The following is a 44,071-nucleotide window of genomic DNA, read 5'->3' on the forward strand; positions in this document are numbered from 1 at the left end:
TAGAAATCAAAATTCAGTTACATTTTCCTAATAGATAAATCAAACTTTAACAGAGCATGAGCTCCCTCTTCTGTAAATTATTCTAATTTCTAATCCCTAAAACCTAGCCACTAGTACTCAGTTTTTTACTTGCAAAAAGTATGATTTTCTGATAGAGAAAAGCCTCCCGAACGTTCCACGGAGGATTGTCGTAATTCCGACAGATTTATCTTGAGATCCAAATACTTGTGGGCAACGCTATGGTAGGGGCGAGTTAAAGCCTTCGCATGGGTTACGCCGAACTTACAATACTTAAGTAAAGCTGAATATTCCTTCGAAACCGGAAAAAAACGAATCCGAATCCAAATACAATCCATATATACGTTTAAAGTAAACGGATTATCATGAATGTTCATTAGAATGACCCGAACAGTGAAACTTTTGTTTTCACTGAAAAACAAAAAGAATGATAAAGGGTAAAAATGATGAAGAAAAAATTAAATGATTCCAATCGGTTCCTTTTGAATAGGAACTTTAGAAAATCTGCATGTAAATCTCAGCAGCCGAAACCGATCGAAATGATTTTCTGTTTGGGGAAATTGATAAATACGATCAAAAAGAAGAAACGACCGACGCCGTATATCGATCGCTCAAACGGGATTGTCGGATCTTCCGATGCGTGTAGAAGAACCGGCTTCGACAAGATTTGCGAGGGATGTCGCGTTTGTCTCATGTCCTTATACGTTTTGATCTTACAAAAAATCGGAGGAAAACAATGGGCCGTTTGATAATAATCCTGATCGTTTTGTCGGTCTCCGTTGGAGTCGGTTTCACTTACGGTGTGAGTCCCGCACTGGAATCTATTTTATCGACTGTCAATATACTAGGTGTTCGCCGGTTCAAAAGCCCACCGATAAACCGAAAGATAAACCGATTAAGGTCGTTGTGAAAGGCAAGTTTTGTTACGCCCCTGTTTTCAGCGGAGGGGAAAGTTATATTCAGATTGAACAGTGTTGGGAGCAGCACGTCGCTAACGCAAGATACGATGTGTTTCAAAGAATTTCTTATATACTATTGAAAACACTTGGTTGTGTGTAACCGCCCCGGAGGCGGTGATTCTCGGAGATAAAACTTGGGATTACGTCAACCTCCGACCTTGTACGATCAATGACCCTCGACAAAGATGGATCGTAAAGGATAACGCCTTTTGGACCGCGGATGGGTTTTATCGTTTGAAGGATACGAATTGGTACGGTTATATCTCCAGAAACTCAAAGGATAACTATAACCACACGTTAGACACTTCGATGGAGGATTGGGTTAAGACCGTAGCCACTCCCGGAAACATCAGCGTACTAGGTTCCATAGCTTGGAACTTGGGAAACGATCGTTACTTCATTCACTCGAAAGGCTCGAAGAAAAATACCACGCCGATCTACTACAATCCCGAAAGCGGACATCTCGCCGAATACGATCCCGTGAGCGGATCTCTCTATTGTATGTATTCCAAGGTAGATAGTTATCAATGGAATTGGGTCAAATGGGGATTGTGTAGCGACGCGCCTATCAGTAAGGACAATTCCGCTTATTGGAACGTCTCTCTGGAAACCGACGAGGATACTAGGTGTTGATCACGGATTACAAGGGGAATGCCCTAAGAGTTACCAGGTATGGATCCAATTGGGGTGTTGCCTATGCGGCTAAACCTTCTTTTTTGAAAAACGATACTACCAACAGTCCTACTTCTCTGTTTACCGTTAATAAGGATTTGCTGAATTGGGTACGTTACACAACCGGTAATCTTGGAAAAACGGAGCAGTATTGTCCGGCCGGGAATCAGGAAAATGGAATATACAAAAGATCTAAAAGAACCCTACCGCCCGACTTTCAATTGAGTGAGGCTTGGATTCGAAGACTTTATGATATAGCGAGGTCAACTTCCGGTTATTCGGATATGATACGTGGAATCTGCGGCGTTTGTCTGCTTCATAGTTTCCAGATGTTGGCGGAGATTCAGGAGTATCATTCGCAAGGACCTCTTCAGAGTGGAGGTTACTTTTTTGATACGGCTCTCAATACGGATCCTTTTATCTCGTTTGGACAACGTTATCCGTTATTGGACACGGCGTTGGTGGATATAACTAGAGTGTATGGTCCCGTCGTTACCTCAAGCAGAAATCTGGTAATCATATCCGCTATAACAATGTTACCACAGTACGAATGGAGTTTCACTGGTGGATCCTCCACTTCGTCCGAGTTACAATCTCACGTTACCTCGCTCATAAATTCTCCTCCCGGGAGCGTTTGGTTGGCGATAATGAGGCGGCGTCGTCCGGATGGAACTACGGGGAAACATGCCGTTCCCATTCTTAGAACCTCTCAGGGGTTAGTGGTAATTCAGGTAGCCATGACGGTTTTGACGTATGACTCCTACAGGCAAGCCTTAACGCCCACTACGAATCCGCTCCAGGTAATCAGAAACCTAGAGGGACGACCCGATAGGACTATGACAGAGCTTTCAACGATACGGTTAGGGCAGATTTACCACAATACTTTTGATTCCATGATCTCTAATGGGAATTGCACCGGAGAAGGGGGGGACAGAAGAGGTACGGGGGAATATCCGACAAGCGCATCCGTAAATCAGTGTCCGAGCGGCAGGTGTGCACTGCCACTGCCGTTTTAACTCGGTGGTCTAGAATAAAACTTTTCAACAAACATACCGCCGAAGGCTCGTTAGGTTTTACCGGGATGAACTTCCCTCGAACGAGTGGACACCGTCGGCGGTGTGCAAAAGAAAAGAATCAAGAAGTATGGCTCGTAAAACACAATATTGATGGAGACTTCAAAAAAAATCTGCTGATAAAATCAGAGATCATGGAATCAAAAGATTTAGGAGTTTCTTTCCGAAAGGAATTTAGTTAAAGTTGATGAGAACATTAAAACAATAAAAAAAAGACATTTCCGATTATCGATCTTCAGACGGTATCCTACCGCCACAGCGGCATACTTAAAAGATGGGCTACACCTTTAAATTTCCGTTTCATAGTTTCAATGATAGAGTAATCCAAGTGGCCGATACATTGGGATCAAAACCCCGCGTCGCCTAACTTAATTCCTTTGTAAAGTCCACTAGTACTAGGGTCAGTCAATAGAAATCAGGATTCAGTTACATTTTCCTGAAAGAGCCATTAGACTTTATCAAAGCCTGGTCGGCAAGGTCATCCTGACTTCTGAACTCTAACACGTGCTAATGCGAACTTGAGCCGGAAAGAACGTCGATTCTAAAAGAATCGAAATAAAATCCTTCTGGACAAACATTCGTTTCGCTTCGACTCTGATCGGATATGTCCGGCAATCCAGACGAGCAGCCAAGGAGTCATCGGTACTATCCGGGTATTTACGTCGACTATATCATACAAATCGAATTCGGTTTGATCACACTTCACGCAAAACTCGGCAACATTTCCGAAACCGGAATCTGTCTCATCTTAAACGGGGAGGACTTGAACGCAATGGAATTCGTTCACGGCGCCGTAATAGAAAAGAAATCGGGAAAACGTCTCGAATTCGAGGGGGACATCGTATGGGCCGGATCGGAAACGATCGATCAAAAGATAAGATTCGTATACGGTCTCAGATTTCGGATACCGATGATTTTGACGGAATCCTTGGTTTTGATCAATCTTTCTCTGCAAGATCCTTGACGTAAGTCCCAGGGATCGCAAGTTTCCGGATTGCCATATTCGATTCCTTGGAGATCCTTGAATCATGGATTCATCTTCTACAAGAATGGAACAAAAACAAATCATTCCTAAAAAACCGACCTTAAGAGAGATTGAAATCGGCCTTCTTAAAAAAATCAAGGAAGGGGACGACGAAGCTTATATTCAACTCGTGGATCCGTTTCGAGAAAGACTCTATCGTAAAGCCGTCTCGATGGTAAAGGACGGAGACGACGCGGAGGACATCGTTCAAGACGCGCTTATATCCGGATACAGATCCATACGTAATTTTCGCGCGGAATCGGGAGTTTATACCTGGCTTTATCGGATCGTAGTCAATAAATCCAAGGATATGTTGGCGAAACGGAAACGAGCGAAAGAAAATTCCATGGACGATAAGGAATATCAGGTAACGGACGAACGATTGGGGTTCGAAAAAAAAATTGAACTTAGTGATGAATCCAACTATCTAATTAGCAAAATCAACGGGTTGGAAGAACTCTACAAAGAGGTGATCGAACTCAGATACTTCGAAGAGATGTCCTACGCGCAGATCGCCGAAGTTCTGGGAACCAACGTGGGGACCGTAAAGAGCAGGCTCTTTAAGGCAAAAGAGTTTTTGAAACATTTGATTTTACAAGACGGAAAGAGTGAAGGATACTTTAGGTAAAAAAGATGGAAAGTTTAGAATCAAAATTTAAAATACCGCTTTTCCTGCGAAAGGAAGACGGGGATTTGCTTAAAATTGAAAATTCGCTAATAAAAACGATGTCCGAACTCAGGGACAAAGAGTTGCGTAGTATTAACTTGAGCGATGAATTTTCGATCCGATTGAAAAATCAACTCAAGGCGGTTCGACCGGAGCCTGAAAGAGGATGGGAGAAAATCAGGGAAAGTATTTTCGCCAATCGCGGTTTGCAATTTTCCTTTTCGATCGTTTTGGTGTTTACGATCGTATTCGTAACTTACAATCGAATTCAAAGTTCCGATAAGTCCAATCCTTCGGAAAGATCCGGAACCGTGTTCGGGCAATCGGAAGCGGGAAACTTTCAGGACATTCCTTCTTCCGGTAAGTTTCAGTTTGAATTGGACAAAACCCTTCTGAAACAAATTCCTTCCACTGCGGAATCCAGAAAAACGATCCATTCGCTTCGGAAATATTTTTCCGAAAGAGGGGATTTGAGAATTGTGGAAGAATTGGATAGAATTCTGGAACAAACGCAGGGAGACAATGAATTCTAGATTCTATTTTACTAATTTTCCAAATCGGGTGAATTATCTTTTAATTTCTTCCTGGCGTCTTTGAAAAAAACCGGGGTCGACGGAATCCAGGATTTTCTTGGATTCTTGGTAGATTTCGCCGTATTGCATACCTTTGTAAACGTCCAAAAGAAAACAAGCGTGTTGTAGGATCCTACAACGAATCTTAAAGTCGTAGAGATCCTTTCTAGAGTTCAGCGTATCTTTCAAACGAATTAGATTTTGATAATATCCTAATATATCTTTTTCGGAATAATTACCGGTTTCTTCGAAAATTCCCCGTTCCGTCAAAACAACCGGAAGAACTTCTTTCAGATCCGATTCTTCCCGATAAGAATCCTTTAGTTTTTCGATCCAAAAGAAAATCGGTTCCGATTTCAAAACCGCGAGCGGAGCCGCGGAGGGATCTTTTAAAAAGGCTTCCCGAAAGAGAACGAGGGCCCTTCTTTCTTCGCCGGTTTGAAAAAGGGATTCCGCTCTCAAGTAAAGAAACTCGGGAGAATTTTTTTCCACGGAGGAAGAATAATTTAAAATTTCGAGTGCGTTTCGGTAATCTCTGAAACGAATGAGTTCGCGAATCAGACCCAACAACGCGGACGGATCTTGAAAGTGAAGACCCTCTCTTTGAACCGAGATTTTCAGTTGATCGACCGCTTCGGATAAAACCGATTCCGAAACTGCGTGAAAGGAAGAAACGCCCGTGAACTTTCTCAGATCGAACGCGTTTTGAAATTCGGAAAAATATTGAACGAGAAGGTGACTTCTTTCTCTTCCTTCCTTTGTATTGTGAATCCGATCCAAACGATTGTCCCAATAGGATGCAATGAAATAACCGGCGATCGAGTCCGGATGTTCCGGACTTTCCGCGAGAAGGGAATCGAAAATCTTTTTTGCCTTATCAAAATCACCGTCCGATAGATATTGATTGGCTTCTTCGAGTTTTCTGGAAAAGGACATTTAGGATTGATTCTTTAACTTAAGAATCCGGCGGAGAATTCCACCGGATTGTCGAATCCGGATCAGTGATTCGCTTTTTTATCGTGATGTTTGCTGACTTGTTTGACGATCTTATCTTCCAATCCGTCGATACAAGCGTAGATATCCTTGTTTGAATTTTGTGCGTTGAACTTGTTGCCGTCACCGTGCAAATTCAGGTTTGCGGTGACTTCTCCATGGATCATTTCGAAAGAAATTTCGAAGGATTGAACCGCATGAAGATATTTCGAAACTCGATCCAATTTACTGTCGGCGTATTTTTCGGCGGCTTTGGAATGATCGACGTTTTTCCAATTGTAGTTTATTTTCATAGGCGGGCTCCGAATTGTTTTGTACCGGATAAATTGAAAGGATGGAGGAGTTCAAGATCCGGAATTTCAGGTTAGTCCGGAAAGAGGAAGAGTCAAATCAAAAAAATCCCCGCCCTTTCAGGCGGGTCAAGTCAGTTAGAACTAGAGATGGGATGAATTCACGAAAGGACTACCGAGCGTTCGCAACGTTCTCCATGTGGATGGAACATGATTCTTGATACTTTTTATAAGCTTCTTCTTCCGCGTTCAAAGCGGAATCGATGTCCCCGATTTTCTGATAAATGGAAATTACGTTTTTGATGTTCTCAAGAGCCTGGCAGGACTTTCCTTGACGGAACTCCGAAATGGATTTGAGATAGAGAACCAGAGCGTAACCGGAAGATTCTTTTTCTCCCATCTTTTCACGAACGATCAGAGATTGGTCGTAAAGATCGATCGCAGAACCGTAGTCCCTGACCTTTTGCTTGAGACTTCCCAAAGCGCTCAACTTGTTTGCAAGCTGGATTTCATTCTCAGGGGTAAACCGGTTCAGCTCATCCGCAACCTTTTCGGCTTCTGGAGTTGCATAAAGCCCTGTAAAAATGCTTAAAAAGAGGGCAATTGTCGCAAACTTGTTCATCTTATCACCTCAACTCCAGTGTTCTTGTATAGATATATGCAAGGGGCATGCCAAAATTTCTAAAGAATCTTTCTTTTTTTCTCGTTTTGTGGGAACCTTTCCAAAATAGTCGAAAGTAAGCATTCTGCCGGATGATCGCGCTGCTTTTGCAAACAAAAGGGTGAGGAAAGTCCGGACACCGGGAAACACGGGACCGGGCAATCCCCGGAATTTGAACCCTGAGAGAAATTTCAGGGGAACGAGTATGGAAAGTGCAACAGAAAGGATACCGCCCGTCGGAGAAATTCGACGTGGTAAGGGTGAAATGGCGGGGTAAGAGCCCACCTCCGATTTCGAGAGGGATCGGGAACGGTAAACCCTCCCGGGTGCAATCTCAAATAGGCAGCCTTTTTGCCGTTTCCGCAGGGCTGCGGGTAGAGAGCAAGGACTCCGATCGGTAACTTTCGGAGCAAGATAAATGATCATCCATCTCCTCGCGGGGAGGACAGAATCCGGCTTACAGGCAGAATGCGTTTGGAATTATATTGAAGTTAAAAAAAACTTCTGGCTGAAGGAGCGAAGCGACTTCGGCAGAATGCGTTTGGAATTATATTGAAATATTAAGTTTTTAGAATGTGTTGAGAAATAACGGCGACGCTCTGCCGCTTTTATTTGCCTCACTTCCTGGTGCTGCGACTCATAGGGAGCAGCGCCACTTTAGCTACCCGGGTCGTTCGGCAGGAGCGAAGCGACTTCGGCAGAATGCGTTTTGAATATTAAAATTTAAGAATAGAGTCCGATAGCAAAACCGATTCGTTATCAAAGTCGGACTTGAAACTTGTATTATAAGAGTTTGTCCCAAACGTTTCGAGTTTTTTCGGCATCGCATTCATTTCCGCAATTTTCGTATGTTTTGGGACGAGTTCTAAATAACGTTTCGTTTTAAAGTTAAGATCGGTTTACTCGGGATCACAGGGATCGTTCCACGTATAAAAAACGACTTGCCAATCCGTCTAAAACGAAGAATTTCAACGGATCATGTGTGATACGTTCGTAGCCACGCCTTCTTTTACGGGAACCGGTTCGATGATTTTTGGAAAGAATTCGGACAGGGAACCCAACGAAGCACAGGCTTTACTTCGTGTTCTTCCCGGAAAGGGAGAATCCGCAACTCGTTGCACTTACATTCAAGTTCCGGGTGTGAAACAAACTCAGGAAGTGATTCTTTCCAAACCCTTTCCGATGTGGGGAGCGGAGATGGGAGCGAATGCTTCCGGAGTTGTGATCGGAAACGAAGCGGTTTTTACCAAAATCCCTTTTGAAAAAAAGAATCAAGGTTTGACTGGAATGGATCTGCTGCGCCTCGCTTTGGAAAGAAGTCAGGACGCGGAGACCGCAAGAGAAACGATCCTACAACTTTTGGAACGTTTCGGTCAGGACGCTTGCGGCGGTTATACGAATTCCTCCTTTTATTATCATAATAGTTTTTTGATCGCCGATTTTCAAAATGCTTTCGTGTTGGAAACCGCGGGCGAGTTCTGGGCCTGGAAAAAGATAGAAGGTTTTTATTCGATTTCCAACGGACTGACTCTGGAAAACGACTACGACGCGATTCATCCTCGGGCGATCGAGTTTGCACTTAAGAAAGGTTGGGTAAAAAAGGGAGAAACATTCTCTTTTCGGAATGCGTTTTCGGATATTTTTTTTACTTTTTTCAGTAAGTGCAGGATAAGAAGGGCCAAAACCAAAGCGATGGGTACATTCAAAAAAGGGAATTTAGATGTACACGCCGCGGCGGAAATTCTCAGAACCGAAGGAGAACCTCTGCAAGTCGAGGATTTTTATCCTTCTTCCTCCGACATGGGTTCGGTTTGCCTTCACGCGACCGGGCCGATTACGCCTAACGGTACGACCGCTTCCATGATCGCCGAGTTAAAACCGAAACTTTCCCAAAACCGTTTTTGGTTTACGGGCGCTTCCATTCCTTCGATTTCTTTTTTTCTTCCCGCCGGTTTTCCGGGAACGAGTTTTTTGGAAAAGAATTTCGAACCGCCGGGAGCGACTGCGGATTCTTCCCTTTGGTGGACCCACGAAAGGTTTTATAGGGAGATCCAACGTTTTTATCCGGACGCAAAAAAACTCGTACAACCCCGAATCGCGATTTTGGAAAAGGAATGGTTTCAAGAGTTGAAAAAATCGGATAAAAATCCGAATCCGTCTCAAACCTTGGATCTTTTGAGCGAACGAGCCGCACAAGCGGCTCTTCAGGAATACCGATTTTGGAACGAGAATTTGGTCCCCGAACTGAAAAAAAATCGGCCTAAAAAAACATTCGCGCCCTTGTATCGATTGCAATGGTCCTTTTGGAATTCCAAAGCGGGAATCAGCGTCTCTTAGTGTGCGCCTTTCGGATTTTCATATTGATCAGTTCGACTCCGAGGGAAAAGGCCATGGAAAAATACACGTATCCTTTCGGTATGTGGAAGTGAAGTCCGTCCGCAAATAACATCGCTCCGATCATGATCAAAAACGAAAGAGCCAATACTTTCATGGTAGGATGTTCGTTGATAAAATCGCTGACCGTTCCGGAAAAAATAAGCATTACGATCATTGAAAGTATCACCGCCGTAACCATCACCTGAAACTGACCCGAAAGTCCGACGGCGGTTACGATCGAATCCACGGAAAAAATGACGTCCAAAATGATCAGTTGAACGATCACTCCCCAGAAAGAAATTTTTTCCTTTTTGGGGTGATCCTCTTCGATTCCTTCCACCTTGCCGTGAATCTCGCTCGTACTTTTTGCGATCAAAAAAAGTCCTCCCCCGAGCATGATCAAGTCCCTGCCCGAAATTTCGAACCCAGTGATCGTCATAAGAGGAGCGGTTAAAGAAGCGATCCAACTGACTGCGAACAACAAACCGATTCTAAAACCGAGGGCGAGCGTGAGTCCGATGTTTCTTGCCTGATTCTGTCGATTTTTGGGTAGTTTACCGGAAACGATGGATAGAAATACGATATTATCGATTCCGAGAACGATTTCCATGAGAGTTAGGGTCAGAATTGCGACGACTTTATCGAGCGTAAGTAGTTCCATGCTTGCAATTAATTTTTCGAAAACGAAGAAATCAATCGATTTACAAAGGAATTTAAGGAGGCATACTGGAGGTATGGAGTTTCTTCCGGAAAGTTTCGAAACGAGAGAAGCGGTCGGAATTCATCTGAGGAACAAGACCATTCTTCCTTGTTTACCGCCTCGTCCCAGCCTTTTGGTTTTTTTAAGACATTCGGGTTGTATTTTCAGCCGGGAAGCGATTTCCGATCTGAAAGAAATTTTCGAAACCTGTCTTTCTTTTCCGTCGATCTTATTTTTTTTTCCCGGAAATTTAAAAGACTGCGAAAAATTTTTTGAAGGAGTTTGGGAAGACGCCTGTGTCGTCTCCGATCCTAAAACCGAATTTTATGGGGACCTAGGATTACAAACCGCAAACCTAACACAACTCGCAAGTCCCGAAGTATGGATCGCAACCGCGAGAGCCACTCTCAAAGGACATTTTTACGGAATCCCCGGAAGTAATTCGTTTCAGATGCCCGGTGTGTTTCTTGTGGTTCGGGATCGAATCGTATGGGAACATCAATACAGACATATCGGAGATCATCCCGATTGGAAAAATCTTCCCGGAGTGACACTTTTACCCGGACCTCAGTTGAATCCCGGGGTTCTGCCCGCGTGATATCGCAAAACTCACGTTAGTTACTATCTTACGACCGTGACCGAACAGGTTGCGTGATGAACGATTCGATCCGAAACCGAACCCACTAAAAATCTTCCGACTGCGGAAAGTCCTCTCGAACCGATTACAATCATATCATAATTTCCTTTTGTAGCCGTTTCGACGATTTTGTCCGCGGGATAACCTTCCAGAACCAGACGATCCCATTGGATATCGGGGGATTCGTCCAAAGGAGAATGAATCTTTTCGAATCTTTGTTCCGAAATCCATTTCACTCTGTCCTTACCTTCGGGAGCCTTTTCGTAATAACCGGGAAGAGGACCGAATTCTTCGACGACTTCCAAAATCGTAAGGCTGGCGTTGGCCGCTTTGGCGATTGCGATTCCCATTTCCAGAGCTTTTTTGGAACTTTCCGAACCGTCCACGGGGACTAAAATTTTTTTGATGAATCTTTGCATGTTGTTTCTCTTCGCAAAAAGTGTATCTCTCCCAATCCGTTTTCCAATCAAAAAAAATCCAAAATTTGGATTATAACCCCGGATTTTGATCGATCGGAGAATCGGCATTTCTATAAAAACTTGGACAACGAAGTGTAGACGCTGATTTTTCGATCATGGAACAAAAAACGGAACAGGACCTTATATTCATGAATTCTTATTTAGAATACAAAAATTTAGGCGATTCGAAAGCTTTGGTCAAACAGGCGGACTTTTGGATTCGTAGAATCACGGCCGGCAAATATTCCCTGAGCGAGGACGGACGAAACGAAGTTCTGCTCAAGTTTATTCAAAAAATTGAATGTTTTTCGGAAATTTACGAGACCCGAAAGTTCGAAAATTTTGCGGCGTATGCGATTGTCTTTTTTAAAAATCTAGTATTAAACCAAAGGAAAAAGGAAATCAAATCCCTAAAAACGGAACCCGTCTTTTTAGAACCCGACGGTTTACCCGGTTCCGTAGTTTACCAACCCGATTATAACGTAGAGAAATGTCCGTTTAGAATTCTCCTTCAGGAACAACTCGGTACCTCGGATCCGAGAGGAGTTTTGATCTTTAAACTCAAACACAATTTACTTCTCGAAAGAAAGGAGGTTTTACTTTTAAAAAGTATTCTCTATGCGTCCGGAAATTCGGTTCCGGATTTTCTAGAGGAAAGAATGGAAAAAAGATTTGCGGTCCGACGTCGGGACCTGGCCGTTTTGGAAAAAATGGAAATCTCTCATCAAATGCTTTTTTCCAAACGGAAAAACGCCGCGTTGTTTTCCTCCAAGGCCAAACGAAAACTCAGGAAAAAACTTTTGAAAGTCGAAATCATCTATACGTACGAAGAAATCGCCCGTTGGTTCGGCTGGAACCATTCCGTAATTAAAAGGTTATATCTACAAACTAAGAACTCTTTGAAAGACTTCGATCCGGATTTGAGGTTTGCGGAAGAGAAAAAAGAAGCGGCGTAGTTTGTTTTCCCGATGGAAATCAAAGATGCGGGTTCGTTGGAGATAAGAGCCGGCCTTTTTTGGGATCTATTTGAAAACTCTGTGTCGGAATTTCGTACTTTTGCGAATCATACGTCTCCGGAGGATTTTTTCTTTCGTAGTAGCGGAAAAAAAAAGGTTCCACCGATAATTTGTAGATGGAAACGGCTCCCGCTCAAACGATTGACTTTCGATTTAAAAATAGAGTACATTATGAATCACTTGGAATCTCGGAAGTTACGATGGAAATTAACGGTCGGTTTGGAATTACTGACTTCGATTTTGGCGGTTCCATTGGCGGTTTTGTTCGTAATTTCGGCGGGAGGTTACGACTTCGATCAGTCGATCGCATTGATCATTTCTTCCACGATTTCTTTGACCACTTCGTTTGTGGTTCCTTCCGTTCGGTTTGTGATACTCGGAAAACTTTTCAGAAATCTGGAAGATAAAAATTGGTTTCTGTTGGACTCGAAAGAAAAATCCGAGATTAAAACGAAAATTCTCAATTTTCCACTCTACAATACTTGGTTTTACGTGATCCAGTGGTGTTACGGAATTTTTGCAGCGTGGAGAATCATGCACTTATTCTTCGTGCCGAAAACGATCGAATCCCTTCCTTTTGCGTTTCTTCCGGCGATCATCTATCCGATCTTAGGCGTTTCTCATTTCTTTTTAACGGAATCCGCGTTCGTGGTCCTTTTGGAATCCGATCGTCTGAACGAGGTTCAAGCGGATTCCGAAAAAATAAAAACCGTGGGAGTTCACACTAGAATTTTCAGCACGATCTCGGCGATCGCCGTACTTCCGATTATCATTTTAGGTTATCTTTTGTTTGAAGAAACGTCCGGTTGGATCAAACTCGGCGACGTCACGATTCCTTTGATTCTTACCTTGACGTTTATGTTGATTGCGGTCGGAATCGCTTCGTTTCAACTTTCTTCCACGATCCGAAGAAATTCCAAAAACATGATTCAAATTTTTGCGGAAATGTCCGACGGGAATCTGACTCATATTCTTCCCACCGTTTCCAGCGACGAGTTGGGTTCCAACAGTAGGGCGCTTAACGAATTTGTTAAGCGACTTCGTATTATCGTTAAGAGGGTGACTCGGGAAGCGGATAAACTTTCGGAAAGTTCTAAAACTCTCGGAGAGAATACGAAAGAATTGTCCGAAAAGATGCGGAACCAAGCGGCGTCTTCGGAGGAGATGAGTTCCTCCGTGGAGGAAATTACGGCTTCGATTCATTCCACCGCTTCTCGCGCCGAAAGTCAGACCCGGATCGCGAAAAAAGCGCAAACTTCTCTCGCGGAGTTGGAAGATAGAATTCGCCGGGTTCATACGGCTCTTTTGGAAACCAAAAGCGACGCGGATCGAATGAAAGGCGAAACCAAAAGCGGTGAAGAGGCTCTGAAAGGAACTCAGAAAGCGATGGAAGCCATCGAAGGAAGTACCGCGAAGATGGGAGCGACCATGAACGTGATCCGAGAAATTACGGATCGAATCGGTTTGCTTTCTTTGAACGCGTCCATCGAGGCTGCAAGGGCCGGTGAAGCGGGGAAGGGTTTTGCGGTGGTTGCTCAGGAGATCGCAAAACTCGGAGAACAAACGCAAGAAAACGCAAAAAGAATTACGGCCGCCATCGCGGAAGCCTTGAGCGCGACTAAAAGCGGCAGGGAAGTGATCGAATCCACGCAGACGGTTTTTCAACGTATCGGAGATACCGTCGGAGTTACGCTGGATCGTGTTTCCGAGGTGACCTTATTATCCGATTCTCAATTGGTCGCGAGCGAACAAGTGAGGTCCGCGTTTACGGAGCTTTCTTTTTCTTCCGATGAAATCAGCAATCATACACAAGAACAAGCTCGAACTTCCGAAGAATTTTCAAAAACGATCGTCGCCATTTCCGAAACGACCGATTTCCTAAACGACGTTGTGATCCGGATCGACGAACTTGCGGTAAAGTTGAACGAACAAGCGGACAAACTCAAATCGGAGATGGAATTTTTCAATACTTAACGTGAGTTCGGCGTAACCGATGCGAAAGCGATTGAAGCGAGATCAACCGATTGAAATGACGAAAGAAAACCGTTTTTCGATCGATCCATCAATTTGTTGATCGGAGCAGAAACTAAAAAACTCGATCTCGCTTCAAGAGATAAGTCCGCCTGCCAAGGCCGGATTCGCCCAAACTTTCTTATACCGAATTCACGTTACTTAAAATCGATTTATCCGAAGCCATCGATTTGTTTAGGACTTGACTTAAGCCAAAGTAAAACCTTTCTTTTGCAAGAGGTTTTTCCATGTTACATCCGTCCACTCTTGACTTTCTTAAAAAATTAGCGAAAAACAACAACAAACCTTGGTTGGAAAAGAACAAGGATCGATTTGTCGAGGCTAAGGCCGACTTCGAAAATTTAATCGCAGAACTAGTCGTCGGATTGGCGAAAATAAACCCGTCCCTTACGGGAGTTGATCCCAAAAAATGTATCTTTAGAATCTACAGGGACGTTCGTTTTTCCAAAAATAAAGAACCCTACAAAACCAATTTCGGCGCGAGTATAGGAGCGAACGGAAAGGATTTGGGAAAACCTCTCTTTTACGTTCACGTTCAACCGGGAGGGGAATCCTTTCTGGCCGGAGGTCTTTATATGCCCGATTCTCCCGTGTTAAAAAAGGTTCGGGAAGTTATATTAGAAAATTCTAAATCTCTAATAAAGATCGTTCAGGAAAAGAAATTCGTCAAAGAGTTCGGCGGTCTTTCGGATATGAAATTGAAAACGTCCCCGAAGGGTTTTGCAAAGGACCATCCCGATTTGGAATGGATTCAATATACGAGTTATATCGTCGAAAAAAAACTGAAGGACGAGGATCTGTTGTCTAAAAATTGGATCAAACATACGATCGAGTCGTATAAAATTCTACAACCGTTTCTCGGATATTTGAACGACGCCCTTTCCGATTAAGTCTGATCTTCCGCCAAAACGATCAAATTGTCCTCCGAGCGGATGGGAAACTCGACATCCTTGGAAGGAATCAGATAAACCCCGTATCCTTTTTTTTCGTCCTTTTCTTCGGAAGACATTCTGATTCCGAAACAAGTTTCTCCCCGTTTGAGCGCGGCGCCGACACAATCCGCAAAACTCAGAGTTTGCGGCAAAGTTTCGAAATAAAGCGAAGCGGGTTTCAGATAGATTTCGCTTCCTTCGGGGCTAAAAAGATCCTCGTAAACGCGCATAACGTCCGGTTCTTGCGAAACCTGCGCCATCATCTTGGAAACGAACTGATTGGAGATGAGAAAATCCTTCACACCCGTTTCCAAAACGATTTCGGTATTTTCGGAATTCATAATTTCCGTAATCAACTGTGTCGAAGGTTGATTCCCGGTTTTCAGAGTATATCTTCTGAAATATTGTCTGAACCTGAGAAGAAGAGATATCGTCTGCGCGTCCACTTCCTCTATGTTTTCCTTTTCTTCGGCCAAAAAGATCACGGAGTCGTAGGATTCGGGTTCAAGTCGTTTCATCACTGATTCTTGGGAAAGATCCGCTTGAAAGGCGCGTAACGTTACTTCGGGATATTTTTTCTTGAGACGTCCAACGATGGTTCTGAATTCTTCGTCGATCTGTTTTACGAGAATGTCGATGGTGGAACCCGGAGAAACGAACTTAGCGTATTCTTCCACGATGAGAGGGCTTTTGGAATTCCAACCTACGATGAGTTGTTTGTCGATCGGAACGGATCTTTTTATTTCCGGAAGTCGAAAGTCTCTCGGACTTGCAACGGCGGTTTCGGAAAAACGAATCTTGGAATCGTCCTCCGCGAGTAACACAGCGTCTTCCTCGTCGTTTGGAACGTAATCCGAAGAAGGATTGAGAATCATCTCTCCGTTACCTTTTCTGAATCCCAAAGGAACCGATTCGTTAAACCGAAATGAAATTTCCTTAAAATCCAGACCTTTCCAACCGGAAGAAGGTTTGTAAAAATAAATCTCGTCTCCTTCAAAACCGACGAGATTGGAATACACAACCGCAAGTCCCGAGGTTCTGGAAGTTTGAACGAGTAGTTTTGCGAGAATATTCCTTTCGTCCATTACCTGAATCGAAGAAGAAAGCTCCTGAGCGATCATTCGATTTTCCTCATTGTGGAGTTCCGCGACGATCGGAGGAAGTTCCCTATCGCGGCAAACGGCGACTAACGCCATGAGCGATTTCAAAACTTTCGCATCCCCTACGTTTCTGCCTTCTTTGGAATCCTCGCCTCCGGAGGAGTTTAAAACCAGAACGGACTTCGCTTCGCTCGCGTTTACTTTTCGGAGCGAATGAAGGCTCGAAGGAGTTCCGGAACGTGTGATGATTTTCGTCGTTTTTCCGGCTTTCAGATTTTCCGAAAAATAATCGTCCATAAACTCCTTATCCTCCTCCGAGAGTACCGTTACGACGGCCCTCGACTCCGAAGAATTCGCCTCGATCAGCTCCTTGATGATTTCCAAAACCCTGACTCCGAACCCGAGTATAATCGTATGATCTTTTTCTAATACGTCGCTTTTTCCTTTTCTCAGATCCTGGATTTTTTGATCGAATTGGTTCGTGATAAAGGCCACTAAACTGGAAAATAAAACGAGTCCGAGAAACACGGTGAGGATTCCCAAAAATTTGTTGAACCAGTTCGATTCCCCGTCTTCGGCAACGGCCCCCGCATCGGAAATTTGCAGAAACACCCTCCACAAAAATTCTCCCTTACCTTGGATCGATTCGTCCGGGAAAATTAAACCTCCCGATAGGCGGAGAATGGAAAGAGATACGAAGGCGATTAGGAACAAAAGGATGAGGGCTGCAAAAACCGCGCCGCCGCCCCGAGACATGAAGTTGTCGAAGTGATAACGAAGTTGATCCGAAAATTTGCGGTTTGATTTCATGATGGGAGAATGGAAATCAAGGCCCGATTTTAATCAAATGGAAAAAAAGAATCCGCGCGAAAAATATCGTTTTCGAGAAACGTTTAAAATCGAAACGCAAAATAAATATATGATTCCGAATTGAGAAACTATATTATGAAAATCGAATGGAGCTTATAACCGTGGCGAGTTCGTTTACGAGATAACTCGGGGGCATTTCGTCGCTGTTATACGTAAGAAGGGTCATTCTTTTTTGATTGGAGATCATATAAACCATCCAGAAACGATCCTCTTTCACGAATTCGCAGGCCATAATTCTGCTGCCTTCTTCGTTTTCGAAAGCGGCGATTTTGTCCTCTTCGAAATCGATCTCGTGCGTTTTGAGATATCTTTTCAGTTCTTCTCCGAGATCGTAACTTCCGGATTTATTTTCGAAGGCGTAAACTTGAAGAGCGCCGCTTCCGTTTTCTTCGAAAAAAGCGGGAATCCCTTCGATGACCAGTTGAACCCAGTGCGCCGGGACGACCATGGAATACCAACCGTTGGGCGAGGTGTAGAGTTTGTATTCCGGAGTTTGAGACATGACAATTCTCTAAACCAGAATCTTTTCCTGGATTTTTCGGGCAAGCAGCTTCTATTGGTTGACATTTCGAAATTTCAGTTATTTTTAATTCTGTGATCGCCATCCTCAAGAATCGTAGAAGTCCTTTCTACTTAGCGACTACGTTCCTCATTCTTCTTTTGTTCGCGTTGTTCGCATCCACGCTCGCTTTTATTTTTACGGGAGTTTTGATCTTAATCCTTCTCATCCATCCGCTTCTTTTGAATTGGATCGGAAAATTATACGGACAAGAAGACATCGCGGACGAAGTTCATTTTGCTAAAACGAAGGACGGATGGAATCTCGCGCTTCACAGACATATTCCTCCTCAACCCAATCCGCAATTGGCTCCGGTGTTGGTCGTTCACGGAATCGGAACGAACAAGTTCGTGGTCGATCTGGATCGAAGGCATTCGCTTCCTTATTATCTGAAACTCAGAGGTTACGACGTCTTTGCGGTTTCCCTGAGAGGTTGTGGTCGCTCTTATCACGAAAGTCCGACTCGTTACGAGGACTTTACGTTCGACGATATCGTTAAATACGACGTCCCCGCGATGATCGAAAAAGTAAAAACGATCTCCGGTTCCGATCGTGTTTCGTACGTGGGACATTCCATGGGCGCGATGATTTTATATTCGCATTTTTGCATGTCCGAAAGTAAAAAAGATACGGAGGACATCGCCGCCTTCGTATCGTTAGGCGGTCCCGGAAATCTGAATCATATCGGAATCACTCTGATCGGACTTCTTTCCCGATTTCCCCGCGCGAGGAAAATGTTGGATCTGAAATTCGGAGCTTCGATCCTGGCGCCTCTTGCGGGAGAACTTTATACGCCGATCGACGAAATATTATACAATCCTAAAGTGACTTCTTCCAAAACCGTAAAGAAGATCATGAAGAATGCGGTCGAAAACGTCTCCGACGGGGTTACGGAACAGTTTATGCGTTGGATCGAAACGAAAAGTATGTATTCTCTCAACGGATTGTACGATTACATCCGACTTCAAAAAAAAATTTCCGTTCCTTCCCTTTTTATCGCCGGTGAAAAGGACGTAATTGCGACTCCGGAAGCGGTCCGAGCCGTTTACGAAAACGCAAGTTCCCGAAAAAAGGAATTCAGGATCGTCTCCAAAGCGAACGGTTCTTCGGACGACTACGGTCACGCCTGTCTCGTGATGGGCGATCGCGCGGAAGACGACGTCTTTCAATACGTGGAATCCTTTTTGAAAAAACACGGACTTCGTTTTCAGCCCGGGTTTGCGGCCAAAATCAAAGAGGGAATTCTTTCGACCGTTTCCAAGTTCCTCAAAATAAATTTGCGGAAAGGTGTTTCCTAGTACGCCATATCGGAGTTTCGTTTTGAGTCGAGAGCGATCCAACTTCTAAAACCCGATCGCTAAAACGAAAAACCACATAATCTCTTTTCGTTGACGGAATCCTTTTGCGTCTCAGATTTGATGCATGAGCCCCTTTTACGGCCGGATTTCCAAGTTACTTCCCTTTGTAATCATACTACTATTCGTTTCCAATTGTTTCGATTACGAGGAAACCTTGACGATCAATCACGACTTTTCCGGAACATTAGAAGTTTCTTATTTAGTTCCGACTCGCAAAAATTCGGACGAATCCCTCATCAAATTTCTTCCCACTCAAAAGAACGAAATTTTAGGTAGATTGAACAAGGGATTTTTTTCCAAAAACGTTTCACTCAAGGATTATACGTATCAAAAAATCGTAATACCGGAAACCGATCCGAGTTTATTTCGGGAAAAAGCGAAGGTTTATTATAAGGTGGAATTTCAGGATCTTTCTCAGATTGAAGACGCGATGCTCGGTAAGGTTCAGGTCCGTAAAAAAGGAAATACGATCTACGTCAAAAGGGAAATTCCCGCGATCAGTCGGGCGCCCGAAACTTTGAAGAAGGACGGAGAAAAAAAAATTTATTCCGAAACGCTTCGTTTGTTGCGTACGAGTTCCATTTTGTTTAAGGTGAATTTTCCGATCGCATCCGTTTGCAGATCCAATCGAGGAGACGTCAATCTGGGTAGGCTCAGTTATCGTTTGCCTCTCGCGGAAACGATCGAAAAAACCGGCAACAATTCCTGGGATTATAGAATCACGGTTATTTATTGACTTTCTCGTAATGGAGTTGTTGAAAAATTCCGTATCCGCTTTTAACAGAACGGCGGTATCGGTTCGTCTTGTTAACAAAAGAAAGAGAAGAAAATTAATTTTTCAACAACTCTAATATACATAAGGCTATCGTTCCTATACAACAAAATCATAAAATGAATCTTGACAAATGTCGAATTCACACTACTTTGAAAATATGGAATATAAGAATCGATTGAGTTCCGATCCCAATGTGATGTTGGGTAAACCCGTAATCAAAGGAACACGGATTACCGTAGAGTTGATCTTGGAAAGATTAGGGGAAGGAATGTCGGTTGAGGAACTTCTTGCCGCTACTCCGAACATTACTAAAGAAGATATTCTTGCTTGTCTTTCCTATTCGAGCGACGTTATTTCCAGAGAAAGCTTGATTGCAAGTTAAGATTCTTGCCGACGAAAACGTTGATTTTCGTATCATTCAAAAACTCAGAAACTCGGGATTTACGGTTCAATCCGTAGTTTTAAAAATCCGCGAGCGATCGATGCGGAGTCAATAAATTGCGTTTTTAAGCGATTTTACCGTTTCTTTTTTTTTGCAATTTATTGACTGTAGCACTGTATTTCGACCCTTGGGGAGAAATACTGAGTTCGAGCGCGGTCCGGTGAAACCGGACGCGGCATAAATCATCCGCTATGGAACGGCATTCGTTTTAAAATTTTAAAGAAGCGGCTTTTACGGGAACTCCCGCCGATTTTCTCAAGCTTTAGGACAAACTCTACATAGAATCGGTAAGACGTTATTTTCGCTCTACAACAGATTTAAGTTCCCGCACTTTTCTCCGAAAAGAAGAAGTCCTTCCCGATCTTTTTCCGTTACCTTGTAGTGTAATTCTTGCATGAGATATTCCCGAACCAAAACGGGAGGAAGTCTGGTTTCGTGAGAGACGATCTCTTCTATGCGAGAAATTCCATATTCCAAAGATTGAATGAAGATGGAATCGTCCGCCTTTAAAGGTTTTTTACTCGCCCAAAGAGCGAATATAAAACCGAGTCCCGTGATCTCGTTCCACCAACGAGCCAAGTCCTTGACCTCGTAAAACTCGGGATTCCATTTTGCTAATAGAGCGTTGTCTCCGAAAAGCATGTGCGATCCGATCCCCTTCGAGATTTGTTCCTGAATGAGTTTCGAATCCTTCGGTTCCACGTCCGGAACCAGCCCGCTTTCTTCGTGAACCAATACACGAACCAAGGCCACACTCGTTTTGGAACCGTTGTCCGTTTGTATCAACTCGGGAGGATATTTTTCCTTTTTGTTTTTAAAAAAAAGAATGGATCTGACTTTTTCCCGGGCGCAAACCCCCGTGCCGTAATACGTATTCAGGATTTCCGAATTACGAATACATTCGATCGAAGAAATCAAACCCAGATCGATCTCTCCGTTTAATAAGTAGTCTTTTAGAATGGCCGGATTTTCAGAGACGATTTCGTGTTCTTGATTTTTTTCAAATCCCCAGGTTAACGGTCTTGCGTTTAAATGTTTAACGATTCCTATCTTCAATGGTTCTCTCTTTCCAAAAACTCCAATAATATCGGATAATCCCGATTTGCCAAATACAGTACCGCACAATGATTGGCCGCGGGAACCGCCGCTCCTTCCAAAAAGAACAATTCCTCGCCGATAACGAAATAATGAATTTCCTGCGCGTCCAAAAAGGATTTTACGATGGATAACAACATCGGGTCCGCGGTTTCCCAACGGGCCGAAAAGTCGTCTTCGTTTTCCGGTTCGTTTTTCTCGTATGGTTCCATTCAAAAAAATATTTCGTTCGAATTCTATTTTTTACACCGTCTCATTGTTTCGGCGGTTTTCAACGAGAAAGTTCCGATCAATTTGAATTCGTATTGAGATAAGTTACAAAACGATTTTTAATTCATATCTTGAAAACCTAAATTTGTAACTCTTGACAGAGGACTCGGTTCTTTATAAACCATTCCATTATATGACAGAAAGCCAATTCGGGATAACCACGATTTCGGATGAGGAATTTCAATTCGTCAAATCCCTCATGTACAAAGAGACCGGAATTTTTCTTGCGGATCATAAAAAGATTATGGTTCAATCCAGGCTCAACGGAAGGGCAAAACATTTCGGCTTAAAAAACGTTTCCGAGTATATCGGAAGACTTCGAGCCGATCACGGATTTTTCAACAGCGAACTCACGGAGCTCATCAATCGGATCACTACGAACAAAACGGATTTTTTTCGGGAAAATCATCACTTCGAATTTTTAAAGTCCACTTTTTTCCCTTCGGTGGAAGAAAAGGCCGGCAAAAACGGAAAAAAAACCCTAAGAATTTGGTCCAGCGCCTGTTCGACGGGAGAGGAGCCGTATACGATCGCGATCACTTGTCTCGAATACTTCGCATACAAACCGGGTTGGGACATTAAGATTTATGCATCCGATATCGATACGAACGTGATCAACGCCGCAAAGGAAGGAATTTACAGAGAGGATCGACTTTTACCCGTGGACGATAAACTCAAAAATAAATACTTTATCAAACATCGGGACCCCGAAAGGGGAGAATTATCGTATCAAGCCAAACAACAACTCAAGGACCTGATCGATTTTAGAAAGGCCAATCTTTTGGAAACTCCGTATCCGATTCCGGAAAAGATGGACTGTGTGTTTTGCAGGAACGTAATCATCTATTTCGACAAACCGACTCAGAAAAAAATATTCGAAAATTTTGAAACCGTCCTAAAAGACCGGGGACTTCTCGTGATCGGTCACTCGGAAACCTTGTTCGGAATTTCGGATAGTTATAAGTTTTTGGGACATACGATCTATCAGAAAAAACCGGTTGTCTGATCTTAAAATTCCTTCCAGATACGAATCCATTCTTGTTGCATTTCAAAGGGTTCGTAAATTACAATTCTTGAATTTGCTAATACGTCCAAAAACCCGGCCTCGTTCGGAAATCTGGGTACGATATGTTCGTGGATATGAGGGATGGAACCGCCCGAATTCTTCCCAAGATTATATCCGAGATTGAACCCTTGAACGTTCCACAACGTTTTTAGAATTGTGATCGCCTTTACGGTTGTGTCGTGAATTTCCATCGCTTCCTCCCGAGTCAGTTCCTCGTAAGAAAGTATATGACGTTTCGGAAATACGATCAGATGTCCCGGATTGTACGGATAAAGATTCACCGAAACGATCGTAAGATCCGTCTCCGAAACGATCAGGTTGGGAACCGCCGGGTCTCTTCTGCAAATTCCGCAAAGGATACAATCCACCTCGGGTCTTTTTCCTCTCGCATAATCCAACTTATGAATTGAAAAAAGATTTTTCCTCGGTTCGTCCCATTGTGTGGAATTCGTTTCTTCCATTGATCCTAGAATAATTCCTCGTTTGTATGTGTCAAAAGAATCTCCTTGCAGGACCGACACTTCGGAAAAGAATGGAACGAGATTGGAACCGGTTCATTATTCAGTTCAGGGTAAGGATATCCTTCGAATTTTTACGGAGAATTTTCAGAAAGACGATCCCGTTTTATTTTTGGACGGAACCGCGGGAGAAGGCGGACATAGCCTTTTGTTCTTAAAAGAATTTCCCAATTCCAAAGTTATACTCTGCGATAGGGATCCCGTGATGTTGTCGAGGGCGCTTTCGAGACTCGCCGAATTTAAAGAAAGAGTGACCGCCATCGAGACGAACTTTTCCGAGATCGATCTCGCACTTTTAAATGTTCACGGAATCGACGGAGCTCCGCAAGCGATCCTTTTGGATCTGGGCATTTCCACGTTTCATCTTTTTCATTCCAAAAGAGGTTTTAGTTTTAGAGAAGCCGAACCTCTGGACATGAGGCTTTCTCCGGAAGAAGGTTTGAGCGCGGAAGACGTAATCAACACGTATTCCAAGGATCGATTGATGAATATCTTTTATACGTACGGGGAAGAACGTTGGTCCAAGAAGATCGCGGAAGTGATCGTGGAAAGAAGAAAACAAAATTCGATTGCAACCGCTTCCGAACTCGCGGATCTGATTTCCAAAATCATACCGCGTAAATTTTGGCCTCCGGGTAGACATCCCGCGACTCGGATCTTTCAAGCGCTTCGAATCGAAGTCAATCAAGAGCTGGCTCATATCGAAAAGGGACTGGGTTCTCTTTTAAACCTTTTGCGTTTGGGAGGAGTTATGCAAGTGATCTCCTTTCATTCCTTGGAAGATAGGATCGTAAAAAATTCACTCAGGGATTATGCGAAACAAAACGGATTCCAACTTCTTACCAAAAAACCGATTCTTCCTTCCGAAGAGGAAGCCGAGGAAAATCCGGCCTCCCGTTCCGCAAAATTGAGAGCGTTTAGAAAAACGAAATCGGTCGATAAAAAATACAGAAAGGAAGATTTTGAGGAAGAAGAATAGATGTCGTCGTTCTCCGCGTTTTTGAGTCGTCCCCTTTGGAAGGATCTAGGGGTTTTATTTTTGAACTTGGGAAAGGTGATTCTTTTTTTGAGTTTATTCTTTCTTTATGTTTGGCAGAACGTTCAAGTTGCGAGACTCAACCGAGAAATCGGAGTGGCGACGGGCGAAAAGGTCAAACAGATCAAAAAGAACGACGACTTAAAAATCGGAGTCGCCACTTATACTTCCGCGAGAAGGATCGAAACTCTGTATCGAAAAACGTACAACTATCTTCCCATCACCGTGGGAGATAGAATCATCACTTTGAATTTACCCCCCGAAAAGAACGAAGATGAAAATGAAGTTAACCGACCTTCTCCGTGAATTTCCGAAACTCAAACTAACGTCGACCGGAAAAAATCCGGATTTGATTTCGATCTCGTACATCCAATCGGATTCCAGAAAGGCGGAGGAAGAAGATATCTTCTGCGTCGCGGATTCGATCGGTTCCAAAAAAGAAGAATTTATAAAGAACACAAAAGCTTCCGTGATTTTGTTAAACGAAACCTCGAAGTTTACCGTCGAGTCCGCCTCAAAATCGAAATCGAGTTCGAATACGGGCGCGAGTTCAGCGACGTTGTCGGCTTCCGTTTTATCTTCTAAAATTATTTTAGAATGCGAAGAAGATCCGGAACAACTCCAAGGAAACATCGCTTCGTTTTTACTCGGACATCCTTCGAGGGATTTGGAAATCGTGGCGGTTACGGGAACGAACGGTAAAACTTCTTTGACGAACATTTTGTTCGCTTTAGCAAAAGATCAGGGAAGATCCTGCGGTCTCATCGGAACGATCGGAGTCAGGTTCGGAGATCGTTCGATTGACACGGGTTATACGACTCCGGACGCTTCCTCTCTCAACCTCATTCTCAAACAGATGAAGGACGAAGGTGTTACGACCGTTTTCATGGAAGCGAGTTCGCACGGTCTCAAACTCGGTAGAATGAACGGAATCTCCTTGAAGGCGGGAGTGTTCACCAATCTCACTCAGGATCATTTGGATTTTCATCCCGATATGGAAGATTACTTGGAAAGTAAGTTTCGTCTTTTTGAAATTTTGGACGTTTCTAAATCTCCCTTTGCGGTTTTGGATTACGCCTCTCCGGGCGGCGACACTCTCTATCGGAAAATCGGAAATGAACTCCCCGAACTTTCCGTTAGCGCGTTAGACGACATTGCGGGAGAATGGAAGGTCGGAGATATTTCTCTCACTTTACAAGGGACTTCTTATTCTCTCAAATTACCGGGAGGAAACACGCGTAACGTTAAAACCAATCTGCTCGGTTCGTTTAACGTCCGTAACACGGCGCTCGCGTTTTTGACGGGAACCGCCCTTGGTTTGGACCCGGAAAAGATGTTTTTCTCCTTGGAAAAAATTCCCCAGATTCCGGGTAGATTTCAAATCGTCTACAACCGGGATCGTTCGCGAATGGCCGTCGTTGATTACGCTCATACGCCCGACGCTCTGGAAAATATAATCCGAAGTGTGCGAGATTCAAGGCCCGAACGTTTGATCACTTTGTTCGGTTGTGGAGGGGATCGGGATCGAACCAAACGTCCTAAGATGGCGCGTATCGCGGAGGAACTTTCCGATCAGGTGATTTTAACCTCGGACAATCCGAGGACCGAAAAACCGGAGGCCATCTTGGATGAAATCGCCGCGGGGTTTTCTCCCGGGTTTACTCCGCTTTTGCGGGAGGTCGATCGGGCGCGTGCGATCGCAAAGGGTGTGGAACTTTTACCCGAAGGGGGATGTTTGCTCGTGGCCGGAAAAGGACACGAAGAAGTTCAAATCGTCGGCAAGGAAAAACGTCATTTTAGCGACGTAGAAGAAGTTCAAAAAGCGTTCGACCTTTTTTAGAAATTTTCCGATACAAAAAAAGAACACTCCGTTTTTTTGAAAACAGGACAGGCAAAATGTTTTATTATCTTTACGATCTTTATTTCAATCATCTCGATTCGCTTAGGATTTTCAGTTACGTTACTTTTCGCGCGTTGATGGCGGGTTTAACTTCGATGTTCGTCACGTTTTGGCTCGGACATAGGGTGATCGACTTTTTATACGGTTTAAAATTCAGGGAATCGGTCCGGGACGACGGTCCCAAGTCTCACGAGGTCAAAAAAGGAACCCCCACGATGGGAGGACTTTTGATCATCGGTTCCCTTCTTTTTTCGGTTTTGCTCTGGGGTAATTTAAAAAATCCGAATGTGATTTTATTGTCCGTGTTTTCACTTTGTTTTTCGGCGCTCGGTTTTGCGGACGATTATATGAAATCCGTTAAAAAAATCAAAGGCGGGATGAGGGCGAGAACCAAGTTTTTGTCTTCGATTTTGATCTCATTCGCTTTTTGTATATTATTCTTTTATTATACGGGCGCGACCGGCCATTCCGGTAAAATTCCGTTTCAACTTACCGATTTGTTTTTTCCGTTCATCAAAGGTCCGGTGACGGCGCTCGGCGTGTTTGCCGTTCCGTTTTCGATCCTCGTAATCATCGGTTCCTCTCACGCGGTCAATTTGACGGACGGACTCGACGGGCTCGCAACCGGAACCGTGGCGATTGCGGTCGTAACCCTGGGGATCATCGCGTACTTTTCGGGAACACCCATCGTCGCGAACTACTTGAACATTCCATATCTTCCCGGGGCTCACGAATATTCCGTTTTCCTTTCGGCTCTTACCGGAGCTCTTTTCGGATTTCTTTGGTTCAACGCGCATCCCGCTCAAATATTTATGGGCGATACGGGTTCTTTGTTTTTAGGCGCGACCCTCGGGATGATAGTCATTCTTTTAAAAAAGGAAATTCTGCTTTTGATCTTGGGAGCGATTTTTGTGAGCGAGGCTCTTTCCGTGATCCTTCAGGTCGGCTCGTTTAAGTTGACCGGAAAGAGAATCTTTAAGATGGCTCCTCTGCATCATCATTTCGAGTTGGGAGGATTGAAAGAAACCAAGATAGTGATTCGTTTCTGGATCATCGCGGTCATTCTCGCAATCGTCTCCCTTTCGACTTTGAAAATTCAATGATCGATTTTATCGCAAGAAAGTGGAGGGAAGTTTGGCTTCCGGGAAAAAATTCCCCGGATGTACTTTTGATCGTAACGATTTTCGTTCTTCTTTTCACGGGGCTCTGCGTTATGTATTCTTCTTCGAGTATCACCGCTTGGAGAGAGTTTAAGGATTCCGAATATTTCCTCAAAAAACAATCGATATGGACCTGTATCGGTCTCGTGTTCTTTTTTTTCTTTTCCGTATTTCCGTATCAAAAACTCGAAAAACTCGCCTTCTTGGGAATGATCGTCGCGATCGGTCTTTTGATTTTGGTGTTTATTCCCGGAGTCGGAAAGTCCGTTTCCACTTACTACGGGAGAAACTTTCACAGATGGATCGCGATCGGTCCGTATCAGTTACAACCTTCCGAGGTCGCCAAAATTGCGGTGCTCGTTTATCTCGCTTCTCTTTTTCAGAAATTAAAATTACAATCGACTCCCGATTACAAAAAACTTTTGATTCCCACTTTGCTTTTATCGACCGTGATCGTTTTGATTTTGGTGGAACCCGCGTTCGGAACCACTCTCGAAATCCTATTTGTCGTTTTGGGTTTTATTTTTTTATTCGGATTTCCGTTTCGAAATCTGCTCGTTGCGGGAATTGTTTCACTTCCTCTAATATACATTCTGATCGATCGAGTGGGTTATCGAAAAAAGAGAGTGGAAGTTTGGTTGGATCCGTATCGGTATCGATTCGACGAGGGGCATCAGCTTGTAACTTCTTTCCGCGCTTTTTTGGACGGGGGCTGGTTCGGCAACAAGTTGGCGTCCGGTTACGCGCACCGATATCTAACTTACAGTCATACGGACTTCGTACTCGCGACGTTTGTCGAAGATTTCGGTTTTCTCGGATTTATGATTTTTATTTTTCTCATCCTCGTTTTGTTATTCCGAAGTTTTTATCTCGTCCAAAAAGTCAAAGATCCGTTCGGATTTTATTTAGGAGCGGGAATTCTGATCGTCTTAGGCACTCAGTTCATCATCAATATGTTCGTCGTAACCGGAATCTTTCCGATCACGGGGATCAGTTTGCCGTTTGTGAGTTACGGAGGATCGTCCATTCTCATCGTGTTGATTTCTCTCGGAATTCTTGTCAATATTACACGAAAGGAAAACCTGGGTCTATGAGATCGATTGTAATCGCGGCCGGCGGAACCGGGGGGCATATTTCACCCGGGGTGGCCTTGGCGGAAGTGCTGACCGAATTGAAAGAAAAGATCGGATACGAAAATTTATACTTATATTCCCTGGTTCGCAATCGGAACAACCCGGATCTCGAACAGGCTCCCTGTCCGGTTTTATGGCACGACCTTCCGCCGCTTTCCAGTAATATTCTTTTATTCCCTTTTCGTTATACGATTCAGATTCTAAAAACTTTTCTTTTATTCAAAAGATTGAATGTGGATGCGGTGATCGGGATGGGAGGATATTCCACCGTATCGTCCATCCTTTACGGAATTCTTTTTAGAAAGAAAATTTACCTCTGCGAACAAAACACCGTACCCGGAAACGTGAACCGATTGTTCTTTAGATTTGCAAACAAGGCCGCGTTTAGTTTTCCGCCTAAAAATTCCGCGATTCCCTGCAATTACCAAGTTCTCGGAAATCCGCTCAGAAAAAAGACGCTCCCTAAGATGTCTTTGAAGTTCTCCGAAAAATACGACACAAAAAAGAAAACACAATTCAACGTGCTCGTGATGGGCGGAAGCCAGGGAGCGAGACAGATCAACAATATCGTCATCGCACTCATGGGCCACGAGGAAATCAACACTCAGTTTCGATTTCGAGTATTAACCGGTTCCGCTTTGTACGAAGAAGTTTCCAAAAAGACAAAGAAGGACGCAGAACTCATTTCATATTCCGATAACATGAAGGAACACTACGAATGGGCGAACTTCGTGATCGCTCGTTCCGGTTCGGGTGTACTTTCCGAATGTGCGGCGTTTGCGTTACCTATGATACTGATTCCTTATCCGTATGCGAAAGACGATCACCAGATGGCGAACGCGAAATACTTCGAACTCAACGGGGCCGCGGTCGTAATCGATCAAAAGGACGAGGACGAATCCCATCTTTTTAGAATATTGGATCAAATGGTAAATAACGTGAATTTGTTAAACGACATGTCCATCAGTTCTCTTCAGTGTTCTCACGTGGACGCTTCCAAAGATACAGCGAAATATTTTTTCTCTCTCGATTGAAGATGGACCCAAATCGGAAACCCTTTCACAAACCGTTCTTATTGGGAATCGGCGGCTCCGGAATGTCCTCTCTCGCGTTTTTACTTTTGAGCAAGGGTTTTAAGGTGGGCGGTTACGACGGTAAACATTCCGCGATCGTCGAAAAGCTGGTTGCAAACGGAGCGACCGTATTGCATAAATCCGATGTTTTAGACGTAGGGGATTATGATCTTGCGGTTTATTCTTCCGCGATCCGATTGGATTCTCATCCTTTGGTAAAAAAATTCAGAGAGAAGGGAATTCCTTTAATTCATCGGTCGGAACTGCTTCACCAAATCATGGCGGAGAAAAAACAGATTTCCGTCGCGGGTTCCCACGGTAAGACGACTACGACCGCGATGACCGCGTTCCTTTTGGAAAAATGCGGGATGTCCCCGTCGGTGATGGTGGGAGGAGAGGTTGCGTTCTTAGGTGGAAAGGGCGGATCCTGGGGAAAGGGAGAATGGGGAGTTTTCGAGTCGGACGAGTCGGACGGAACATTCAATAATCATCATGCGGAAATTAGAGTTCTCACAAACGTGGACGAAGACCATCTGGATTATTATAAGACGCGGGAGAATCTTTTGGGCGCCTTTGCCCGTTATATGGAACGCGCTTCCCGAAGTTTGATTTTGAATCTGGACGACGTCGGAATTCTGGATTCGTTCGTTTTGATTCCGGATCGTCCTAGAATATTAGGTTTTTCTAAATCTATGGTTTCCGGCGGAACTACAAAGGGTTTTTCTAAAAATCCGGACGTTGCGGAAAACGGTGCTGCCTCCTCTAACTTAGAGAACGAAACGTTCCGTGTTCGAAACAATGCGGAAAACGACGCTTTATCGGATTTCGATTCTTCCAAAATCGTATATTACACGATCGAGTCCGGCGTTTTGAGTTTTCGATTTCAAGAAAAGGAATATTCGTTTTCTCTTAAGTATCCCGGCGAACACTATTTGAAAAACGCTTTGGCTGCGATTTTGGCGTGTTTCGAGGCGGGGGCGCCTATTGCGGAACTCGTTTCTAAAATTCCGGAGTATTCCGGCGTTAGCCGAAGATTGGAATATCTCGGAAGCAAAAACGGGATCGAGGTTTACGACGACTACGGGCATCATCCCACCGAAATCAAGGCGGTGATTCAGTCGATGGAGGATTTGAAAAAAGACGGAAGGGCGATCGTTCTTTTTCAACCGCATCGGTATTCGAGGACACAAAGTCTTTACAAAGAATTCGCCGAAAGTCTGGATACGGGAGATACCGTTTATCTTTTACCGATCTATTCCGCGGGTGAAGAGCCGATCGACGGTGTAAAAACCGAACTCATCGCGGATTCCATGAAGGTTTCCGCAAAAATTCTTTCCGGAGAAATTTCCGAGGGTGTTATGGCCCTGAAGGATTTTTTGAAACCCGGGGACAAACTCGTCACACTCGGGGCCGGTAACGTAAGAGACTGGGGCCTGGCTTTTTTAAAAGATGAGTAACGTGAGATCGGGCTGACCGATGCGAAAGCGATTCGCCCGGATTTTCAACCGCCGATTTCCAGCGGACCGTCGGGCGTAGAAAATTCTAATTGAGAGAATCGATTCTCATCTGAAGATCTTTTTTTTCATCCGGATCGGTCGTGAGTTCCAAAACTTTTTTATAGTCGGCCCTTGCATCGTCCTTTTGATTCAATTCTTCGTATGCGTTTGCTCGAAAAAAAAGAACCGAGGAAATATCTCCGTTCGGAAACTTGGAAATATAGGAGTTGAAGGTAGCGATCGCGGATTTAAAATTACCGATTTCTAAATAAGAAATTCCTAAATTGAATAAAGCGTCGTGTTTTTTGTCGTCATCCTTCGTATCGTTCGAGTCGATCGCCTTCTGAAAGAATTGAATTGCCTTTGTATATTCTTTCGCTTCGAAATAATAAACACCGGCTTGAAAGTTGGCCTTGATTCCGTTCGGATCCTTGGTTAACAGATCGAGATGTTCCTTTTCCAAGTTTCGGCGAGCGTATGCGTTTTTCAGCAATTTAAGAATCATCTTGGAATCGGGCATCCCCGTGATTTTATCGATGAGGCTGCCGTTTTGATCCAAGAAAAGGATCGATGGATAACCTTTGATTCCGTATTTGCGTTTTAAATTCGGAAAACGATCTCCGTCCAAAGAAAGAGTGACGAACTTGGAAAGTTCGAGTTGAACTTCTTTTTTGGGATAGATCTCGTTCTTGAGAGTTTTGCAGTAGCCGCACCAATCCGCGTAGACGTCTATAAAGATCGGTTTTCCGTCGGCTTTCGCTTTTTCAAAGGCGGCCTTGACCGAGTTTTCCCACTGGATTTCGGCGGAGATCGGGGAACAAAGAAAGACGCATAACAGAACGGAAATCGCGAAAGATAAAAATCCGATACGGCGATCCATAGACAGTCGCAACCTTCTCCATAAGTTATTTGGATTTGAAGGTAAACCTGTCGGAAATACAACGGCCTTCTGCGAGATCCCGGAACATACGAATCCTAACTTTTGATCCCGATAATCGATCCACCGATTTCTAAAACGCGGGAACTCCCACAAAAATCGCACGGCCAGAGTTCGTAGACGTTGTAAATTTTTCATTCTCAATCATCGGACTTTTTAGCGAACACTTTAGCCAGCGTTTTCTTTTGGAAGGATCCTAAAAATACGGTTGTCGGAGAACCGGAGGACGGGAAAACTAGGGGCAGATTTTGGAAAGGAAACCCGGGTTCATGGAATTTTTATTACAATTGGAAAACATACTGAAAAAAAGAAAACAGGATCTTCCCGAAAAATCTTATACCGCGGATTTGTTTCGAGGCGGGGTGGATCGGATCCTCAAAAAAGTAGGGGAAGAAGCCGGAGAAGTCATCATCGCGGCGAAAAATTCGGACAAAAAAGAACTCACACACGAAGTGGCCGATCTGATTTTTCATTTGCAAGTGTTGCTCGTCGAACAAGGGCTTTCATTACAGGACATCGTGGAAGAACTTCGCAAACGCCATTCTTAAAAAAAATGAATGGATCGGAAGTCGTCTTTCCCAAAAGAATTTCCGGTAAAATCCTCCTCGTTTCATTATCATTCCTTATATATGCCTATCTTTTTTATCACAGCGCTTGGTTAAGCGACGATTCGTTCATCACGTTTCGAGTCGTGGATAATTTTCTAAACGGGTTCGGACTTCGTTGGAATCCGTTGGAAAGAGTTCAGGTTTACACACATCCGCTTTGGCTTTTTTTGTTGATCCCGATTCAATGGATCGTTCGGGATATCGATATCGCCGCCTATCTTTTGTCTTTCGCGTGCGGAGCCCTTTTTTTATTCTTATACGGTTTTACTTTTTTCAGGTTTCGAAACGGTTTGGGATTGATTTTGATTTCCATCGGAGTGTTTTTCTCCTCTCGAATATTCATAGATTATAATACTTCCGGCCTCGAAAATCCGCTTTCCTTTCTGTTGATCCTGGTTTTTCAGATTCGATTTTATTCTTTGTATCTGGACGAGGATCGGGAAAAAAAAAGATCGGACGCGTTCGCAATCGGCTTCCTAAGCGCTTTGCTCGCATTAACCCGTCTGGATCTGGTTTTATTCCTGATTTTTCCTTTGGTTTTTCTTTTCCGGAGAGTTTTTCAGGATCGTAATATTTCATTCTTCGTATATTCGTTTTTAGGAATGTCTCCCTGGATTTTTTACTTGGGATTTTCACTGATCTATTTCGGATCCTTTTTGCCGAACACCTTCTACGCAAAAACGAACGTTCTATCGAGTTTGCCCGAACGGATTTCCGCGGGATGGGACTATCTAAAAATCAGTTTAAAATGGGATCCTATCGTCGCCTTCGTGTTCGGGACTCATTTTTTTTGGCTCGTTGCCGATCCGATATTTCGTCGGATAACGCGCTTTTCCACGACGTGGGCGCCGGGTTTGAATCGCCAAGAAAGAGAGATTTTGACGATCAGTTTCGGTTCGATCGGGATCCTGATTTTTTATCTTCTCTGGGTGGGAGGGGATTTTATGGCGGGAAGATTTATAGGAACCTGTTTCGTCCTATCCGTTTTTTCTCAGTGTCTTTTTTTATCTCTTCGAACTACATCCTATAATTTGAATATTCAAAAAAAGTGTTTTTTTGCCGTAGGTTTTGTTTGGATCTATTTCCTGGTCCATCCCGCTTCCCCGTTTCGTTACACTTTTCAGAGATCTCCGGTTCGAGTGGAACGGGGAATTGTGGACGAAAGGGCTTCCTATCAGGATAACGTTTCTTTGAAACATCGGTTTCGAAGGATTACGTCCGCGTCTCATCCTTGGGCGTTGTATGTGATCCGAATTTCATCGGAGAATTGCTCAAAATCCGCGAATCCAAGTTACGACATGTTCAACGGGAAAAAAACTCTATCCGAAGATTTAAGAATGATTCGAACTCCATCGTTTGGGTGCGGAGTTCGGCAGGTCGAAGTTACGACCAATGTCGGTTTAGCGGGATATTACGGAGGCCCCGGGATCCACTGGATCGATCTGTTAGGGATAACTGATCCTTTTTTGGCGAGGTTGCCCGGAAAGGGATTTCCGGGTCATTATGTTCGTCTTTTGCCTCGGGGATATCAGGAATCTATCGCAGAAACGATCGCTTCTTTTCGGGATCAGGAATCTATCGCAAAAAAGACCGCTTCTTTTCCGAACCGGGAGCTGGATCGTTTTTATTATGAAGTTCGATTGTTAAGCGAAGGCGAGATCTGGAGTCGAGAACGTTGGCGAACGATATTTAATTTTACGTTTTTGGGAGAGGGGAATTTTAAGACTAGGTTTCCGGCAGGATTTCAATATCCGTTCGTGTTAAACGTTTATCGTAATACTCTCTACGGGATTCCGTATACGAATTGGAAGGACGAGGATTTGACAAAGGAGTTGGTTCGAGAATATTTCGGCCTTTCGTCGCAAGTGAAATCGAAGGAACCCTGAAACAAGGATAAGAAAATTATAGTTTTTGAATATTCGAAATGTAAATTCCAATCATATTCAAAAAATTATATATTTTTGTGAGTCGGACGAAGCCGATTCGGTCGTAAACTTATGCCTCGTTCCCTTTCAAAAAATTATATATTTTTGTGAGTCGGACGAAGCCGATTCGGTCGTAAACTTATGCCTCGTTCCCTATGGGTCACTCGGCAGATCATTCGGCGCCGGAATCAAAAAGAATTTTGCCAAGGAAAGTAAGAAGCGAGCCGACGCCGAAATACAAACCCATGGGAATCGGAGCCTTACGTAAACTTTTTCCTCTTTCCCGAAGGACGATCGTAAACAGAACCGCAGGAATGTAAGAAGCATTTAAAAAAAAGATCCACCAGGGATGGCCCGCGATGAAGGCGAAAATCGGAGCGAACAAAACGTCCCCGAAACCGATTCCGTTCGGAAATAAAAAAAACAAAATCAAAAACGCGAGGAAAAAACCGCCGAGGACGAACCACTCGTCCCAACCCGGAAGTTTTCCGTTTAAGAGAAAGGTGGAACCGATTCCAAAAAATAAAATCCAGGGAAGGTTTTCATAATCCAAAGAAAAATGAAACGCATCGGTCAGACAAGAAATCAAAAGATGACCGCAAAAGAAAAGAAAAACGAAACTGAACGCAGGATTTTTCGTTAGGGAAAAACAAAAAATAAAAACGCAGACAAAGGAAAATTCGATCAAAGGAAAAAGAAAACGGATTCTTCCATTACAATGTTTGCATTTACCTTTCGAGATGAAATAACCGAAAACGGGAAGCAATTCCGGATAACGTATTTCCGCGCCGCAAAAATCGCAGGAACTGGGACGCGTGAGAATCCCCTTCCATCTTTCGAAAAACGAAATCGATTTTCTTTTTTTACCGTAATAATATTCCAAAATTCGAAAGCCTAGAGTGACGTAAAAACTTCCCAGAGAAGCCGCGCCTAAACTTCCGAAAACGAAAACGATCCAAAAACCGACCGGATCAGGCAAGCTGAACAAGCGCGGAGATTCCCCGTTTCAGATTCTCCCATTCGGATGCAAAACTGATTCGAATGTAGTTTTTGGAATCGGTAAAGATATAACCCGGAACGAGAATCAATTCTTTTTCCTTGACCGCCCTTACGATAAAGTCGTCGTCCTTTTCCCGGATCTTGATGAAGAAGTAAAAAGCGCCTTCGCTTTTGGCGACGTCGTAACGATCCTTTAACGACTCGTAGACGAAGTCCCTTTTTTCTTTGTAGTCGGCGATGTAAGAACTCATGTCCGTCTTTAACGCTTCCAGTCCCATCCACTGAGTCACGGAAGGGGCGCAAACTAAAGTGTACTGCTGCAAAGTAGTTAATGTTTTTGTAATGGGTTTCGGCGCCAGGATCGAGGCTAAACGAAGTCCCGTCATACCGTAGGTTTTTGAAAAACCGGAAAGAGTGATCGCCTTCTCGTAAAAGGAACCGGCGGATATAAACTTTTGATCATAGTCGAAGAGTTCGTAGATTTCGTCGGAGATCAGATACGCTCCGGTTTTTTCGGCGAGATCGGCGAGGGCTTCCAGTTGTGTTCGGGAAAGAATTTTTCCGGTAGGATTGGAAGGGGAAGAGTAGATGATGATTTTGAGTTTTTTATTTGAGAATTCTTTCAGAGCTTCCGGTTCGAAAGACTCGTGAACCGTATTCATCTTTCCTCCGTAAATTTTGATATAGGCCGGATACATCAAAAAGTGAGGAGTTACAACCAGACATTCGTCTCCTTCGTTTAACAACGCGTTGAATAAAAGTAAAAACGCGGAACTGATTCCCGAAGTGACTAAAATTCTTTCCGGCTCTGCGTAGGAAATTCCGTTTCCGTTTTTGTATTTTTCCGCGAGAGCGTTTTTTAATTCGGGAATTCCTCCCGTAAGTGTGTAAGCGGTTTTGCCGTCTTTCAAAGCCTTACATCCGGCTTCTATAATATTGGGAGGACAAGGAAAGTGCGGTTGTCCGATGGAAAGATTGATCGGATTTTGGAGTGTGCCCGCAAGTTCAAAGGCTTTGCGGATGGCGGAAGTATCCAGACCTCGGATACGATCGGCTAAAACATATTCTAATGTACTCTGATTCATACTCAATCCTCGCTGCAATTTTGATCCGAAAGAATCACCGCCTAAAAAGAATCTTCTCGAAAACCGGATCGGTTCGTCAAACCATTCAAGCTACGGTTCGATACGACGTTTGATTTTCTTTTTAAAAAGATGGAAAAGGATACGATGTTTATCGTTTCGACGGATGTTTTTTTTAATTGGGAATTGAGGTTGCCAGAGGATTCTAAGGGATAAACTTTGAATTATGGAAACCGTAAAAATCGCAGGTCTGAATGTTCCCGTTTCAAAATCCGGAATCAATTCCGGAAGTCTTGGATCCGATCTCGTCGAGACGGATTCCACCGTTCGTAACTTGTCCAATATTCTTTATCCGTTGTTGGAAGGCAAACCCGTCCTTCTCGTCGGAGACGCCGGTGTGGGAAAGAACGCTCTGATCTATTACATCAATTATAAAAGAAAACATCCCACTTCGAGATTCAGCTTTAACGAGGACACTCTTCCCGAAGACCTGATCGGTTCGTATCGAATCCTGATGGACGGAAGAGGATTTGTTTGGTCGGACGGTCCGTTGACTGCGGCGATTCGTTCGGGCCATAGTTTTGTCGCGGACGAGATGAACCTTTGTCCGCCGCATATCATCAAACGATTCTCCACGGTTTATGAGTCCGCCTATTTGGAGTTAATCGAAGGGGACGGTTCCAGAATTTACAGCGGCGACGGTTTTAATTTTATCGGAACTCAAAATCCATCCGAAGGTTTTGAGGGAAGAAAGCCGCTGCCGTTTGACATCACTCGTTTTTTCTCGGTGGTTTTTATCGATCCTCATACTCCGGATGAAATTCTTTTTATATTAAAAAAACTTTATCCTTCTTTGAGCGAATCCTTGCTTCGATCCTGCATCCGGATTTCCATAGAAACCGAAAATCGAGTCGTAACGGGCAAACTCGGAAAAGGAGATCTGGAAAAGTATCATTTTAATATTCGAAACTTGAAAAAACTTTGCAATCGTCTTTTGGGTTTAAAAGCGGACACGAGCGAACTTCAGTTCCGGGAATTTTGGAATTTTTACGTGGAACCTTTTCGCAAAAAAGAGGACAGGGATTTTCAGATCGAGTTGTTGCTCGGCGAATCTGGTTTGAAAATGACTCCGGAACTTCCCGAACCGAGTTTTCAGATTCATAAGGGAATTTTGTACTGCAACGATAAGGCGGTTCCCGTCCGGGACGAAAATCGCGCCAAAGAGCTGTTAGGCGGGGTTCCTCTTCCTTTCAAACTTCGGGAATTCTCCGAGAAAATTTTTACGGCGGTTCAATTTCAAGAAAACGTTTTGATCGAGTATTCGGAAGAACAGGATCCACAGATTTTACTTCCGCTTTTTACCGAAATTTCGGGGCTTCCTCTGGAGACGGTCAGCCTTTGTAAGGGAATTCATACTTCGGATATCATCGGAGCCTTGAAGCCGATCGACGGTTCCAAGGTGGATTGGGTGGACGGTCCTCTGACTCGAGGGATTCGGGAAGGCGGAAACATTCTCATCACGAACCTGGAAGCGGCGGGCGCCGAACTCGTAGAAAAATTGAATATGTTAACCGACGACGCGCGATCTCTCACCCTTCCTCCCGAAGCCGGAAGAACGGAACCGATCCAACTCACGGAAGAATCCAGAATCTTCGCGCTCAAACTCTTTCGTAAATCCAAGTCCACCGCTACCATTTCCAGAGCGTTTCGTAATCGTTTTACGAGCGTTTTGTTTCCGGACCTCGAAGACGAATCCACGTTAACCGAAATTCTATCCTTTTATCTTCCCGGAAACGGTTTGATTTTGAAGATGGTCGCCTTTCACTTGAAGATCCGAGATCTCGCCAAAAAAAGAACCGTCGGTTCCGCGAACCTCCTTCCGTATCTATTCGGACTTTCTAATATTCTTTTTTGGAAGGATCATATTCTGCGTTATGCGGATGAGAAGGGCGGAGAAGCGGGTCTCAAAGAAGCCGCGGTTCGAGGCGGAAAGATCGCTTACACCAATCAAATCGCCGATCCGAAAGAAAGGATGGAACTCGAAAAGATTTTGGATTTCCAAATGTCGGGTATCGAAGTCGAATCGGATTTCTTCAAGGTTCTTGAGGATAAGAAAAAAAAAACTCTGACAACGGCCACCGACATTGAAAAAAAAAGTTGGTGGAATCCCGAACTTCATAAAAGAGAAGCGTTAACCGGTAAGGCCAAACTTCTCAACTCCGGAAATCCTCTCAAAAGAGGAATCGAAATCGATACTCCGGAAACCGGCGGCCAAACCAAAGAAGGCGCCGACGCTTGGTACGGCCAGGATACCCGAGGCAACAAGGGCCAAGGCGAACCCGCGGGCGGAGGCGGGGCCTGGGGTTATCGCACCGAAGAACTCTATAAACAATTTCTTGCCAAACGAAAAATTCTCTGGGACTACGCGATCCAAGTTTCCTTGAAAGAATTCAAAGAAGTGTTCGGTCAGAGTTTGGAAGACATTGAACTCAACCTCGATCGCCTTTTTGATCCGGAGATCGACATCACGAGAATGTATCGAAACGAAGGAAACCGGATCGATACTCGGAAATATATTTCCTTCTTATCCGGAAGAGGGGACAGTAAAGTTTTCGATCGTACGATCATCGATAAAAACGAGGAAAAACTCAAAGGTGTGGAAGTCGCCTTTCTCGTTTCCAAGTCCAGAAGAATCTTCAATTTTGAATATGCCGTTGCCGTGATCTCCGCGATGCTTTCTTCCGCGTACATCCTCAACGAACACGAAGTCGATTTTTCGATCCACGCGTATTCGGATCGAAACAACAAAAAAGATCGGATCGATCTGATTCCGATCAAACGCCTGGACGAAACCTACGACGAAGTAAAAGAAGAAGAGATGTTCAATTTTCTCAGAACCGATTGGCAGGGCGATTCCGTGGAAGAATATCAACTCCTTGAAAAAGTGGAATCGTATTTTTCGCCGGAAGCACAGACTAAAATCGTTGTCATGATTTCCGATTTTCGCGGGCAAAGAGGAAAGGCGGAAGTTTCCGACGAAATCAATTCTAGGGACAACCGCAAACTACATGCAGAAATTTTAAAGAACCAAAATCGAAACTACGTCTTCTTAGGCGTCGGGCTCGGTAGGAGATACATCGCGGAACATCTGTTTCAAGATTCCATCCAGATCACTTCGGATAATTTTTACAATATGCCCAATTTGATCGGAACCGAACTCGGCAGATTGATTTTGACACATCATAGTATGAGAAATTGATTCTCTGTTTTGCACGTATTTCGTCTAACGGAGCGTGAAATCTAAGTTATGCGAAGTGCCTGCTATTGTTTCGACTGATAAATCTTTGCAGGATTTAAAACTTTTAATATTTTCTTGTCCAAGGCCCAAAGCTTCAAATTTCTTTTCATTGCTTCGTTGATTATCACTGAATCGATTAAACCGGCGCTTTTATCTTTTAACTTCTGTTCGTAGGAAAGTTTTCCCGCTTCAAGAAAACTATTTTCCGAAGTCAAAGTATTTAAATTTTCCCAGTACTCTAATATAAATGAAACCTCTGATTTGCTTTTACAACGCTGAAGAAGTTCTCCAAAGATAACTTCATGTACAATCACTTCGGAAGATTCTATTAAATCTCTTAGTTCGCTAAAATAGGGTTCATTTCTTTTGAAAAACTCGATCCAGATCGAAGTATCAACTAATACCATTATCTTTCTCGATTTAGATTTCGTATACTTTCACTGCTAAATCCTTTTTGGAAAGCTAATGGTGATTTATCTAATTTCTGATTTAGCTTTTTAATTTTTGCCTGCTTTAACCATTCAGAAAGTGCCTTTTGTAGCGAATCTGTTATATTCTTCCCGCCAGAATATTTCTGAATTTCAGTTATCAAATCATCGGGTAAAATCGCTGTAACTTTCATACGATCTATGATACGATGCGGTTTCGTATTTTGCCAGCTTTTTTATCGTTTCACCCGAATTTCTTTTTCGATTATTGTTTCCTTTTAAAATTAAGCTTTGCAGGAATGTCGCCTAACGTATTTGGATACGCGAAGTTGAGCGGGGGAGGCGAGTGTGCGAAGGAATTAGGACGAGGTTTTGAGTGAGCCTTAGCGAACGTTTTGCAAACCGAGTGACAAAACAAATGTGCCGCAGGCTGGAGTGAGACCGAGCGGGAACGGGAACCGTGAGTGACGAACGGAGCGAGAAGTCGACGTTAGGCGATCGTGCGTACTTTAATTTAAGATTTGATCATCTCAGAATTAATAATATTTAATGCCTTACCTTTTTTAGTTTTGTAGAAAAGGAAATCACTATCTAAAGTTAAAATATCTTTTATTCCATAAATTTCTGAAAGACTCACAAGAGATGCATCTGCAAAATCCATAGGTCGGTCGAAATATTTTTCCATGTAATGATGAATTGATGAAAAATGCTCATTATCTTGATTTAGAATTGTAATTGCTCCGTCTTTAATCCATTCGATAAATGAATTTTGAATTTTCTTATTATCCGACAACAAATACGAAACTTCCGTTACAACTGCTAACGTCGTAAATAATCTTCCTTTGAAAACTTTGAGAAATGATCTAACCTCAGTGCAATAAACATCCGATTCATCGAAGAAAGCTACGATAGGCCCGGTATCAATAATTACTTTTATCATTTACCTTTTTGTTTTTTCAATATCGCATCTTTAATATACTTTTGATGATTTACCGATTTATCAGAAATACCGCTGTGGTATTGGCCAAAGTATTTTTTACCTAATTCATAGGCTGAAGGTTTTTGCGCAAAGTTATTAATATAATAAACTAAAGACTCTTTAATGACCTCTGATTTACTTTTATTTTCAATTTTCGCCACTTCCGATAATTTCTTTTCCAATTCTGGGGGTAATCGAAGACTAATCATATTCTCCTCATGTATCACATTTGTAATACATTTTCGATTTTGTCAATGAAATTTTTGAACTCGCTTTAATTACAAAAATGAATATATAAATACGTTTTTCTATTTCAAAAGTCTTTTTGTACGCACGTCGCCTAACGAAAGAGACTTCTCGACGTTGCGTCCGCAAGCGCCTGTGCGCGAGGCGGTTGGCACGAGGTTCGAGCGTCCTTAGGCCGTCCCGCAAGCCGAACGTCAAAGCGAATGTGGCGGAGCCCGTAGTGAGTCCGAGCGGAAACCGCGAGTGGTGAACGAAGCGAGAAGCCGGAGTTCCATCCCTCGCCATTTAGCGAAGATCCGCAGCGTTAAAAATGGCGAGGGGAAACCGTAATTAGACGAAGGTTTTTATTGAATCGATTATTATCCTAATCAACCAACATTTCCTTTATAATCAATTTCATTTTATTAACTGTTTTCGGATCAATTTTCCCTAACTTTTTTATCAGACGTATTTTATCCACAGTTCGAATTTGATCTAACACAATCCAACCTTTCTTGTTTTGAAATGTTAATTCAACTCTGGTTGGATAGGTTCGAGATTTAGCCGTCATTGGTGCGATAATAATTGTTCCAATGGTTTTATTCATTTCATTAGGTGAAATTATTACGCAAGGTCTTGATTTTTTTATCTCATGTCCGACTGTTGGGTCTAAATTAATCAAATACACTTCATATTGAGAAATCACCATTCCCAATCCTTGACTGATAAATCTATTGAATCGGGAATAAGTAACTTATCATCTTTATTAGATGACATTGATTTAAATTGTTTTTCCCACCCTTCTCTCGGTTTTGATTTTAACGGTACAATAATTAGTTTATTATTATCGATTAGTAAATCTACTTCTTCTTCAATATTGCATTCTTCTAAAACTGCCTTAGGGATCCGAATACCTTTGGAATTACCTATTTTTACAACTGAAGCTTTCATTGTAATTACTATGTAATTACAATGATATTTGTCAATCAAAAAGGAATCATTCTCTTTCCTTGAATGGACACCAATTATGGAAAATAAACTTTATATCTTGAATACCCTCGAAACTTTCATTTCAAAATGATATCTAAAAACTTTCACCTAACGAAAGATAATTGTCGAAGTTCCGCGTGTCCGCAAGCGCGTCTGTGTGCGAAGGGATTGGAACGAGGTTCGAGTGGGCTTTAGCGAACGTCTCGCAAACCGAAGTGACAAAGCAATATGGCTTTAGCCCTGAGTGAGCGCGAGCGGGAACCGTGAGTCGCGAACGCAGTGAGAAGCCGAAGTTCGTTGCTCTCACGCGTCTGTAAGAGTAAATCACATTAACTAATTACTCTAGCCAGCGAATTCGATTGACATTCTTTATATTTACTAAATATTTACGCTATACATATGTCTATGTCAATTGAATTCGAATGGGATACATCGAAAAATACCGCAAATAGAAAAAAACATAAAATTTCATTTGAAGAAGCAAAAACAGTCTTTTACGACGAAAACGCAAGGATTATAAATGACCCAGATCATTCTGAATATGAAGAAAGATTTATCATACTTGGATTTAGTTATAAATTAAATCTTTTAATGGTTTCGCATTGTTATCGCGCTTCAAAAAACACAATCCGAATTATCTCAGCAAGAAAAGCAACGAAATTAGAATCTAAACAATACGAGGAATTTTTATGAGAAAAGAATACGATTTTTCAAAGTCAAAGAAAAACACCTATTTTAAAAAAACTGAAAAAAGCCAATTACGATTAGAGTTGATGTTGATACTATCGGATACTTTAAAACTTTATCCGATCAGACCGGTATTCCATATCAAAATTTAATCAATTTATACTTAGCTGAATGTGCTTCGAAACATAAGAAAATTGACCTTACTTGGAAGTAATATCCTTTCTTAATTCTTGAAGATAAGATGCTTTCCCAAATTTACATTTCAAGCGGGATGCCAACTAACGAAATGGGCTTCTCGACGTTGCGTCCGCAAGCGCTTCTGCGCGACGCGGTTGGCACAAGGTTCGAGTGGACACCTAGTATAACGTCTCGCAAACCGAAGTGACAAAGCAATATGGCTTTAGCCCTGAGTGAGCGCGAGCGGGAACCGTGAGTCGCGAACGAAGCGAAAAGTCGAAGTGGGCGCCAAACTACTTTTCTTTTTTATACACCTAGTATAAGGATTCGTAATTTGCAACCCCTTGATTTGAATTCCATCTTGTAAATCTTCACTTAATAGCGTTTTACAATTCGCTTCTATCGCAGAACCTATAAGGACAGAATCGTAAAAAGACAGTTTATATCGGTCTCTGATTTCAATTGCATTCAAAATATTCTCATTAGTATAATAGACGCTACATAATGGGAACATAACTTTTTTTTAAATATAGTTCTAGGTCTTTCCGTTTGAGAGGTATCTGAAATTTTTTCAAAGCTACATTTGAAAATTCTTGAATAACTTGATAACTAATTACATAATTATTTTCTGCTAAAGCTGTCGAAACGATCTCCTTTGATTTCTCATGTTTCGTTTTATTTTTTGTATCAAAATTATAAATAAACAGATTAGTATCCAGGAATACTTTATCTTTCATTCATCTCATCCCTAGTAAACTTGCGACCAACTTTAACGTAATTTAGCTTTTGTAATAGATACTAGGTGT

The 44,071-nt window shown here is 43.1% G+C and carries 41 protein-coding genes, 1 other RNA gene and 5 pseudogenes; 26 read left to right on the plus strand and 21 right to left on the minus strand.

The features are described from left to right. Positions 1 to 754: 754 nt before the first annotated feature. From LEP1GSC060_RS09890 to LEP1GSC060_RS09905, 4 genes and pseudogenes are all read left to right on the plus strand, one after another. Positions 755 to 2,665: pseudogene (locus LEP1GSC060_RS09890) on the plus strand (DUF1561 domain-containing protein). 661 nt (positions 2,666 to 3,326) lie between these two features. Then, on the plus strand, positions 3,327 to 3,686 hold the full coding sequence (locus tag LEP1GSC060_RS09895; protein WP_036096074.1) for a PilZ domain-containing protein: 360 nt from the start codon (positions 3,327 to 3,329) through the stop codon (positions 3,684 to 3,686). A 64-nt stretch (positions 3,687 to 3,750) separates the two neighbouring features. Next, on the plus strand, positions 3,751 to 4,374 hold the full coding sequence (locus LEP1GSC060_RS09900; RefSeq protein ID WP_003003155.1) for an RNA polymerase sigma factor: 624 nt from the start codon (positions 3,751 to 3,753) through the stop codon (positions 4,372 to 4,374). A 5-nt stretch (positions 4,375 to 4,379) separates the two neighbouring features. Next, positions 4,380 to 4,946 (plus strand): LIMLP_12425 family protein, encoded by a 567-nt coding sequence (locus tag LEP1GSC060_RS09905; protein ID WP_003003139.1) that lies wholly within the window; start codon positions 4,380 to 4,382, stop codon positions 4,944 to 4,946. A 33-nt stretch (positions 4,947 to 4,979) separates the two neighbouring features. Here the strand turns inward: LEP1GSC060_RS09905 and LEP1GSC060_RS09910 are convergent, their stop codons facing one another. The 3 genes from LEP1GSC060_RS09910 to LEP1GSC060_RS09920 form a co-directional block, all read right to left on the minus strand. Beyond that, complete coding sequence (locus tag LEP1GSC060_RS09910) at positions 4,980 to 5,921, minus strand: tetratricopeptide repeat protein (RefSeq protein ID WP_003003169.1); 942 nt, start codon at positions 5,919 to 5,921, stop codon at positions 4,980 to 4,982. A 62-nt stretch (positions 5,922 to 5,983) separates the two neighbouring features. Then, positions 5,984 to 6,271: a ribosome hibernation-promoting factor, HPF/YfiA family gene (gene hpf, locus LEP1GSC060_RS09915; RefSeq protein ID WP_003003050.1), complete on the minus strand. Its 288-nt coding sequence runs from the start codon at positions 6,269 to 6,271 to the stop codon at positions 5,984 to 5,986. A gap of 169 nt (positions 6,272 to 6,440) precedes the next feature. Beyond that, positions 6,441 to 6,890, minus strand: coding sequence for a tetratricopeptide repeat protein (locus LEP1GSC060_RS09920; protein WP_003003040.1), 450 nt, complete (start codon positions 6,888 to 6,890; stop codon positions 6,441 to 6,443). A 119-nt stretch (positions 6,891 to 7,009) separates the two neighbouring features. Between LEP1GSC060_RS09920 and rnpB the strand changes: the two genes are divergently transcribed. Both rnpB and LEP1GSC060_RS09930 read left to right on the plus strand, forming a co-directional pair. After that, an RNA gene (gene rnpB, locus LEP1GSC060_RS18970) (RNase P RNA component class A) lies at positions 7,010 to 7,405 on the plus strand. A 502-nt stretch (positions 7,406 to 7,907) separates the two neighbouring features. After that, on the plus strand, positions 7,908 to 9,266 hold the full coding sequence (locus LEP1GSC060_RS09930) for a hypothetical protein (RefSeq protein ID WP_003003167.1): 1,359 nt from the start codon (positions 7,908 to 7,910) through the stop codon (positions 9,264 to 9,266). Here LEP1GSC060_RS09930 and LEP1GSC060_RS09935 read toward each other — a convergent pair. Next, complete coding sequence (locus LEP1GSC060_RS09935; protein ID WP_003003081.1) at positions 9,253 to 9,966, minus strand: TerC family protein; 714 nt, start codon at positions 9,964 to 9,966, stop codon at positions 9,253 to 9,255. The genes LEP1GSC060_RS09930 and LEP1GSC060_RS09935 overlap by 14 nt on opposite strands. Before the next feature lie 73 nt (positions 9,967 to 10,039). Here LEP1GSC060_RS09935 and LEP1GSC060_RS09940 point away from each other — a divergent pair, with 73 nt between their 5' ends. Then, entirely contained in the window at positions 10,040 to 10,603 is a 564-nt protein-coding gene (locus LEP1GSC060_RS09940) for a SelL-related redox protein (RefSeq protein WP_003003062.1), read from the plus strand. 23 nt (positions 10,604 to 10,626) lie between these two features. Here the strand turns inward: LEP1GSC060_RS09940 and LEP1GSC060_RS09945 are convergent, their stop codons facing one another. Continuing rightward, positions 10,627 to 11,061, minus strand: coding sequence for a universal stress protein (locus LEP1GSC060_RS09945; protein ID WP_003003031.1), 435 nt, complete (start codon positions 11,059 to 11,061; stop codon positions 10,627 to 10,629). 155 nt (positions 11,062 to 11,216) lie between these two features. Between LEP1GSC060_RS09945 and LEP1GSC060_RS09950 the strand changes: the two genes are divergently transcribed. The 3 genes from LEP1GSC060_RS09950 to LEP1GSC060_RS09960 all read left to right on the plus strand — a co-directional run bounded on the left by LEP1GSC060_RS09950 (position 11,217) and on the right by LEP1GSC060_RS09960 (position 15,037). Further along, positions 11,217 to 12,056: a hypothetical protein gene (locus LEP1GSC060_RS09950; protein ID WP_003003165.1), complete on the plus strand. Its 840-nt coding sequence runs from the start codon at positions 11,217 to 11,219 to the stop codon at positions 12,054 to 12,056. Between the two features lie 231 nt (positions 12,057 to 12,287). Beyond that, positions 12,288 to 14,090: a methyl-accepting chemotaxis protein gene (locus LEP1GSC060_RS09955; protein ID WP_036096097.1), complete on the plus strand. Its 1,803-nt coding sequence runs from the start codon at positions 12,288 to 12,290 to the stop codon at positions 14,088 to 14,090. 284 nt (positions 14,091 to 14,374) lie between these two features. Next, entirely contained in the window at positions 14,375 to 15,037 is a 663-nt protein-coding gene (locus LEP1GSC060_RS09960; protein ID WP_003003106.1) for a DUF2461 domain-containing protein, read from the plus strand. Here the strand turns inward: LEP1GSC060_RS09960 and LEP1GSC060_RS09965 are convergent. Next, a complete protein-coding gene (locus LEP1GSC060_RS09965; protein WP_003003070.1) occupies positions 15,034 to 16,989 on the minus strand; it encodes a CASTOR/POLLUX-related putative ion channel in 1,956 nt (651 codons plus the stop codon). The two genes, LEP1GSC060_RS09960 and LEP1GSC060_RS09965, sit on opposite strands and share 4 nt — an antisense overlap. Before the next feature lie 133 nt (positions 16,990 to 17,122). Next, positions 17,123 to 17,660: pseudogene (locus LEP1GSC060_RS09970) on the minus strand (hypothetical protein). Here LEP1GSC060_RS09970 and LEP1GSC060_RS09975 point away from each other — a divergent pair. From LEP1GSC060_RS09975 to LEP1GSC060_RS09985, 3 genes are all read left to right on the plus strand, one after another. Further along, complete coding sequence (locus LEP1GSC060_RS09975) at positions 17,644 to 18,906, plus strand: alpha/beta hydrolase (protein ID WP_003003092.1); 1,263 nt, start codon at positions 17,644 to 17,646, stop codon at positions 18,904 to 18,906. The pseudogene LEP1GSC060_RS09970 and the gene LEP1GSC060_RS09975 overlap by 17 nt on opposite strands. A gap of 124 nt (positions 18,907 to 19,030) precedes the next feature. Further along, positions 19,031 to 19,702, plus strand: a complete 672-nt coding sequence (locus LEP1GSC060_RS09980) for an LIC11874 family lipoprotein (RefSeq protein ID WP_003003149.1) — start codon at positions 19,031 to 19,033, stop codon at positions 19,700 to 19,702. Positions 19,703 to 19,898: 196 nt separating this feature from the next. Then, entirely contained in the window at positions 19,899 to 20,123 is a 225-nt protein-coding gene (locus tag LEP1GSC060_RS09985; protein WP_003003118.1) for a DUF433 domain-containing protein, read from the plus strand. A gap of 366 nt (positions 20,124 to 20,489) precedes the next feature. Here LEP1GSC060_RS09985 and LEP1GSC060_RS09990 read toward each other — a convergent pair whose 3' ends face one another. Further along, positions 20,490 to 21,239, minus strand: a complete 750-nt coding sequence (locus LEP1GSC060_RS09990) for a menaquinone biosynthetic enzyme MqnA/MqnD family protein (protein ID WP_003003034.1) — start codon at positions 21,237 to 21,239, stop codon at positions 20,490 to 20,492. Continuing rightward, positions 21,236 to 21,490 carry a hypothetical protein gene (locus LEP1GSC060_RS09995; RefSeq protein WP_036096080.1) on the minus strand — a complete coding sequence of 85 codons (255 nt, stop codon included), beginning with the start codon at positions 21,488 to 21,490 and terminating at the stop codon, positions 21,236 to 21,238. Before LEP1GSC060_RS09995 ends, LEP1GSC060_RS09990 begins: the two co-directional genes overlap by 4 nt. 191 nt (positions 21,491 to 21,681) lie before the next feature. On the opposite strand from LEP1GSC060_RS09995, the gene LEP1GSC060_RS10000 reads away from it, so the two are divergent. Then, complete coding sequence (locus LEP1GSC060_RS10000) at positions 21,682 to 22,554, plus strand: CheR family methyltransferase (RefSeq protein WP_003003101.1); 873 nt, start codon at positions 21,682 to 21,684, stop codon at positions 22,552 to 22,554. Between the two features lie 2 nt (positions 22,555 to 22,556). Here LEP1GSC060_RS10000 and LEP1GSC060_RS10005 read toward each other — a convergent pair whose 3' ends face one another. Further along, positions 22,557 to 23,075 carry an HIT family protein gene (locus tag LEP1GSC060_RS10005; protein ID WP_003003152.1) on the minus strand — a complete coding sequence of 173 codons (519 nt, stop codon included), beginning with the start codon at positions 23,073 to 23,075 and terminating at the stop codon, positions 22,557 to 22,559. An 82-nt stretch (positions 23,076 to 23,157) separates the two neighbouring features. Between LEP1GSC060_RS10005 and rsmH the strand changes: the two genes are divergently transcribed. From rsmH to LEP1GSC060_RS10040, 7 genes are read left to right on the plus strand one after another with little or no spacing between them, the layout of a single operon-like run. Next, positions 23,158 to 24,111 carry a 16S rRNA (cytosine(1402)-N(4))-methyltransferase RsmH gene (rsmH, locus tag LEP1GSC060_RS10010; RefSeq protein ID WP_036096099.1) on the plus strand — a complete coding sequence of 318 codons (954 nt, stop codon included), beginning with the start codon at positions 23,158 to 23,160 and terminating at the stop codon, positions 24,109 to 24,111. After that, positions 24,112 to 24,474 carry a hypothetical protein gene (locus LEP1GSC060_RS10015; protein ID WP_003003130.1) on the plus strand — a complete coding sequence of 121 codons (363 nt, stop codon included), beginning with the start codon at positions 24,112 to 24,114 and terminating at the stop codon, positions 24,472 to 24,474. Beyond that, a complete protein-coding gene (locus LEP1GSC060_RS10020) occupies positions 24,443 to 26,008 on the plus strand; it encodes a UDP-N-acetylmuramoyl-L-alanyl-D-glutamate--2,6-diaminopimelate ligase (RefSeq protein WP_036096082.1) in 1,566 nt (521 codons plus the stop codon). The genes LEP1GSC060_RS10015 and LEP1GSC060_RS10020 overlap by 32 nt, the downstream gene beginning before the upstream one ends. Before the next feature lie 56 nt (positions 26,009 to 26,064). After that, complete coding sequence (gene mraY / locus LEP1GSC060_RS10025) at positions 26,065 to 27,171, plus strand: phospho-N-acetylmuramoyl-pentapeptide-transferase (protein WP_003003120.1); 1,107 nt, start codon at positions 26,065 to 26,067, stop codon at positions 27,169 to 27,171. Continuing rightward, positions 27,168 to 28,322 carry an FtsW/RodA/SpoVE family cell cycle protein gene (locus tag LEP1GSC060_RS10030; RefSeq protein WP_003003163.1) on the plus strand — a complete coding sequence of 385 codons (1,155 nt, stop codon included), beginning with the start codon at positions 27,168 to 27,170 and terminating at the stop codon, positions 28,320 to 28,322. The genes mraY and LEP1GSC060_RS10030 overlap by 4 nt, the downstream gene beginning before the upstream one ends. Beyond that, positions 28,319 to 29,395 (plus strand): UDP-N-acetylglucosamine--N-acetylmuramyl-(pentapeptide) pyrophosphoryl-undecaprenol N-acetylglucosamine transferase, encoded by a 1,077-nt coding sequence (locus LEP1GSC060_RS10035; RefSeq protein WP_003003161.1) that lies wholly within the window; start codon positions 28,319 to 28,321, stop codon positions 29,393 to 29,395. The genes LEP1GSC060_RS10030 and LEP1GSC060_RS10035 overlap by 4 nt, the downstream gene beginning before the upstream one ends. Positions 29,396 to 29,397: 2 nt before the next feature. Further along, positions 29,398 to 30,891, plus strand: a complete 1,494-nt coding sequence (locus LEP1GSC060_RS10040; RefSeq protein ID WP_003003147.1) for a UDP-N-acetylmuramate--L-alanine ligase — start codon at positions 29,398 to 29,400, stop codon at positions 30,889 to 30,891. Positions 30,892 to 30,976: 85 nt separating this feature from the next. Here LEP1GSC060_RS10040 and LEP1GSC060_RS10045 read toward each other — a convergent pair whose 3' ends face one another. Beyond that, on the minus strand, positions 30,977 to 31,810 hold the full coding sequence (locus tag LEP1GSC060_RS10045) for a tetratricopeptide repeat protein (RefSeq protein ID WP_036096085.1): 834 nt from the start codon (positions 31,808 to 31,810) through the stop codon (positions 30,977 to 30,979). Positions 31,811 to 32,136: 326 nt separating this feature from the next. Here LEP1GSC060_RS10045 and hisE point away from each other — a divergent pair, with 326 nt between their 5' ends. After that, positions 32,137 to 32,415, plus strand: coding sequence for a phosphoribosyl-ATP diphosphatase (gene hisE / locus LEP1GSC060_RS10050; protein ID WP_003003136.1), 279 nt, complete (start codon positions 32,137 to 32,139; stop codon positions 32,413 to 32,415). 5 nt (positions 32,416 to 32,420) lie between these two features. Continuing rightward, entirely contained in the window at positions 32,421 to 34,361 is a 1,941-nt protein-coding gene (locus tag LEP1GSC060_RS10055; RefSeq protein WP_003003083.1) for a hypothetical protein, read from the plus strand. A 211-nt stretch (positions 34,362 to 34,572) separates the two neighbouring features. Here LEP1GSC060_RS10055 and LEP1GSC060_RS10060 read toward each other — a convergent pair whose 3' ends face one another. Both LEP1GSC060_RS10060 and LEP1GSC060_RS10065 read right to left on the minus strand, forming a co-directional pair. Then, positions 34,573 to 35,388, minus strand: coding sequence for a prepilin peptidase (locus tag LEP1GSC060_RS10060; RefSeq protein ID WP_003003089.1), 816 nt, complete (start codon positions 35,386 to 35,388; stop codon positions 34,573 to 34,575). Beyond that, positions 35,372 to 36,484 carry a pyridoxal phosphate-dependent aminotransferase gene (locus LEP1GSC060_RS10065; RefSeq protein WP_003003059.1) on the minus strand — a complete coding sequence of 371 codons (1,113 nt, stop codon included), beginning with the start codon at positions 36,482 to 36,484 and terminating at the stop codon, positions 35,372 to 35,374. The genes LEP1GSC060_RS10060 and LEP1GSC060_RS10065 overlap by 17 nt, the downstream gene beginning before the upstream one ends. Before the next feature lie 223 nt (positions 36,485 to 36,707). Here LEP1GSC060_RS10065 and LEP1GSC060_RS10070 point away from each other — a divergent pair, with 223 nt between their 5' ends. Continuing rightward, positions 36,708 to 39,740 (plus strand): AAA family ATPase, encoded by a 3,033-nt coding sequence (locus LEP1GSC060_RS10070; protein WP_003003043.1) that lies wholly within the window; start codon positions 36,708 to 36,710, stop codon positions 39,738 to 39,740. A 62-nt stretch (positions 39,741 to 39,802) separates the two neighbouring features. Here LEP1GSC060_RS10070 and LEP1GSC060_RS10075 read toward each other — a convergent pair whose 3' ends face one another. From LEP1GSC060_RS10075 to LEP1GSC060_RS10100, 6 genes are all read right to left on the minus strand, one after another. Beyond that, on the minus strand, positions 39,803 to 40,186 hold the full coding sequence (locus tag LEP1GSC060_RS10075; protein ID WP_036096087.1) for a PIN domain-containing protein: 384 nt from the start codon (positions 40,184 to 40,186) through the stop codon (positions 39,803 to 39,805). Further along, entirely contained in the window at positions 40,186 to 40,401 is a 216-nt protein-coding gene (locus tag LEP1GSC060_RS10080) for a hypothetical protein (RefSeq protein ID WP_036096089.1), read from the minus strand. Before LEP1GSC060_RS10080 ends, LEP1GSC060_RS10075 begins: the two co-directional genes overlap by 1 nt. A 320-nt stretch (positions 40,402 to 40,721) precedes the next feature. After that, a complete protein-coding gene (locus tag LEP1GSC060_RS10085; RefSeq protein ID WP_080634544.1) occupies positions 40,722 to 41,147 on the minus strand; it encodes a type II toxin-antitoxin system VapC family toxin in 426 nt (141 codons plus the stop codon). Further along, positions 41,144 to 41,395, minus strand: a complete 252-nt coding sequence (locus LEP1GSC060_RS10090; protein ID WP_036096091.1) for a ribbon-helix-helix protein, CopG family — start codon at positions 41,393 to 41,395, stop codon at positions 41,144 to 41,146. Before LEP1GSC060_RS10090 ends, LEP1GSC060_RS10085 begins: the two co-directional genes overlap by 4 nt. A gap of 401 nt (positions 41,396 to 41,796) precedes the next feature. Further along, entirely contained in the window at positions 41,797 to 42,120 is a 324-nt protein-coding gene (locus tag LEP1GSC060_RS10095; RefSeq protein ID WP_036096093.1) for a type II toxin-antitoxin system PemK/MazF family toxin, read from the minus strand. Next, positions 42,114 to 42,362 carry an AbrB/MazE/SpoVT family DNA-binding domain-containing protein gene (locus LEP1GSC060_RS10100; protein ID WP_036096101.1) on the minus strand — a complete coding sequence of 83 codons (249 nt, stop codon included), beginning with the start codon at positions 42,360 to 42,362 and terminating at the stop codon, positions 42,114 to 42,116. The genes LEP1GSC060_RS10095 and LEP1GSC060_RS10100 overlap by 7 nt, the downstream gene beginning before the upstream one ends. A 444-nt stretch (positions 42,363 to 42,806) precedes the next feature. On the opposite strand from LEP1GSC060_RS10100, the gene LEP1GSC060_RS10105 reads away from it, so the two are divergent. Further along, on the plus strand, positions 42,807 to 43,094 hold the full coding sequence (locus LEP1GSC060_RS10105; protein ID WP_003003123.1) for a BrnT family toxin: 288 nt from the start codon (positions 42,807 to 42,809) through the stop codon (positions 43,092 to 43,094). Then, positions 43,091 to 43,302, plus strand: a pseudogene (locus LEP1GSC060_RS19445) (CopG family antitoxin). The gene LEP1GSC060_RS10105 and the pseudogene LEP1GSC060_RS19445 overlap by 4 nt, the downstream one beginning before the upstream one ends. Positions 43,303 to 43,563: 261 nt before the next feature. On the opposite strand, the pseudogene LEP1GSC060_RS18965 reads toward LEP1GSC060_RS19445, so the two are convergent. Together LEP1GSC060_RS18965 and LEP1GSC060_RS19995 are read right to left on the minus strand one after the other, a co-directional pair. Next, positions 43,564 to 44,002 (minus strand): annotated as a pseudogene (locus LEP1GSC060_RS18965) (PIN domain-containing protein); the annotation flags it as partial. Continuing rightward, a pseudogene (locus tag LEP1GSC060_RS19995) lies at positions 43,992 to 44,060 on the minus strand (antitoxin); the annotation flags it as partial. The pseudogenes LEP1GSC060_RS19995 and LEP1GSC060_RS18965, both read right to left, overlap by 11 nt. Positions 44,061 to 44,071 lie beyond the last annotated feature (11 nt).

The sequence above is a fragment of the Leptospira weilii serovar Ranarum str. ICFT genome (genome assembly GCF_000332415.1).
GTDB classification, from domain to species: domain Bacteria; phylum Spirochaetota; class Leptospiria; order Leptospirales; family Leptospiraceae; genus Leptospira; species Leptospira weilii_A.

Excerpts from the sequence above, each read along its gene's own strand:
- LEP1GSC060_RS09920 (WP_003003040.1), bottom strand. The coding sequence starts at position 6,890 with ATGAACAAGTTTGCGACAATTGCCCTCTTTTTAAGCATTTTTACAGGG.
- LEP1GSC060_RS09960 (WP_003003106.1), top strand. The coding sequence starts at position 14,375 with ATGTTACATCCGTCCACTCTTGACTTTCTTAAAAAATTAGCGAAAAAC.
- LEP1GSC060_RS09965 (WP_003003070.1), bottom strand. The coding sequence starts at position 16,989 with ATGAAATCAAACCGCAAATTTTCGGATCAACTTCGTTATCACTTCGAC.
- mraY (WP_003003120.1), top strand. The coding sequence starts at position 26,065 with ATGTTTTATTATCTTTACGATCTTTATTTCAATCATCTCGATTCGCTT.
- LEP1GSC060_RS10075 (WP_036096087.1), bottom strand. The coding sequence starts at position 40,186 with ATGGTATTAGTTGATACTTCGATCTGGATCGAGTTTTTCAAAAGAAAT.
- LEP1GSC060_RS09905 (WP_003003139.1), top strand. The coding sequence starts at position 4,380 with ATGGAAAGTTTAGAATCAAAATTTAAAATACCGCTTTTCCTGCGAAAG.
- LEP1GSC060_RS09985 (WP_003003118.1), top strand. The coding sequence starts at position 19,899 with ATGGAATATAAGAATCGATTGAGTTCCGATCCCAATGTGATGTTGGGT.
- LEP1GSC060_RS10035 (WP_003003161.1), top strand. The coding sequence starts at position 28,319 with ATGAGATCGATTGTAATCGCGGCCGGCGGAACCGGGGGGCATATTTCA.
- LEP1GSC060_RS10015 (WP_003003130.1), top strand. The coding sequence starts at position 24,112 with ATGTCGTCGTTCTCCGCGTTTTTGAGTCGTCCCCTTTGGAAGGATCTA.
- LEP1GSC060_RS09895 (WP_036096074.1), top strand. The coding sequence starts at position 3,327 with ATGTCCGGCAATCCAGACGAGCAGCCAAGGAGTCATCGGTACTATCCG.
- LEP1GSC060_RS09950 (WP_003003165.1), top strand. The coding sequence starts at position 11,217 with ATGGAACAAAAAACGGAACAGGACCTTATATTCATGAATTCTTATTTA.
- LEP1GSC060_RS09955 (WP_036096097.1), top strand. The coding sequence starts at position 12,288 with ATGAATCACTTGGAATCTCGGAAGTTACGATGGAAATTAACGGTCGGT.
- LEP1GSC060_RS10005 (WP_003003152.1), bottom strand. The coding sequence starts at position 23,075 with ATGGAAGAAACGAATTCCACACAATGGGACGAACCGAGGAAAAATCTT.
- LEP1GSC060_RS10045 (WP_036096085.1), bottom strand. The coding sequence starts at position 31,810 with ATGGATCGCCGTATCGGATTTTTATCTTTCGCGATTTCCGTTCTGTTA.
- LEP1GSC060_RS09900 (WP_003003155.1), top strand. The coding sequence starts at position 3,751 with ATGGATTCATCTTCTACAAGAATGGAACAAAAACAAATCATTCCTAAA.
- LEP1GSC060_RS10080 (WP_036096089.1), bottom strand. The coding sequence starts at position 40,401 with ATGAAAGTTACAGCGATTTTACCCGATGATTTGATAACTGAAATTCAG.
- LEP1GSC060_RS10085 (WP_080634544.1), bottom strand. The coding sequence starts at position 41,147 with ATGATAAAAGTAATTATTGATACCGGGCCTATCGTAGCTTTCTTCGAT.
- LEP1GSC060_RS10020 (WP_036096082.1), top strand. The coding sequence starts at position 24,443 with ATGAAAATGAAGTTAACCGACCTTCTCCGTGAATTTCCGAAACTCAAA.
- hisE (WP_003003136.1), top strand. The coding sequence starts at position 32,137 with ATGGAATTTTTATTACAATTGGAAAACATACTGAAAAAAAGAAAACAG.
- LEP1GSC060_RS10105 (WP_003003123.1), top strand. The coding sequence starts at position 42,807 with ATGTCAATTGAATTCGAATGGGATACATCGAAAAATACCGCAAATAGA.
- LEP1GSC060_RS10040 (WP_003003147.1), top strand. The coding sequence starts at position 29,398 with ATGGACCCAAATCGGAAACCCTTTCACAAACCGTTCTTATTGGGAATC.
- LEP1GSC060_RS10030 (WP_003003163.1), top strand. The coding sequence starts at position 27,168 with ATGATCGATTTTATCGCAAGAAAGTGGAGGGAAGTTTGGCTTCCGGGA.
- LEP1GSC060_RS09910 (WP_003003169.1), bottom strand. The coding sequence starts at position 5,921 with ATGTCCTTTTCCAGAAAACTCGAAGAAGCCAATCAATATCTATCGGAC.
- hpf (WP_003003050.1), bottom strand. The coding sequence starts at position 6,271 with ATGAAAATAAACTACAATTGGAAAAACGTCGATCATTCCAAAGCCGCC.
- LEP1GSC060_RS10065 (WP_003003059.1), bottom strand. The coding sequence starts at position 36,484 with ATGAATCAGAGTACATTAGAATATGTTTTAGCCGATCGTATCCGAGGT.
- LEP1GSC060_RS10090 (WP_036096091.1), bottom strand. The coding sequence starts at position 41,395 with ATGATTAGTCTTCGATTACCCCCAGAATTGGAAAAGAAATTATCGGAA.
- LEP1GSC060_RS10000 (WP_003003101.1), top strand. The coding sequence starts at position 21,682 with ATGACAGAAAGCCAATTCGGGATAACCACGATTTCGGATGAGGAATTT.
- LEP1GSC060_RS09980 (WP_003003149.1), top strand. The coding sequence starts at position 19,031 with ATGAGCCCCTTTTACGGCCGGATTTCCAAGTTACTTCCCTTTGTAATC.
- LEP1GSC060_RS10100 (WP_036096101.1), bottom strand. The coding sequence starts at position 42,362 with ATGAAAGCTTCAGTTGTAAAAATAGGTAATTCCAAAGGTATTCGGATC.
- LEP1GSC060_RS09940 (WP_003003062.1), top strand. The coding sequence starts at position 10,040 with ATGGAGTTTCTTCCGGAAAGTTTCGAAACGAGAGAAGCGGTCGGAATT.
- LEP1GSC060_RS10055 (WP_003003083.1), top strand. The coding sequence starts at position 32,421 with ATGAATGGATCGGAAGTCGTCTTTCCCAAAAGAATTTCCGGTAAAATC.
- LEP1GSC060_RS09995 (WP_036096080.1), bottom strand. The coding sequence starts at position 21,490 with ATGGAACCATACGAGAAAAACGAACCGGAAAACGAAGACGACTTTTCG.
- LEP1GSC060_RS09945 (WP_003003031.1), bottom strand. The coding sequence starts at position 11,061 with ATGCAAAGATTCATCAAAAAAATTTTAGTCCCCGTGGACGGTTCGGAA.
- LEP1GSC060_RS10095 (WP_036096093.1), bottom strand. The coding sequence starts at position 42,120 with ATGGTGATTTCTCAATATGAAGTGTATTTGATTAATTTAGACCCAACA.
- LEP1GSC060_RS09930 (WP_003003167.1), top strand. The coding sequence starts at position 7,908 with ATGTGTGATACGTTCGTAGCCACGCCTTCTTTTACGGGAACCGGTTCG.
- LEP1GSC060_RS10070 (WP_003003043.1), top strand. The coding sequence starts at position 36,708 with ATGGAAACCGTAAAAATCGCAGGTCTGAATGTTCCCGTTTCAAAATCC.
- LEP1GSC060_RS09935 (WP_003003081.1), bottom strand. The coding sequence starts at position 9,966 with ATGGAACTACTTACGCTCGATAAAGTCGTCGCAATTCTGACCCTAACT.